Annotated in this window: 55 protein-coding genes (2 of these 55 running past the window's edge); 26 read left to right on the top strand and 29 right to left on the bottom strand. The window is 37.9% G+C overall.

Annotated features, from left to right (window positions below; translation table 11 throughout):
- The 5 genes from FN756_RS09940 to FN756_RS09920 all read left to right on the top strand — a co-directional run.
- Window positions 1-1095 carry the 3' portion of an OprD family outer membrane porin gene (locus FN756_RS09940; RefSeq protein ID WP_142603842.1) on the top strand. Its footprint begins 294 nt before the window's first position, so 1095 of the gene's 1389 nt are visible here — the last part of the coding sequence; the start codon falls outside the window, past its left edge; the stop codon is at window positions 1093-1095.
- A gap of 84 nt (window positions 1096-1179) precedes the next feature.
- Window positions 1180-2598: an MBL fold metallo-hydrolase gene (locus FN756_RS09935; RefSeq protein ID WP_142603840.1), complete on the top strand. Its 1419-nt coding sequence runs from the start codon at window positions 1180-1182 to the stop codon at window positions 2596-2598.
- 32 nt (window positions 2599-2630) lie between these two features.
- Window positions 2631-3188: a YeeE/YedE family protein gene (locus FN756_RS09930; protein ID WP_142603838.1), complete on the top strand. Its 558-nt coding sequence runs from the start codon at window positions 2631-2633 to the stop codon at window positions 3186-3188.
- 22 nt (window positions 3189-3210) lie between these two features.
- The gene (locus FN756_RS09925; RefSeq protein WP_142603836.1) at window positions 3211-3624 is read left to right on the top strand and encodes a DUF6691 family protein; all 414 of its coding nucleotides are present in this window, start codon (window positions 3211-3213) and stop codon (window positions 3622-3624) included.
- Between the two features lie 152 nt (window positions 3625-3776).
- Window positions 3777-6281 carry a cation-translocating P-type ATPase gene (locus FN756_RS09920; RefSeq protein ID WP_142603834.1) on the top strand — a complete coding sequence of 835 codons (2505 nt, stop codon included), beginning with the start codon at window positions 3777-3779 and terminating at the stop codon, window positions 6279-6281.
- 553 nt (window positions 6282-6834) lie between these two features.
- Here the strand turns inward: FN756_RS09920 and FN756_RS09915 are convergent.
- The 3 genes from FN756_RS09915 to FN756_RS09905 all read right to left on the bottom strand — a co-directional run bounded on the left by FN756_RS09915 (window position 6835) and on the right by FN756_RS09905 (window position 9089).
- Entirely contained in the window at window positions 6835-8013 is a 1179-nt protein-coding gene (locus FN756_RS09915) for a hypothetical protein (protein ID WP_142603832.1), read from the bottom strand.
- Between the two features lie 110 nt (window positions 8014-8123).
- Window positions 8124-8591, bottom strand: coding sequence for an NUDIX domain-containing protein (locus tag FN756_RS09910; RefSeq protein ID WP_142603830.1), 468 nt, complete (start codon window positions 8589-8591; stop codon window positions 8124-8126).
- Between the two features lie 111 nt (window positions 8592-8702).
- Window positions 8703-9089 carry a hypothetical protein gene (locus FN756_RS09905; RefSeq protein WP_142603828.1) on the bottom strand — a complete coding sequence of 129 codons (387 nt, stop codon included), beginning with the start codon at window positions 9087-9089 and terminating at the stop codon, window positions 8703-8705.
- 152 nt (window positions 9090-9241) lie between these two features.
- Between FN756_RS09905 and FN756_RS09900 the strand changes: the two genes are divergently transcribed.
- Both FN756_RS09900 and FN756_RS09895 read left to right on the top strand, forming a co-directional pair.
- A complete protein-coding gene (locus tag FN756_RS09900; protein WP_142603826.1) occupies window positions 9242-9673 on the top strand; it encodes a pyridoxamine 5'-phosphate oxidase family protein in 432 nt (143 codons plus the stop codon).
- 78 nt (window positions 9674-9751) lie between these two features.
- On the top strand, window positions 9752-10750 hold the full coding sequence (locus FN756_RS09895) for an AI-2E family transporter (protein ID WP_221929047.1): 999 nt from the start codon (window positions 9752-9754) through the stop codon (window positions 10748-10750).
- Here the strand turns inward: FN756_RS09895 and FN756_RS09890 are convergent.
- On the bottom strand, window positions 10727-13363 hold the full coding sequence (locus FN756_RS09890; protein ID WP_142603823.1) for a cation-translocating P-type ATPase: 2637 nt from the start codon (window positions 13361-13363) through the stop codon (window positions 10727-10729). The two genes, FN756_RS09895 and FN756_RS09890, sit on opposite strands and share 24 nt — an antisense overlap.
- Window positions 13364-13684: 321 nt before the next feature.
- On the opposite strand from FN756_RS09890, the gene FN756_RS09885 reads away from it, so the two are divergent.
- Window positions 13685-13954: a hypothetical protein gene (locus FN756_RS09885; RefSeq protein ID WP_142603821.1), complete on the top strand. Its 270-nt coding sequence runs from the start codon at window positions 13685-13687 to the stop codon at window positions 13952-13954.
- Between the two features lie 136 nt (window positions 13955-14090).
- Here the strand turns inward: FN756_RS09885 and FN756_RS09880 are convergent, their stop codons facing one another.
- On the bottom strand, window positions 14091-14930 hold the full coding sequence (locus FN756_RS09880; protein ID WP_142603819.1) for a universal stress protein: 840 nt from the start codon (window positions 14928-14930) through the stop codon (window positions 14091-14093).
- A gap of 357 nt (window positions 14931-15287) precedes the next feature.
- Between FN756_RS09880 and FN756_RS09875 the strand changes: the two genes are divergently transcribed.
- The 3 genes from FN756_RS09875 to FN756_RS09865 all read left to right on the top strand — a co-directional run bounded on the left by FN756_RS09875 (window position 15288) and on the right by FN756_RS09865 (window position 18630).
- Window positions 15288-16220 carry an ABC transporter ATP-binding protein gene (locus FN756_RS09875; protein WP_142603818.1) on the top strand — a complete coding sequence of 311 codons (933 nt, stop codon included), beginning with the start codon at window positions 15288-15290 and terminating at the stop codon, window positions 16218-16220.
- 16 nt (window positions 16221-16236) lie between these two features.
- Window positions 16237-17556, top strand: a complete 1320-nt coding sequence (locus FN756_RS09870) for an ABC transporter permease (protein WP_142603816.1) — start codon at window positions 16237-16239, stop codon at window positions 17554-17556.
- Window positions 17557-17685: 129 nt separating this feature from the next.
- Window positions 17686-18630 (top strand): Ppx/GppA phosphatase family protein, encoded by a 945-nt coding sequence (locus FN756_RS09865; protein ID WP_142603815.1) that lies wholly within the window; start codon window positions 17686-17688, stop codon window positions 18628-18630.
- Here the strand turns inward: FN756_RS09865 and FN756_RS09860 are convergent.
- The 13 genes from FN756_RS09860 to dinB all read right to left on the bottom strand — a co-directional run bounded on the left by FN756_RS09860 (window position 18613) and on the right by dinB (window position 32646).
- Window positions 18613-19182, bottom strand: coding sequence for a Maf family nucleotide pyrophosphatase (locus FN756_RS09860; RefSeq protein ID WP_142603813.1), 570 nt, complete (start codon window positions 19180-19182; stop codon window positions 18613-18615). The two genes, FN756_RS09865 and FN756_RS09860, sit on opposite strands and share 18 nt — an antisense overlap.
- Window positions 19183-19273: 91 nt before the next feature.
- Window positions 19274-19795: a KdsC family phosphatase gene (locus FN756_RS09855; protein ID WP_142603811.1), complete on the bottom strand. Its 522-nt coding sequence runs from the start codon at window positions 19793-19795 to the stop codon at window positions 19274-19276.
- Between the two features lie 83 nt (window positions 19796-19878).
- Window positions 19879-20121, bottom strand: coding sequence for a Fe-S cluster assembly protein IscX (gene iscX, locus FN756_RS09850; RefSeq protein WP_142603809.1), 243 nt, complete (start codon window positions 20119-20121; stop codon window positions 19879-19881).
- Between the two features lie 134 nt (window positions 20122-20255).
- Window positions 20256-20588, bottom strand: a complete 333-nt coding sequence (locus FN756_RS09845) for a 2Fe-2S iron-sulfur cluster-binding protein (RefSeq protein ID WP_142603808.1) — start codon at window positions 20586-20588, stop codon at window positions 20256-20258.
- 17 nt (window positions 20589-20605) lie between these two features.
- Window positions 20606-21379, bottom strand: a complete 774-nt coding sequence (locus tag FN756_RS09840) for a Rossmann-like and DUF2520 domain-containing protein (RefSeq protein ID WP_142603806.1) — start codon at window positions 21377-21379, stop codon at window positions 20606-20608.
- A gap of 25 nt (window positions 21380-21404) precedes the next feature.
- On the bottom strand, window positions 21405-23942 hold the full coding sequence (locus tag FN756_RS09835) for a heme lyase CcmF/NrfE family subunit (RefSeq protein ID WP_142603804.1): 2538 nt from the start codon (window positions 23940-23942) through the stop codon (window positions 21405-21407).
- Window positions 23943-24071: 129 nt separating this feature from the next.
- A complete protein-coding gene (locus FN756_RS09830; protein WP_142603802.1) occupies window positions 24072-24482 on the bottom strand; it encodes a cytochrome c maturation protein CcmE domain-containing protein in 411 nt (136 codons plus the stop codon).
- Window positions 24483-24702: 220 nt separating this feature from the next.
- Window positions 24703-26139, bottom strand: coding sequence for a Glu/Leu/Phe/Val family dehydrogenase (locus tag FN756_RS09825; RefSeq protein WP_142603800.1), 1437 nt, complete (start codon window positions 26137-26139; stop codon window positions 24703-24705).
- A 313-nt stretch (window positions 26140-26452) separates the two neighbouring features.
- On the bottom strand, window positions 26453-26680 hold the full coding sequence (locus tag FN756_RS09820) for a CcmD family protein (protein ID WP_142603798.1): 228 nt from the start codon (window positions 26678-26680) through the stop codon (window positions 26453-26455).
- Window positions 26681-26869: 189 nt separating this feature from the next.
- On the bottom strand, window positions 26870-27532 hold the full coding sequence (gene ccsA, locus FN756_RS09815; RefSeq protein ID WP_142603796.1) for a cytochrome c biogenesis protein CcsA: 663 nt from the start codon (window positions 27530-27532) through the stop codon (window positions 26870-26872).
- Window positions 27533-27604: 72 nt separating this feature from the next.
- Window positions 27605-28264: a heme exporter protein CcmB gene (locus tag FN756_RS09810; protein ID WP_142603879.1), complete on the bottom strand. Its 660-nt coding sequence runs from the start codon at window positions 28262-28264 to the stop codon at window positions 27605-27607.
- 206 nt (window positions 28265-28470) lie between these two features.
- Window positions 28471-31407, bottom strand: coding sequence for a DNA polymerase III subunit alpha (locus FN756_RS09805; protein WP_142603794.1), 2937 nt, complete (start codon window positions 31405-31407; stop codon window positions 28471-28473).
- Window positions 31408-31416: 9 nt separating this feature from the next.
- A complete protein-coding gene (gene dinB, locus FN756_RS09800; RefSeq protein WP_246085461.1) occupies window positions 31417-32646 on the bottom strand; it encodes a DNA polymerase IV in 1230 nt (409 codons plus the stop codon).
- Between the two features lie 18 nt (window positions 32647-32664).
- Between dinB and FN756_RS09795 the strand changes: the two genes are divergently transcribed.
- Together FN756_RS09795 and FN756_RS09790 are read left to right on the top strand one after the other, a co-directional pair.
- Window positions 32665-32934, top strand: a complete 270-nt coding sequence (locus FN756_RS09795; protein WP_142603792.1) for a helix-turn-helix transcriptional regulator — start codon at window positions 32665-32667, stop codon at window positions 32932-32934.
- Between the two features lie 95 nt (window positions 32935-33029).
- A complete protein-coding gene (locus tag FN756_RS09790) occupies window positions 33030-34913 on the top strand; it encodes a beta-N-acetylhexosaminidase (RefSeq protein WP_142603790.1) in 1884 nt (627 codons plus the stop codon).
- A gap of 38 nt (window positions 34914-34951) precedes the next feature.
- Here the strand turns inward: FN756_RS09790 and FN756_RS09785 are convergent, their stop codons facing one another.
- Entirely contained in the window at window positions 34952-36364 is a 1413-nt protein-coding gene (locus tag FN756_RS09785) for an ATP-dependent DNA helicase (protein WP_142603788.1), read from the bottom strand.
- Between the two features lie 108 nt (window positions 36365-36472).
- Between FN756_RS09785 and FN756_RS09780 the strand changes: the two genes are divergently transcribed.
- The 5 genes from FN756_RS09780 (at window position 36473) to FN756_RS09760 (ending at window position 39900) form a co-directional block, all read left to right on the top strand.
- Window positions 36473-37309 carry a DUF3822 family protein gene (locus FN756_RS09780; RefSeq protein ID WP_142603786.1) on the top strand — a complete coding sequence of 279 codons (837 nt, stop codon included), beginning with the start codon at window positions 36473-36475 and terminating at the stop codon, window positions 37307-37309.
- Window positions 37300-37851 carry an RsmD family RNA methyltransferase gene (locus FN756_RS09775; protein WP_142603784.1) on the top strand — a complete coding sequence of 184 codons (552 nt, stop codon included), beginning with the start codon at window positions 37300-37302 and terminating at the stop codon, window positions 37849-37851. Before FN756_RS09780 ends, FN756_RS09775 begins: the two co-directional genes overlap by 10 nt.
- 5 nt (window positions 37852-37856) lie before the next feature.
- Entirely contained in the window at window positions 37857-38318 is a 462-nt protein-coding gene (gene coaD, locus FN756_RS09770; RefSeq protein ID WP_142603782.1) for a pantetheine-phosphate adenylyltransferase, read from the top strand.
- A 20-nt stretch (window positions 38319-38338) separates the two neighbouring features.
- Window positions 38339-38701 carry a RidA family protein gene (locus tag FN756_RS09765; protein WP_142603780.1) on the top strand — a complete coding sequence of 121 codons (363 nt, stop codon included), beginning with the start codon at window positions 38339-38341 and terminating at the stop codon, window positions 38699-38701.
- 71 nt (window positions 38702-38772) lie between these two features.
- Entirely contained in the window at window positions 38773-39900 is a 1128-nt protein-coding gene (locus FN756_RS09760; protein WP_142603778.1) for a threonine synthase, read from the top strand.
- 35 nt (window positions 39901-39935) lie between these two features.
- On the opposite strand, the gene FN756_RS09755 is transcribed toward FN756_RS09760, so the two are convergent.
- Complete coding sequence (locus FN756_RS09755) at window positions 39936-40547, bottom strand: NUDIX hydrolase (protein ID WP_142603776.1); 612 nt, start codon at window positions 40545-40547, stop codon at window positions 39936-39938.
- On the opposite strand from FN756_RS09755, the gene pyrE reads away from it, so the two are divergent.
- Window positions 40546-41187: an orotate phosphoribosyltransferase gene (pyrE, locus tag FN756_RS09750; protein ID WP_142603774.1), complete on the top strand. Its 642-nt coding sequence runs from the start codon at window positions 40546-40548 to the stop codon at window positions 41185-41187. The genes FN756_RS09755 and pyrE overlap by 2 nt on opposite strands.
- Window positions 41188-41557: 370 nt before the next feature.
- Entirely contained in the window at window positions 41558-44176 is a 2619-nt protein-coding gene (gene clpB, locus FN756_RS09745) for an ATP-dependent chaperone ClpB (RefSeq protein WP_142603772.1), read from the top strand.
- A gap of 71 nt (window positions 44177-44247) precedes the next feature.
- On the opposite strand, the gene FN756_RS09740 is transcribed toward clpB, so the two are convergent.
- Both FN756_RS09740 and FN756_RS09735 read right to left on the bottom strand, forming a co-directional pair.
- Window positions 44248-44817: a hypothetical protein gene (locus FN756_RS09740; RefSeq protein WP_142603770.1), complete on the bottom strand. Its 570-nt coding sequence runs from the start codon at window positions 44815-44817 to the stop codon at window positions 44248-44250.
- Between the two features lie 136 nt (window positions 44818-44953).
- Window positions 44954-45535: a DUF4230 domain-containing protein gene (locus tag FN756_RS09735; protein WP_142603768.1), complete on the bottom strand. Its 582-nt coding sequence runs from the start codon at window positions 45533-45535 to the stop codon at window positions 44954-44956.
- A gap of 91 nt (window positions 45536-45626) precedes the next feature.
- Between FN756_RS09735 and FN756_RS09730 the strand changes: the two genes are divergently transcribed.
- From FN756_RS09730 to lon, 4 genes are all read left to right on the top strand, one after another.
- Window positions 45627-46202, top strand: a complete 576-nt coding sequence (locus tag FN756_RS09730; RefSeq protein ID WP_142603766.1) for a HupE/UreJ family protein — start codon at window positions 45627-45629, stop codon at window positions 46200-46202.
- 85 nt (window positions 46203-46287) lie between these two features.
- Window positions 46288-48627, top strand: coding sequence for a M1 family metallopeptidase (locus FN756_RS09725; RefSeq protein WP_142603764.1), 2340 nt, complete (start codon window positions 46288-46290; stop codon window positions 48625-48627).
- A 119-nt stretch (window positions 48628-48746) separates the two neighbouring features.
- Window positions 48747-49229 (top strand): DUF6702 family protein, encoded by a 483-nt coding sequence (locus FN756_RS09720; protein ID WP_142603762.1) that lies wholly within the window; start codon window positions 48747-48749, stop codon window positions 49227-49229.
- Between the two features lie 165 nt (window positions 49230-49394).
- Window positions 49395-51881, top strand: coding sequence for an endopeptidase La (gene lon, locus FN756_RS09715; protein WP_142603760.1), 2487 nt, complete (start codon window positions 49395-49397; stop codon window positions 51879-51881).
- Window positions 51882-52120: 239 nt separating this feature from the next.
- On the opposite strand, the gene FN756_RS09710 is transcribed toward lon, so the two are convergent.
- Window positions 52121-52441 (bottom strand): type II toxin-antitoxin system PemK/MazF family toxin, encoded by a 321-nt coding sequence (locus FN756_RS09710; protein ID WP_142603758.1) that lies wholly within the window; start codon window positions 52439-52441, stop codon window positions 52121-52123.
- Between the two features lie 16 nt (window positions 52442-52457).
- The gene (locus FN756_RS09705) at window positions 52458-52721 is read right to left on the bottom strand and encodes an AbrB/MazE/SpoVT family DNA-binding domain-containing protein (protein ID WP_142603756.1); all 264 of its coding nucleotides are present in this window, start codon (window positions 52719-52721) and stop codon (window positions 52458-52460) included.
- A 160-nt stretch (window positions 52722-52881) separates the two neighbouring features.
- Between FN756_RS09705 and FN756_RS09700 the strand changes: the two genes are divergently transcribed.
- Window positions 52882-53784, top strand: a complete 903-nt coding sequence (locus tag FN756_RS09700) for a DMT family transporter (RefSeq protein WP_142603754.1) — start codon at window positions 52882-52884, stop codon at window positions 53782-53784.
- Window positions 53785-53873: 89 nt separating this feature from the next.
- On the opposite strand, the gene FN756_RS09695 is transcribed toward FN756_RS09700, so the two are convergent.
- The 4 genes from FN756_RS09695 to FN756_RS09680 form a co-directional block, all read right to left on the bottom strand.
- A complete protein-coding gene (locus FN756_RS09695) occupies window positions 53874-54131 on the bottom strand; it encodes a Txe/YoeB family addiction module toxin (protein ID WP_142603752.1) in 258 nt (85 codons plus the stop codon).
- Window positions 54128-54382, bottom strand: a complete 255-nt coding sequence (locus tag FN756_RS09690) for a type II toxin-antitoxin system Phd/YefM family antitoxin (RefSeq protein ID WP_142603750.1) — start codon at window positions 54380-54382, stop codon at window positions 54128-54130. The genes FN756_RS09695 and FN756_RS09690 overlap by 4 nt, the downstream gene beginning before the upstream one ends.
- 61 nt (window positions 54383-54443) lie before the next feature.
- Window positions 54444-55631, bottom strand: a complete 1188-nt coding sequence (gene purT, locus FN756_RS09685; protein ID WP_142603749.1) for a formate-dependent phosphoribosylglycinamide formyltransferase — start codon at window positions 55629-55631, stop codon at window positions 54444-54446.
- A gap of 258 nt (window positions 55632-55889) precedes the next feature.
- Window positions 55890-56357, bottom strand: a complete 468-nt coding sequence (locus FN756_RS09680) for a hypothetical protein (RefSeq protein ID WP_142603747.1) — start codon at window positions 56355-56357, stop codon at window positions 55890-55892.
- A gap of 169 nt (window positions 56358-56526) precedes the next feature.
- On the opposite strand from FN756_RS09680, the gene FN756_RS09675 reads away from it, so the two are divergent.
- A complete protein-coding gene (locus FN756_RS09675) occupies window positions 56527-57543 on the top strand; it encodes a threonine aldolase family protein (RefSeq protein WP_142603745.1) in 1017 nt (338 codons plus the stop codon).
- Window positions 57544-57622: 79 nt separating this feature from the next.
- Here the strand turns inward: FN756_RS09675 and gldC are convergent, their stop codons facing one another.
- A protein-coding gene (gene gldC, locus FN756_RS09670; protein ID WP_142603744.1) for a gliding motility protein GldC crosses the window boundary here: on the bottom strand, window positions 57623-57671 show its 3' portion. The gene runs 287 nt beyond the window's last position; only the last 49 of its 336 coding nucleotides appear in the window; the start codon falls outside the window, past its right edge; the stop codon is at window positions 57623-57625.

Below are 57671 nucleotides of genomic sequence, written 5' to 3'. Positions count from 1 at the left end.
TCTCTTGCTAATTCATCAAGCAGGTATGAAATTGGACTCTTTAATGTTATGGCGCCGTCACAAAAAATAAGTTATGGTATAGAAGAACTTTATTTGCAGTACCAGCATAAAAACACCTCAATAACTTGGGGCAAAATGTTAAAACAAACACCTTTTGTGAATCCTCAGGACGGACGCTTACGGCCTACACTTTTTGAAGGAATAAGCTTGAGGCAACATTTAACCTCTAAATTAAGTATTGACGCAAATTGGTTCTATAAAATCAGCCCCCGATCAACAGATAAATGGTTTAAAACAGAAGAGACCATCGGGATTTATTCAGTTGGAGTAGATGCATCAGGTAACAAATCGGCATATGCCAACAATGTTAAATCGGATGGTTTGGGCATATTTAGTATTCAATATGGATTAAATCGGAATCATCATTTTCAGGTTTGGGAAACATGGATAGAGAATATTAATCAAACTGTCTTATTTCAATATGATGGATTATGGAGCAGTAATGATAATAAAGGATTCATTACCGGATTTCAATATACTTTTCAAAGCACTTTGAGAGATGGAGGCAATGAAAACCCAGCTCTATCTTATGCTGCACCGGGTAGTAAAAATAATGTATGGAGCGTTAGAATTGGCTATAAAAAAACCAACAATACGGCTACACTTAGTTTTACACGTATTTCAGACCAAGGCCGATTTTTAATGCCCAGAGAGTGGGGACATGAACCATTTTATACGTTTCAATCCAGGGAAAGAAATGAAGGGTTGGCGAATGTGTCAGCCTTAATGGCTCAATATGAATTTAACAATCCGCAAAAAAAATATAAAGTGCAATTATCGATGGGAAGTTATTGGTTACCGGCTGTTACTGATTTTTCAAAAAATAAATATGGCATACCATCGTACTACCAGCTTAATTTCGGCACAGATCTAAACCTTAATAAATATATAAGGGGATTACAAATACAGACTTTATATGCATATAAAGGCAGATTAGATCATGAAGTCACTGCCTTAAAGTATATCCATAATAAAGTGGATATGCACCATTTTGATTTAATTCTGACCTATAGACTATCCCAAAAAAAGCATTAAAACTTGTTGTAAGGTAACAAAAGTCACTGACAGCTTTTCAACTAATAGTGACCTTTGTTATGTAAAATTATTTTAATAAATAAGATGATCATAGAACAAATTTATACAGGATGTTTGGCACAGGGTGCTTACTACATCCAGTCAGGTAACGAGGCAGCTATTATCGACCCTCTTCGTGAAATAAAGCCTTATATCGAAAAAGCAACGGCACATGGGGCCACTATTAAATATGTATTCGAAACGCACTTTCATGCCGATTTTGTATCAGGTCATCTGGACTTGGCAAAAGAAACAGGTGCTGAAATAGTTTATGGCCCGAATGCCAATCCAACTTTTAAAGCAAACATTGCTCAGGATGGTGACGAATTTATTTTAGGCAATGTAAAGATTAAAGTGCTGCACACGCCTGGTCATACCATGGAATCGAGTTGTTACTTATTATCGGATGAAAACGGTAAAGAAACCGCCATTTTCACTGGTGATACACTATTTATTGGAGATGTAGGCCGTCCGGATCTGGCTCAAAAAGCTGCCCATTTGACACAAGATGAGTTAGCTGGTACCTTATTTGATTCTTTGCACAGTAAAATAATGCATTTGGACAATGACATCATCGTTTATCCGGCACACGGCGCAGGATCAGCTTGTGGTAAAAACATGAGCAAAGAAACCACCGATACGCTTGGACATCAGAAAGAAACCAATTATGCTTTACGTTCAAACATGACTCGTGAGCAGTTTATTAAAGAGGTAACAACCGGTTTGATGCCTCCTCCTGCTTATTTTCCGGTGAATGTAAAGATGAATAAAGAAGGATACGAAAGTTTTGATGAAGTGCTTAAAAAAGGTACTCATCCCTTAAATCCAAACGAGTTTGAGACGATTGCAAATGAAACCGGTGCCTTACTGCTTGATACTCGCAATCCGCAAGTGTTCGCTCAAGGCTTTATTCCAAATTCAATCAACATTGGTATTGATGGCAATTTTGCACCTTGGGTAGGAGCCTTGATTGCCGATATAAATCAGCCTATTTTGATCATTGCCGATGAAGGAAGGGAGGAAGAAGTAGTAACTCGCTTAGCACGTGTAGGATACGATCATGCTATTGGTTACTTAATCGGCGGGTTTAAATCGTGGGTACAAGCAGGCAAAGAAATCGATGAAATTGAAAGCATTACTGTTGATGAGTTAAACAGTATACTCGGCAAAGGTGCTGAACTGAATATTCTGGATGTACGCAAACAAAGTGAAAATTATTCAGAGCATATTATAGGAGCTAAAAATGTTCCCTTGGATTTTATCAATGAGAACATGAATCAAGTGGACAAAAATAAAACCTACTATGTGCATTGTGCTAGTGGATACAGATCCATGATTTTTAATTCTATAATGAGAGCACGTGGTTTTAATAATTTAATAGATGTTAAAGGCGGCTTCAAAGCCATAAAAGAATCAGGAAAGATCAAAGTAAGCGATTACGTTTGCCCTTCCACAATGTTATAATCAAACCTTAATCAGTGTAATCATATTTAAAAATGTTAGAAATAATCAGACAACCATGGCCATGGTATGTTTCGGGTACATTAATTGCCTTAATCATGGCTTTATTATTGTTTTTCGGAAAATCTTTCGGTTTTTCATCAAATTTAAGAACCATTTGTACAGCCTGTGGCGCCGGAAAAAAAGTTGATTTTTTTGACTTCGACTGGAAAAGCCAACACTGGAACTTATTGTTTCTTGTGGGATCTGTAATGGGAGGCGTAATTTCAATGCTATTTCTTCAAACGAATGAGCCTTTAAAACTCTCCGCAGCCACGATACATGATCTAAAAAACTTAGGAATTATCTTCGACGGACAAATCAACCCGAAACAGGTTTTTAGTTTTGATTTTTTAATGAGCATAAAAGGAATAACCGTATTGCTTGGAGGAGGTTTCTTAGTTGGTTTTGGTTCCCGGTATGCAGGTGGATGTACCTCTGGCCATGCAATTAGTGGACTTTCCAATTTTCAAACGCCATCATTATTAGCGGTTGCAGGTTTCTTTACCGGAGGATTGATAATGACTCACCTGCTAATGCCCTTTATCTTTTAACAATTAATTTAACAAGCAAAGTATGAAAGGAATTAGATTCATTTTAGCCGGAATAGTGTTTGGTATTGTGATGAGTAAATCAGAAGCTGTTTCATGGTATCGCATACAGGAAATGTTTAGGTTTCAATCTTTTCACATGTACGGAATCATTGGAACTGCAGTTATTTTAGGTGTATTAATTGTTTATTTAATCAAAAGATTTAAAGTAAAAGATTATAGTGGCCAACCCATTGTATTTCATAACAAGGAAAAGTCATGGCCGCGTTACATCATAGGGGGTACTATTTTCGGCTTGGGCTGGGCGTTAACAGGCGCTTGTCCGGGACCCATGTTTGTAAATATTGGCCAGGGGTACCTTGTGATGATTATTGTTGTGTTTGGCGCACTTATCGGTACTTATTTCTACGGACTGATAAAAAACAAACTTCCTCACTAATTTCAAATTACATTATCATTTATAAAACGGGTTAAGGAGCTATTCATTGCCCGTTTTATATTAATGATACCTTTTAAAACAATAAAAGTTTCGAGATTAAACTGTTAAATTAGTAGAAGCGTCAGTTTTGAAACCTCCTTGAGAACTCATTCATGCCTGCAAACAATTTCCACATAAAGGGTCTAACCAATGACCAAGTACTCCAGGCAAGGGAAAAACACGGTTTCAATAAAGCAGATTATAAAAAAGAGACTGGTTTTTTTATTGGTCTAAAAAGCTTAATAAAAGAACCAATGGTAATTTTATTATTGATTACCTCCTCAATTTATTTTATTAGTGGAGAAATAGGCGACGGCATTTTTTTAGCTGCTGCTATTGTACTGGTGAGTGGTATTTCTATCTATCAAGATTCACGAAGTCGCAATGCATTGGATAAACTAAAAAGCCTTACCCAGCCCAATTGCAAAGTGATTAGAAATGACAAAGTTGAAGAAATAAAAAGCGAAGAAATAGTTCTTGGTGATCATTTGGTAGTTGAAGAAGGCTCCCTTATTGCCGCTGACGGAATCATTATTCATTCAAATGATTTTTCGGTAAACGAATCCATACTAACAGGCGAATCTTTACCCGTTTTTAAAGATCGAACCCAAAAGGATAATTTTATTTACCAGGGAACGACCGTAACAAGCGGACTAGCCATTGCTACAGTTACAGCTATTGGTATCCGAACTAAACTTGGTAAAATCGGACAAAGTCTGGAGTCCATTCAAGAGGAAAAAACACCATTAGAAATTCAGATTAATGACTTCGTAAAGAAAATGATTTTTGCCGGAGCAATCGTTTTTTTAATTGTATGGGCACTTAATTATTTCCATGGTCATGATGTATTGGATAGCTTGCTAAAGGCGCTCACCCTTGCCATGAGTATTTTGCCTGAAGAAATCCCTGTTGCCTTTACCACATTTATGGCGCTGGGAGCATGGCGTTTAATGAAAATGGGAATTGTGGTAAAGCAGATTAAAACTGTGGAAACGTTGGGAAGTGCCACTATTATATGCACCGATAAAACAGGCACGATCACCGAAAACAGAATGAGTTTGGCAAAACTATTTGTGCCTTCAACTCAAAAAATTCACACAGCCGATGAATTAATTGAAGATACTGAAAAAGAACTCATTAGGTTAGCAATGTGGGCAAGCGAGCCCATTCCTTTCGACCCAATGGAAGTAGCTTTGCATCAGGCTTATACACAACTGAACAATGGAGATGAAAGACCGTTCTACAAAATGGTTCATGAATATCCATTAGAAGGCAAACCACCCATGATGACCCATATTTTCGAGAATCGTTCCGGAAAACGTATTATAGCAGCGAAAGGTGCACCCGAAGCATTAATGAATATATCGAACTTATCTGTAACCGAAAAACAGCAGATTGAAAATGCCATCCAAATCTTGACAACAGAAGGATATCGTGTATTAGGCGTTGGTGAATCAAGTTTTCAAGGCGATAAGTATCCTGCAATACAACAAGAATTTCAATTTCAATTTAAAGGAATTGTTGCTTTTTACGATCCCCCAAAGAAAAACATCCAATCCGTATTTGAAAACTTCTATAAAGCCGGAATTCTGGTAAAAATTATCACGGGCGATAACGCTGCGACGACCACTTCAATTGCCAAACAAATTGGGTTTAGAGGGTATGAAAAAAGTTTAAGTGGTGATGAACTAATGCTCTTAAATGATGGCGAATTGCATGAAAAAGTAATGACTACGAATGTATTTACACGCATGTTTCCCAGTGCGAAACTAAAAATCATTAATACCTTAAAAACAAACAATCAAATTGTAGCCATGACGGGAGATGGTGTAAATGATGGACCCGCTCTTAAAGCCGCCCATATTGGTATAGCAATGGGTAAAAAGGGAACTGAGATTGCAAAACAAACAGCCTCCCTGATCCTCTTAGAAGATGACCTCTCAAAAATGGTTGATGCCATAACAATGGGGAGAAGAATTTATGCAAATCTTAAAAAAGCCATTCTGTATATTATCAGCATTCATATCCCGATCATACTTACTGTATTTATTCCTTTAGCCCTGGGGTGGATCTATCCTAATATATTTTCACCCATACATATTATTTTTCTGGAATTGATCATGGGGCCTACCTGCTCTATTGTTTATGAAAATGAGCCGATGGAAAAAAACACAATGATTCAAAAACCTCGACCATTTACAACTACTTTTTTCAATTGGAAAGAACTAGCTACAGGTATAATACAAGGATTAATCATTACCATAGGGACTTTGAGTGCCTATCAGTATGCCGTGCTGCAAAACTACAGTGAGGGCATTACCCGGGCTATGGTTTTCACTACACTGATAACAGCTAATATCTTTCTGACTTTTGTCAATCGTTCGTTTTATTATTCTATGATCACAACAATGCGATATAAGAACAATTTGATCCTCCTTATGATTAGTAGTACCGTAATTATTACAGGACTGCTCCTTTTTGTCAAACCATTAACTCATTTTTTTCAATTAGCAACATTGAGCAGGGTTCAATTGCTTATTAGTATTGGTATAGGTTTCATTTCGGTAATTTGGTTTGAAGCACTAAAATGGATAAAGAGAATAAAGAACAATGCTTAAAAAGCAAGGACTACCTAAGTTTCGTAATAGAATTAGTAAATCCCTCTATTTTTATTTCACTCTGAGCAAAGTGGCATTAATCGCAACATTTACTGTACTTAAACTCATTAAAACAGCGCCAGCAGCAGGACTTAATAAAAACCCCCATTTATAAAGAATACCGGCTACTAAGGGCAATGCTATAATGTTATAACCTGTTGCCCAGGCCAGATTTTGGAGCCTTTATTCTTAGCCTTGATTTTCAGTTAGCCATCCTTTTAGAAAAGGCCATCCACCATAAAAAATACAAAAGAAGACAACACCAATAAAAAATTAAGCCAATGCTGTATCATAGTAGATAACAGCATAATAGGTATAGTTAACATCACCACTATATAAAACCGCTTTTTAAAATCATGTATCACCATGGCAAGGGAGGCATGCCCCATGCGACTTGACTGAAGAATGGCACGCAGAGCGGAGTCGAAGCGTTTTGGCAACAAGTTTTCGACGCTCAAACCGACCACTATTGAAAATCAGTATCTTAAAATCAAATCGCACAACTCGTTAATCATCATTCAATAACTTCGGGTTGTTGATGCTCTCTCCTCCACTGAATATTTAACAAAATGGCCCCAAATGCAATACATGCCATTATCAGCATAAATAGCCATCCTATAAACGGTATAAAAGAAATCAGTTTCAGCACCGTAAAAATTCCTAATGCAACACCTACAAGTTGCCAAAAATTCCACTTGTAATTTTTTCGGTTATGAATCCAGTTGGTCACCACTACCGAGGTGATAGTGGTGGCAAATAATAGCGCCATAATGTAAAAGAACAGCAATATAACCCCTACCGGTAATCCGATTATTGTAACAAAAGAAAGGATGATAAGCACAGGAAACGCCGTCAGAAAAAGAAAACCCACACCAAGTGATTTTAAAGAGTCTGTTATGAAGGTATCGCCTGCATTTTTCATGGTTGGGCTGAAAAAATATTGCAACAAGATGATCATCAAAAAGGCCATTCCTATAAACCAGAGCACTCCCAACAAGGAAAATCCAAGAACGTGCCAGCCGCCTCGTTCTATTTTTAATGAGGGATCAAAAATGGCTGTTCCATTTTTTAGGGATTGTTTAAAATCCAAACTCCCTTGTTTATTCCAATAACGAACATCATCATGAAATATAGCATCAGAACCAATAACAATTTCAGGTGCAGCGATAATGGTTTTGCCCATAACGGTTCCATTGAAATCAATCTTGCCGGCACGACAGACCAGTTTTTGTGCACTTCCATTGAATGTAAAATTGCCAACGGCTGATTTCACTTCACCCTTTACTTTGCCATTTAGAGTTGCCTCTCCCCCACTTAGCAACAGATTACCTATTTCAACACCTTGGTCAATCATCACTTTTCCGCCTGCAACGACCACGTCCCCTGTAACGTTTTTAACGATGTGAAGGTCACCTCCTGCACAACGAATATCATCTCCTACAAAGCCATTAAAGGTAACGTTGCCTCCCGCCAGCAGAATATCATTTGTAACGGTATCGTTGATAACAATTGTTCCTCCGGCTACAATCAGGTCGCCATGAACGGGCGCATTAATTGTAATGGTGCCACCGGCGATATAAAGATTCTCATTTACCGGTTGATTGATTGCAACATTGTTTCCATGTTCTATTCGGAAGGCTGACACAGACAAGGCTAGTGTCAGCATAGTTAATAAGGCGAAGATCTTTTTCATAGTTACATACTATAGGTTTCCAATCCTAATTTACTAACTACCAAAAAGATAACTAATGATTATAATCAGTAAAAAGTATGATTTAAGGGTAGATATCAATGAAATGATACTTAAAGCGTTGGATTAAGCCTGTTTATCAATTCATCAATAAAAGCGGCCTGGCTTGGGTTAATCTTTTGTTTTGCTTCTGAAAAGCTGAACCATTCAGCTTTATCAATTTCGGGAAATTCTTGTTTTTTACCTGATTTAGGTGGCCATTCTATTTCAAACGTGTTGCATTTGATGTGTTCAGTATTGATAGAACCTTGCAGTGCCCAGGCATAAATAACTTTACCGCCCTTTTGTTTAACAGACGTAAGCTGAATAAATTCACCGGTTACCGGCATACCTATTTCTTCGGTAAACTCCCGCCTTGCCGCAGATAAAGGCTCTTCATGTTCAGAAAATTCTCCTTTGGGAATAGACCATGCGCCCAAATCCTTTTTTGACCAAAATGGTCCTCCAGGATGCACCAATAATACCTCATACGATGATTTATTAAACCGATATAATAGTATTCCAGCGCTTTTTTGCGGCATAAACAAAATAGTAATGATAATAAGGAGTCCTATCAATAATGCTAACTTTTCTAAGCTTTGATTCAATTTCTTCCCAGAAAAGTCATTAAAAAAGGGCAAAGATCACTTACATTAACTTTTAAACAACTTTATCATCCTATCCAACACTTCCTGCTCTTTTTTATTCGTTTTTCTATAAGAAGCTGCAATGGCTTCACTTGTTTTCAAAATATTGCTGATTAAACCAGGAGTGAATTTCGATCGGTTTGCATGATAAAATGATTCAAACGACTCCCATTCATTTTCCTCAAAACCCTCTTCCTCTTCGTATTCAAAAGAAAAGTCGATTATATCAGCCTGGTTGCTTCCAAATTTATCCTTAGAACTTTCTATAGGCTCCCAGTTTTGGTGAATAAGCTTAATCAGCGATTCTTTTTCAGATGGATGGACCTTGCCATCAACAGCGGCCAGGTAGTAAAACAACTTACCCAATTCGCCATATAGTTCTTCATAAAACATAATTTTGGTTGTTATAATTTATTGGTTGTTCAATTATATTAACATAATCATACCAGATTTTCATTAATGAGTATCAGCATTAAAACTGACCGTAATCATTGATTTATGTATAAAACTAAAATACATTTATAATACTAAAAATCTGCAAGTTAATGTTAGGAGAATTAAACAGCGGTCAGATTGAAGAGCTTTTAAAAAGTCAAAACATTGGCCGTATTGGTTGCTATGCTGATGATACTATGTACATTGTACCGGTAAGTTATGTGTATGATGGCGAATATGTGTATGCCCACTCACGCGATGGTATGAAAATTAAGATGATGCGACAAAATCCGAAGGTATGTTTTGAAGTAGACGAGATCGAGAATTTAGCCAATTGGCAAAGTGTGATAGCATGGGGTGAATATGAGGAATTAACTAAAGAACCCGATCGAAACGATGCTATGCAAAAGTTAATTAAGCAACTTTTGCCGATAATAGTTAGCGAAACAGCCTTACCTACTCATGGGTTAGGTACCATGAAAGTGGCAATTGTGTATCGTTTTAAGCTAACCAAAAAAATAGGAAGATTTGAAAAAAAGTAAAAGGATAAATTCAATTTCACAGCAAATCAAAATTGTATGTATAGGGGTAACATTACCTTTTCATTACTTTTAAAATATTTGCAAATTATTTTACTGTCAGGTTTTATCCTTTATTGGGGTAAAGATTTGTTTGTTCCATTATGCTTTGGATTTTTAATTGCAATGATACTCTACCCTGCCTGTAAATGGTTAGAAGAAAAAAAATGTCCGCGAAGCCTTGCAATTACCCTGTTATTATCAATTCTATCCCTCCTTTCTGTATTGTTGATTTGGATATTAATACTTGAAATTCAAACATTTCAAAAGGATCTTCCTGAACTAATAAAAAAAATTGAACTACTAACAACTGATTTGCAACGATGGCTGACTGTTTATTGGAACATTCCGATCGATAAGCAAAGCAATTGGTTTGAAAACGTATTTTCAAGTATCACAAAAGATGCTGGATCATTATTGGGAGGCACCATCTCTATCACTATAAAAATGTTGTTTTTAATGTTTATCACCCCCGTTTTTACGGTCTTATTTTTATTCAACCGAGGTACTTTTGTAAAAGTATTGGAATTAATGGTTGGAGAAAGCCTGCATAAAAAATTGCATGAAGTTTTAGATAAAATAATTAAAACATATTTCAATTATATAAAGGGAATGATTGCCGTTTACCTGATTGTAGGCGTTTTAAACAGTTTCGGTTTATTATTACTGGGTATAGAGCATGCGATATTATTTGGAATGTTAACAGCAGTAATGACCATTGTACCCTATGTTGGGATAATAATAAGTGCTTTATTACCCATTTCTGTTGCTTGGTTAAGTTCAGATTCAATTTGGCTTCCAATAGGAGTTATTGCGGTTTTTGGTTTTGTTCAATACTTAGAAGCCAATTTGATATTTCCAATGGTGGTTGGTGCCCAGCTGAATATAAATACATGGGCATCAATCATTGCCATAATCATTGGAGGAATTTTATGGGGAGTATCAGGGATGGTATTGTCATTACCTTTTCTTGCAATTTTGAAATTAGCTAGTGATAATTTAGAAGAATTGAAGCCGCTAAATATTCTCATTAGCCGATAACATACCACTTCCCCAAGCTCTATTTTTCAATGCTCTTTTAAAAATTTTCTCAAACTCTACAGCTACAAAAACAACTGACGACAACCCTATAGTAATAAATAAATCGTGCAACGAAAGGGGGGCTGTTTTAAAAACCGTGTTTAAAAAAGGGATATAAATTGTGCATAGTTGCAGGATAAAAGTAAGTATAGCTGCCCCAAGTAATGGTTTGTTAGAGAGAGGGCCCTGGCTAAAGAAAGATTGAGTTTCGGAACGTATAGCAAGAACATGACCGATTTGACTTAAGCATAAAACGGTAAATACCATAGTTTGCCAGTTTGGATTGTTAAGACGAATTTCCAGGGCTTGGCTAATAATTGTAATACTACCCATCAATATACCAACCCACAAAATATGTGTACCCAAACCTTTAGCAAAAATGTTTTCGTTAGGAGGCCGCGGCGGCCGCTTCATAATTCCCTTTTCGGCAGGTTCAGCTGCCAATGCGAGGCCCGGCAGCCCGTCTGTAACCAGGTTGATCCATAATATATGAACTGGTAACAAGGGCAACGGTAACCCTAAAAGCGGTGCCAGAAATATTGTCCAAATCTCACCTGAATTGCTCGTCATAGTGTATTTGATAAACTTTCGGATATTATCGAAAATTCGGCGGCCACTTTTCACGGCCTTTACAATGGTGGCAAAATTATCGTCAAGTAAAATTAGGTGAGCGGCTTCTTTTGACACATCTGTTCCATTAATCCCCATAGCAATTCCTATATCGGCCTTTTTTAATGAAGGTGCATCATTCACACCGTCGCCTGTCATTGCAACAAACTGCCCCCTGTTTTGCAAAACTTTTACAATTTTTAATTTTTGTTCAGGTGAAACCCTGGCATATACTTTAATGTGATCAACTTTTTCTTCAAATTCTTGTAATGATTTAGCAGTCAATTCTACTCCGGTAAAAACTTTGTCATCTTCTGATTCAATAATCCCTAATCGTTTTGCAATGGAATAAGCAGTAAGAGGATGGTCTCCGGTGATCATTACCGGTTTTATACCCGCTGTTTTGCATTCATCTATAGCCTGTTTTACTTCTTGGCGAGGCGGATCAAACAAACCTGCCGTACCTAAAATGGTAAGCTCCGACTCAATTTTTTCATGTAAAATAGGAAAAGGAAGCTTATCTGTTTTTTTGATAAAAAAAGCCAATACTCTTAATCCATCAGCGGCCATTCGTTGCGATGTCTGCAGTAATTTTTCCTTTTCTTCGTTTGTTAATCCGATTGTTTTCTGTAACAGTACATCTAATGCGCCTTTGGTGAATGAAATGTATTCACCATTAAACTTATGAATGGTCGTCATGCATTTCCGTTCAGGATCGAAAGGAATTTCAGCCACCCTTGGAAATAGTTGTTCTAATTCATTTTTGTTAAACCCTTGTGCTCTTGCCATTTCAAGTAAGGCTATTTCTGTAGAGTCACCAATGGGGCGAGAGCCTACATAATCAGATACATCATTGCTTAATGCCATTGCCATGAATATCAATTTTTCTTTTTCATTCAATGTTTCCTTAAGTGCGTCTTTTTTGTAAAAATTGGTTCCATCAATATACACTTCCTCTACAATCATTTTATTTTGGGTAAGAGTGCCCGTTTTATCTGAGCAGATATAAGTCACCGAACCGAGTGTTTCTACTGCAGGAAGCTTGCGCACCAATGCATTTTGACGAACCATTTTTTTTGCACCGATCGCCAGTGCAATGGTTACTACCGCTGGTAAAGCTTCCGGAATAGCTGCAACAGCCAACGAAATCGAGGTGAGTAACATTAGTAATGGTTTTTCACCACGAATTAAACCTACTGTAAAAACGATGGTACAAATAGCCAAAACAATCATGGCTAAGTTTTTTCCAAAAACAGCCAATCTCTTTTGCAATGGAGTTTTCACTTCATCACCGGTCATCAAGCTGGCAATTTTCCCTAGTTCTGTATTCATACCTGTGGCTACCACAATACCTTTTCCTCTACCGTTTACAACATTTGTTCCCTTAAAGGCAATATTTTTTCTATCTCCTAGTGCAATACTTTCTTCACCAATAGGTGCTGAATCTTTTTCAACTGCTATTGATTCGCCTGTAAGAGAGGCTTCATCAACTTTGAGTTGATGGTTTTCTACAATACGTAAATCAGCGGGTACAACATTTCCAGCTTCAAGTAGTACAACATCGCCAGGAACTATATCAGTTGCGATGAGTGTTGTAGGAATTCGGTTCCGAATAACAACAGCATGGATGGCAGCCATTCTATTTAAGGCCTCCATGGCTTTTTCAGCCTTATATTCTTGTACAAATCCAATAATGGCATTGATTAAGACGATGAGAAGGATGATAAATGTATCAATGATGTCTCCAAAAAATCCTGCTATTGTAGCTGATAGGATCAACACAATGATCATAAAATCTCTGAATTGGTTCAGAAACATGATATGCGGAGGGCATTTCTTTTGTTCGTGGATTTCATTGAGACCATAATGTTGCATGCGTAAAGCGGCCTCTTTAGTTGTTAAACCAAATTGATTTGAACGCAACTTTTTAAATAGCTCATCAAGAGTTAGCTGATACCAGTTCATACTTTTTTAGCTATATACCTGTTTACAATCAAAAAGCACAGAAAATGAATCGGGAGGTTAACACCGTTTTTGTAATGGATTCTGAAACAACTAAATCATTTTTAAATGTATTTTATTTTTTTACAATGGTTTATGATATGAACCATTGTTTAAACTGATTATCGTCAATAACAAAAGAATGGGAGCACATGGACATTCAAATACAAATAAGAAGCTGTTTATCAATTATTTGAAATGATAAATCCTATCTAAATATATGATTTTGATCATTTTTAAAAGAAGATGCTTATCGTAATTTTATAGCGTAATTCATTTTATACCATGATCGAAAATATGGAAGTTATACCCTATAAAATCTCGGAGTACATTCAGGAACATTTTCGGGATGATTTTTTGAGTGAAATAAAAAAGGTGAGAGATCTTCAAAACGTGTTTTATGAAGTTGAAATCACTCAAAACAATTTAACCTACTATTTACGATTTAATGAAATGGGCACTTTAATTAGTGAAGAAGCAGACCCGACTTTTCCTGAAGATGACCACGAAGGTTTTTCAACAGACGAAGGATTTCATCCGGATGAAATCCAATAAATCAATGCTGCAACATTCAAATAAAAGGTTATACATAAGAAAGTAGAAAATTCATGGAATAACCAAAACTGCAGCGCTTATGCTTGGTGTATCTTTTTTGAAGATTCATTTTTGCATGCAGAGCCGATATCTAACATCATTTATTGTGAGCAATAAATAAAGGCATTTTTACTTCTCTCATTAACGTATCTGCAATACTTTGATTAAAAAACATGGAAACGGCACTTCTTCGATAAGCACCACAGACCACCAGACTATGCTCCCCCTCTGTTCTCAAACTTTGTACAATTTCCGTTTCAGGGTATCCATTTAAGACTGTATAATCCGCATTGGGGAAATGTCGTTTCATAAACTCTTTTACAAGCTTATTATCTGGAACATGGTGTGATACACTTTCTGATTTAACTGTAATCACTTTTGTTTCAACGTGTTTTAGATTAGGCAGGAGGTAACTGAACATTTTTATCGCATATACAGATGAAGGCCTACCATCATACAACAACAATAGTTTTTCAATAGATTTATATTTATTGGGTACCAATAAAACCGGGCATTGTACATCACTTAAAAGGTCAGTAATAAAATGCGTAGGTGGGACTTCTTCTCGATTGTTAAATGTTTCATGAAAATCAATCACCAATAAATCTGCAAACACACTTTCATGCAATAATTCACGGATAGCCAAATTAGCATCGTGATGTACACTATAATTCAAGCCTGCTTCCCGACAAGCACTTTCAAATTTTGCTACTGATTGCACTCTTGATTCTTTATCCTTTTCATTAAAATCCTTTAATTTTTCAACAGGAACCCCTTTTAACAACACCGTTTCATAAACACTGTAGCCTCGGCGTGTAAAATCGTCAAGAAATACACCCACCAAATGAGCCCGATGCTGCTTGGCCAAATCAATAGCATACCTATTTGTGCTATCCGAGAATCTGAGACCATCAAACGCAGCAATAATTTTTTCCATAGCAAAAGCTTTTTAATCATTTGAGTAAAGCAACCAATTCACTGACTTAAGTTATGCATAATAAATCGTAAGTGTTGGTTAAAAAACCATTGTGGCTATCAAGCCATATGTTTCAATTTTGAAAATTGTTCTCAAATTTATCCTCTGTTTTTAGGATATTTTATGACATAAGTAAGTACCTCACGTGATTTTGGTTAGGTGTATTAAGTTTATGTGTTTATGCCTAAATACTACCAACCCGGCATTCCTCATATAAAACTACTGGCAAGCAAAAGCTTTCGCAGAAAAAGTTCCATAACACCATGACTATTTGCATCTCATCCAATGAAGAGTATCTTTAGTTAAAATTTTAAACTAATGTTAAGTATCAGAAATATTGTTAAACAATATGCCAATCATACCGCTTTGGATGGCGTGAGCATGGAAATTGAGAAAGGAAGCATTTTTGGTTTATTGGGCCCAAATGGTGCGGGAAAAACATCTCTGATCCGTATTATAAACCAAATTACAGCACCCGACAGTGGTGAGGTCTTTTTCAATGGTGAAAAACTAAACCCTAATCATATTTCAAAAATTGGCTACCTGCCCGAAGAACGCGGTCTCTATAAAAAAATGGAAATCGGTGAACAGGTATTGTATCTAGCTCAGCTTAAAGGCTTAAGTCGCCCAATGGCGATTCAATGTGTGAAATACTGGTTCGAAAAATTAGAAATTCAAAGTTGGTGGCATAAAAAGGTGGAAGAACTATCTAAAGGTATGCAACAGAAGGTTCAATTTGTAGCCACTGTTTTACATGACCCCGAATTATTGATCCTTGATGAACCCTTTTCAGGTTTTGATCCCATCAATGCAGAAACGATTAAAAATGAAATTTTAGAGCTGAATCAAAAAGGCACCACGATCATCTTCTCTACTCACCGCATGGAATCCGTTGAAGAACTTTGTGATTCAATTGCCTTACTTAACAAATCCCAAAAAATACTCGACGGAAAAGTAAAGGATATTAAACATTCCTACCGTACCGATACATATAAAATTAATTTCAGCGGACCGGCTCCTTCATTGAATAGTGAGGCGGGAACTCTTTTTGATGTGATTGAAAACACTTCGGATGGAGAGTACGGAAAACTTACCGTAAAAATGTTAAAGGATTATTCTTCCAATGATCTGTTAAAAATTCTTATTCCCAAAATAAGTATACATGGATTTGAAGAGGTTATCCCAAGTATCAACGATATCTTTATTACAAAAGTTAAAGAATCAGGTAATTTTCTTCCTCACGAACACTAATACACATTGACAAATCATGAATAAAATACTACTCATCATATCACGTGAATACCTCTCCAGGGTGAAGAAAAAATCATTCATCATTATGACTTTTCTTGTTCCCTTGATCATAATGGCCATGTATGGGCTGATCGGTTATCTTATTTTAAAAGGCAATGAAATTAGCGGTCCTAAAAATGTAATTGTTATTGATGAAAGCGGCGTTTTTAAAAATAAGCTTACAAACGATGCCGGCTTGAATTTTACATACCTCAACATCTCCATCAATGAGGCGAAGAAAAACATCAAAACCGATGGTAATAATTACCTGCTTTACATACCAAAATTTGAAGGTAACGACCTTAGCGGAGTGGAGCTCTTCTCTGAAAAACAAGCTGGATTTTCAGTAACCGGAACGATAGAAAAGCAGCTGGAATATATTATTCATGAAAGAAGATTAATTCAGGCAGGAATTGATGAAAAACTGCTCAGTAATCTTAAGACGAATATTGTTGTTGACACAAAAAAAATAACCTCAACCGGTGAGGAAGAAGGTAGTTCAGGGGCTGCATTTGGGATTGGCCTTGCCTGTTCTATCTTAATATACATGTTCATTTTTATTTATGGCGTACAGGTAATGAGAGGCGTAATTGAAGAAAAAACCAATAGAATTGTTGAAGTGGTGATTTCATCGGTAAAGCCCTTTCAATTAATGATGGGCAAAATCATTGGGATTGCGCTTGTAGGTCTCACCCAATTTCTACTTTGGGTTGTATTAAGCACAACAGTAACAACGGTTATCAGTAAACAATTAATGCCTAAAACTCAACTGGAGCAATTGCAAAAAGCACCAATAGCAGCGACAACGGTTCAACATGCTAATAACGGAACTACAGATGTACTTTCAGGAGCACTTAAAGCAATTGAAACCATTAACTTTCCATTAATTATTGGCTGTTTCTTATTTTATTTCTTAGGAGGTTATTTATTATACAGTGCCTTTTTTGCTGCAATTGGTTCAGCTGTTGATAGTGAAACAGAAACGCAACAGTTTATGTTGCCGGTGACAATGCCCTTAATTTTCGCTTTTATCTTTTCTATAAATTTTGTGGTCAATAATCCGGATAGTCCGATTTCATTTTGGATGTCGATGATACCTTTATTTTCACCTGTTGTGATGATGGTACGCATTCCATTTGGAGTACCAACCTGGGAAATAATCCTTTCAATGGGTTTATTAGTTGCCGGTTTCTTTTTAACAGTTTGGCTAGCGGCCAAAATTTATCGTACAGGTATTTTAATGTACGGAAAAAGAGCTAGCTGGAAGGAATTAGGAAAATGGTTGTTTTATAAATAGTGTAAAAACACTTAAAGTTGAAAGCAGAAAGTTTTTTGGCTTTCTGCTTTTGCTATCGAAAAATCATTAATAAAATTTAATTATTGTGTATTTTTGCATTCTTTTATCATTCATCCCAATTCTACTCAAATGAAGCTTGCTGTTATTGATATGGGAACCAATACATTTCATTTACTAATTGCCGAAGTAAAAAACGGTAAACTGGATGAATTGTATAAAGAAAATATCGCAGTAAAACTGGGTGAAGGAGGAATTAATAAAAAAATCATTGTCCCCACAGCCTTCCAACGCGGCTTAAAAGCGATCTCCTATTTCGACATAAAATTAAAAGAGTTTCAGGTTGATCAACTTAAAGCCATAGGCACATCTGCGCTACGCAATGCTGCTAATGGAAGAGCGTTTGCCGAAGAAGTGCAAAAAATAATCGGCCAGAAAATCGAAGTCATTGATGGTGATCGCGAAGCTGAACTAATTTACAAAGGAGTACGAGAAGCTGTTGAACTGAAAAGCCATCGCTCATTGATCATGGATATTGGCGGCGGAAGCGTTGAGTTTATTATTTGTGATGAAAACGAGATATTTTGGAAGCAAAGCTTTGAGATTGGGGCTTCACGCTTAATCCAAAAATTCCAACTCAGCGACCCGATTTCCAAGCAGAATATTAAAGAATTAGAAGATTACTTTTCACAGGTTTTAGTGCCTTTGTTCATCGCTGCCGAAGAAACAAAAATCGATCAAATTATCGGTTCTGCCGGGTCTTTTGAAACCTTTACCGAAATGATTTGTCAGCATTTCCATCATTCATCTCTGCATGAAAAAACTGATTTCAAATTCGTACTCAGCGAATTTGATCATATTTATCAATGGCTGATGAGTTCAACCCATACTGACCGCATTCTCAATACGGCCATTATCGCTATGCGTGCTGATATGATTGTGGTTTCAGCGGTCCTGACCAATTTTGTGCTTAAGAAAATCGGAGCGAAACACATGCTACTTTCTACCTATGCTTTAAAAGAAGGTGTTTTAGCAGAAATGGCAATTGAACGAAGAGACTTAGTGAATAAGCTGTAAATAGCGGTATAATTTTTCAGTAGGAAGCCCCATTACATTGGTATAAGAACCTTCAATCCTTTCAATTTTATTAACCCCAATCCACTCCTGTATACCATAAGCTCCGGCTTTGTCATAAGGTTGATACGTATCAATATAAAACTCAATCTCCTCATCACTTAACTCAGCAAAATACACAAGGGTTGTATCAGCAAATGAGATTAGCTCATGCGCATGTAATATGGCGACTCCGGTAATCACCTGATGACTCCTACCTGAAAGCGTACGAATCATCGCTATCGCTTCTGCCTTATCAGTTGGTTTTCCTAAAATCTTTCCATCAACACAAACAAGGGTATCAGCGGTGATGACAATCTCACCATGAATGCTGTGCTCGTAGGCATCCGCTTTTTTTTCAGCGATGTATAATGCTACCTCCTCAGGATTAAGAGATACCGGGTAGGATTCATCAACTTCTTTCAACACCACCTCAAACTCATAACCCATCAGTTTTAACAGTTCCTGACGACGGGGAGATTTAGAGGCTAAAATTATTTTCTTTGAAAATTGCACAGTCTATTAAATTAAGATTAAAGAGCAAAGAATAAAGACTTTTTTGCTATCGGTTTTATGCTTTTTGCTTTAAAACTTTAAACTTTTGTTCCTACCAGATAAAACCTTGCTTATCATCGGCCCATTTGCGTTGCACTTTCATCACTTTTTCAATCACATCACGGGCAACACCTTTACCGCCTAAATTAGGAGAAATATACGTGCAAATTTGTTGAATTTCAGCAACCGCATCATTTGGACAAGCAGGAATACCCACTTTTTTCATTACTTCAAGATCAGGGATATCATCTCCTAAATAGAGAACCTGTTCATCGGTAATGTTATTTTCGGCAAGGTAACGTTCGTATACTTCAACTTTGCGTCCGGCACCCAAAAAAATATCTTTTACGCCCAATCCTTGAAGTCGCTTTCTTACACCTTCAGAAGTACCTCCAGATATAATAGCAACGTGGTAGCCTTTTTTTATGGCCAACTGAATAGCATAACCGTCTTTAATGTTGAAACTGCGTAAATGATGGCCGTCTTCAGTCACCAAAACAGAGCCGTCGGTTAATACACCGTCAACATCAAAAATAAAAGTAGTAATGGAAGCAAGTTTAGGAAGAAAACTCATTAGGAATTATAGATGTTGAATGAATGTTGAATTATGAATTACAAATGATAATCACATTCATAATTCATAATCGATAATTAAAATTATTGGTTATCTCGCCATTCGTAAACCCAGGCACTTTGAATTTGCTCTAAGTGACCTTCGTTACATTCTTCACGTTTTCCGGCAAAATGTGGAATAGATAAAACCCAATCAATTAATTCGGTAAAACGAATGCGGTAAATTCTTGATTCATCGAAATCATCACCAAACTTTTCATAAAGTCCCATGGCGATGTCTTCATAATCATTCCATTTTATTGGTAAAGCAAACTTATCTTGGATCATATTTTTAGTTGATTACACCGATGCTAAATTGATTACACCGATACTTTATTATTATTGTGATACACCGATTATAATTTCGGGATGGGTTATTAGAAGCGAACATTCACTCCTCTTATCCTTCACTCATGCTTTCTCTAGTGTCCCATAAATCCTGACTGATCAGGAACAAGAATTTCGAAATTGCCATCTGTGGCCACACATTGGCAACCCAGACGAGAATAAATAGTAGGATTTACGGCACGGTCGATAAAATCTTCTTCCTTGTCGGATATTTCAGGTAGATTCTCCATCCCATTTACCACATAAATATGACAGGTACTACAACCACAAACACCACCGCAATTATGTTGCAATTCAATATCGTTATCCATGCAAACATCCAGCACCGACTCCCCTACAGCAATTGGAAGTTCTATGGACTCTTTACCGGCTTCTTCAAAATTTATTTTTAGCTTAAATACATTCATGGGCTCAAAATTATAAATTATTGCTGCGAATTATAGGTATTGACAATACTTTCCGACAGCAGGGTGTAAATAGACTTCAATACCGGCTCGTTTTCAAGCATTTGTAAATGACTTAACATTACCTGCTGATCATTACGTCTTGCCGGACCGGTTTGGGCCTCTAAAGGATTAATATTTTTGATTTTCTCTGCCGTTTCAATAATAAGCGGACGAATATAATCAAATGATAATTTATGTTCTTTCAGTAATTGTTCCGAAAGCGTGTATAAATGGTTTACAAAATTGCACGCAAAAACTGCTGTTAAATGCAACACCTTACGCTGTTCGGAGTTTACTTCAGTTACATTTGTCGAAATTGAATTCGCAAGTTCTTTCAACGCCTTCATTGTTCTTTCATCCGAAGCTTCTAAACAAATAGGAATGCTTTCAAAACTTTGCGTCCGTTGTTTAGAAAAGGTTTGCAAAGGATAGAAAACACCATAGTTATCAGATGAAGCTTTTAAGACCTCCATCGGAATACTACCCGCTGTATGAACAACAATCTTTCCGTCAACGTTAAAGCTATTGGCAGTTTTAGCAATCACATCATCTTTAACGGAAACTATGTATAAGTCTGCATTTACATGTATATCCGCGAACTCATTTACCGCCTTGGCATCTACCTGTTCGGCCAGTTCAATAGCATTAGCCTTAGTTCGGCTATACACTTGAACGATTTCATGTCCTCCGCGTTTTAAGGCGAAAGCCAATACTGTAGCTACATTTCCTGAACCGATAATTGTTATTCTCATATATTTGAGATCAAAGTCTTTAAGATTAAAGAACTACGTCTTTCATCTTTTCTGTTTGATCTTTTGACTTGGCATCTTTCAGTTCTTTTAATCTTCTTGAAATAGAGAAAGCAAAACCAATTACCATAATGATAGTACCACCCCACAAGAAATTAATATATGGAAACACGATGGCCTTCATGATAACGTAATCTTTTTGTTTGCCCGGTTTCTTCAACATCACCAATTCAAACTTATTTTCGTCAGGTATGATTTTAGTGAATTTGAATTTCAACCCGAATTCTTCCATCTTTTTTGAAAGCGTAAACTGACTGCGATTCTTGATTAGATACACAGGTTCGACGATGGTTTCTTTACGATCCGAATTTCCAATTACCGCCAATGTTAACCCAACTGCAATATCACCCTGATTGATCGTCATATCTTTCAGATGAACATCCTTATTGATTCCGCGAACAACGACTTTTCCTTCGTCAAAATTGATGGTATCGCCTACACTTACTTTATAGGTCGATGGAGGGTTGTATCCTTCATCTTCAGCATGTCCATCATGTCCTTCTGCAGCCGCATCCTCCTCTCTCTTCGGAACGGAACTTACATGAGTGTAGATATCATGAGTAAGGTAATGACGGGTATCTGGAGACGCTACTAAACCCATTGTTGGATTAATTTGACCAAGTGGATTCAGATCAAAGTTCTCTACTACTTTATTTGATTCATCTACAACTTTGTAGTTTACGCGATAATAAGTATTCACGCCTTCAGTAGTATCACCGGTATAAGTAACGAGGTACTTATCCATTTTCATCGACTCACCTTTCCAAAGCAATACGTTTTCGCGCTTATTTTTTGAATCGAATTCTTTACCGTAATCAAAACCAGAAGTATTAATAGAGATAACACGTTTCTGAGAAGCGGCAATGGTGGCACCGATTAACATCAATGCAAACCCCATGTGGGCAACAGCTGATCCGGTCAATTTAAATTTACCTTTTATGGCTTCTCCTAAAATTTTAGCGTTCGTGATTACGCTGAATACGCAAGCATAAATCAAGATTACAAACATCCAGTTAAATGGATTATCGTTATGATAATTTTCACCGAACACTAATTTTAAACCACCCAATAAAGTATAGTAAACCACTACTGCAGTCACCAATGCCGACATAAGCAAAGAAACTCCGGTATTGATCCAAAACTTTACAGAATCAGTTTTTTTATACTTTAAGTACTGTGCGAAAGCACTAATAAGAGCAACAATAACAGCAAAAGGCATTTGCCATTGGTTATAAAAACCAACAGGATCTACAGGCGGCGCAACATTTCCATTAAATAATTTATTGTATACAGGAATAGATGTCGTTGCTATAACTTGTAAACATGACAAAGTCATTACTAAGGCTCCGATAAACATCCAGAATTCGCGAGAATAAATATGCTCGTCTTTTTCGGTTATTGGCAATTGTTTCCAATTCTTCACAATTAACCAGGTACTCAAGGCGAGAAATACAAGCACATAAATAACCAACTGACCCGACATACCCAAGTCAGTAAAAGCATGTACAGAAGTTTCTCCCAAAATACCACTACGTGTCAGGAACGATGCATAGAGCACCAATATAAAGCTAATCAGCACCAAGAATAATGCAGTGAAATAGGAATGCCCTGTATTTTTATAAACCACCAATACGTGAATGGCTGAAATCATGGTTAACCAAGGAATCAGTGAAGCGTTTTCAACCGGATCCCAGGCCCAGAAACCACCAAAATTAAGAGCCTCATAAGCCCAAAAGGCCCCCATTATGATACCGGTTCCCAATACCATCACTGCTACTAAAGCGTATGGCAAAGCCGGTTTCACCCATTCTTTTAAACGTTTTGTCCACAAACCTGCCATTGCATATGCAAAAGGAACAACCATACTGGCAAAACCAAAGAACAAAGTTGGCGGGTGAATAACCATCCAATAGTTTTGAAGCAAAGGATTCAATCCACGGCCGTCCTGAATGTATTTAACTAGATATTGAGGATCTTGAAATATCGGAGCACCTTGCATTGCATCACGCAGCAAAATGAAAGGTGAACTACCGATACGATATCCGAATACCTCTACCCCTAAAAGCATCGATAAAATGAATACCTGCGACAACCCAACGATGGTCATAACACTATCTTCCCAGTCTTTTGCAAAACGGATCAATACATTCCCGAAAACTAATTGCCAAAATGCCCAAAGCAGGAAACTCCCTTCTTGTCCTTCCCAAAAACAAGAAATCATATAATGGGTAGGCAAACTCCGTGAAGAGTGCGAATAGGCGTAATTATACTCGAAATAATGATTGTAAATAATGAAGAACAGCGCAGCTATAATACCAATTAATGCAACGGTATGAATACGAAACGACCAGCGTGCAATTTGTCGCCATGAGAGGTCATTTTTATCATTTGAGGTTTGGAAATAATAGGCAATGGTTGAAAGCAACGACATTCCGAATGCAAGAATGATAAAGAACTGTCCTAACTTTCCTGGCAGCAAATGCTCGCCAACGTATTGAATATCCATTTAAAACGGGTTAAATTATATAGAAATGAAAGCGAATAGCATTAAAGAATAAAGACGAACACCGAAAAGGCAATGATCAATACCTTGAGCTATTTTTTTCCACTGCAATGCAACGAAATTATAACTGATTTATATTGAAGCCTTTGTTCCTTTAAACTCCTTCATTTCAGCACTATTATCAGTGTATTTTGAAGGACATTTCATAAGGATTTTTGAAGCATGAAACTCTGTACCCACCATCGCGCCTGTAAGTACAATTTGCTCTGAACGCTCAAAATCTTGAGGTTTGGTTCCAAAAAACACCACCTTGCATTCTTCGCCCTTATTGTCTTTTACGTAAAAAGAAAAATAATTCGCATCCTTGATGGGATCGTAATGCATGTCTTTAGCTTTATCAAGATGACCTACTACATGCAATTCTTTATCTGATTTTTTCGCTTCTGCAAAATTTGCATAAGTACTTGAGCTACCATACGTTGAAATGATTGCCGCAATGGCAACTGCAATAACCAAAATACCTACTATATGGCTCTTTTTCATGGACTTAAAACTTTTCTATTCAAAACGCAAAAATAGGAATTTATAACTTACTTGCCCCTATTTTATTGTAAATGTTTTCTAAAATATGAGATGCGAGATAATTTTGAGAAAGTACCTGAATATTGTTGGAAGAAAAAGAAAATCCAAAGACCACTTATTCAAAAAAAAGGCACGAAGCTATTGGCAACGCACCTTTCTGGAAAAACATGATATGGTCCAATTATGGAAAAATTCCCAAATTTGTGTATGAAACGGCTACCTTATCAATGGCAAGCACAAAGGCAGCTGTACGTAAATCCTTAATTGTTTTATTGTTCATTTGCACATCGCGAATTTCATGGTATGCTTTTACCATGGTTTCCTCTAAGCCGGAATTAACCAGTTCTAACTCGGAAGCTCCTTTCACAATTATATGACGTTGTTCAGATGAAATCGAATTACCCGTCATTCGTTCAATCAGATCAACCATATCGCGAGCAGCATTTTCTTCAAAACGTTTGTTAATCCGCCCAAAAGCTACATGAGAAAGATTTTTTAACCATTCAAAGTAAGAAACAGTTACTCCCCCGGCATTTGCATACATATCAGGAACAATTATGCCTCCTTGTTTCAGAAAATATTCGGCAGCCTCAGGTGTAGTCGGGCCATTTGCACCTTCAACAATAATCTTGGCTTTAATGTCTTTAATATTCGCTTCTGTAACCTGATTTTCTAAGGCGGCAGGAATAAAAATATCGCAATCCTGAATTAAGCCTTCGCCGCTATTTTTAAAGCTTTTGGCTTTTTTATAACCTAAAATAGATCCGGTTTCCTTGCGATGACGCACTACATCATCAACATCCAAACCATTGGAATCATAAATCGCACCTTCGTATTCACATAAACCTACAATAATTCCTCCGCCATCCTGAATAAATTTAGCAGTGTAGTAACCTACATTGCCTAAACCTTGAACAATTACACGTTTACCCTGAAGACCTGTACTCATTTTTAATTTCTTCATGTCTTCAGCAACATTCACACACTCTCGGGCTGCATAGAAAACTCCTCGGCCCGTAGCTTCCCTCCTTCCGGCAATACCATGCTGAGCCAAGGGTTTGCCGGTTACACATCCATTTGAATCGATTTGCCCCGGATTAAATGCCTGGTAGGTATCAACAATCCAGCTCATTTCTCGCTCGCCGGTGCCGTAATCAGGTGCGGGAACATCAATACCGGGACCAATAAAGTTTTTCTTAATTAATTCAGAAGTGTAACGACGGGTGATATTTTCAAGTTCACGAACCGTATAATTCTTGGGATTGATTTTAACCCCTCCTTTCGCTCCTCCAAAAGGTACATTTACGATAGCGCATTTATAAGTCATGAGTGCAGCCAAAGCTTTCACTTCATCTTCATACACCATTTCACTATAGCGAATACCGCCTTTAGTGGGTAGTTTATGGTGTGAATGTTCAACTCGCCATGCAGAGATGAGTTCAAAACCGTCGCCCTTACGTATTGGAAATTGAAAAGAGTAGATACTATTACATTTTTTGATCATCTCCAGCACATCTTTAGGATGTTTAGTATATGCAGCAGCATGATCAAAGTAGTTACACACATCATCCCAGAAATTTATTTCGTGCGATGTGGGCAGTTGTGTCTTTGTTGCCATAGGAAAATTGAGTTGGTATATTAAAAATAAAGAATGCTAAACATCCATCAAAGTAATTTTGATGATTGTTTAGCACTAATTATTTAGACGAAAGATAAGAGACATAAAATTAAGATCAATAACTGCAAAATTGCGTTACAATCATAATTTGTATTAATGTCACGCTGAGCGGAATCGAAGCTTTTTGCAACAAGTTTTCGACTTCACTCAAACTGACCACTATTGAAAATCAGTATCTTAAAATCATATTGCATAACGCGTTTTGTATGATTTATTTTTCGCTTTTATATAAACTCCAAGCACCAAATAACACTTATTTTTTTAAGTGTTGCTGCTCATTCTCAAGCTTAGTAAGCTTACGGTCGATCGAAAAAAGATAGATAGCAATACCGACAAAAATGATAGCCATTACCCCAACAACCACGTAAATTTTGCCTGAACTACGCATAGTATCAGCCATTTCAATTCCATTGGTAGTAGTTTGAGCGAAGGTAAACAGAGAGATTAAACTAAGAATTAGGGTTAATGCGTATTTTTTCATTATTAATTAATATTCGATTTGAGTATTGAGATATGCATATTGAGAATCGTAATGTATTGTAGCTTATAATTTTAAACTTGTGCCCAGTCGTGCTAAAACACCAATAAAATTAAAACATTAATCCTCCATTACCCATTCTATACATTTTAGTTGGATTTTGTATCATCCACACAAAACGGACAACAAAACTTATTGATGCAAAATGTCATTCTCCAATTTGCGCATGCGGAAACGGATTTGGGCAATCCACAAACCAAGCATGATCCAACCAGCACAAGCAGGGTAAAACACCATACGCATGCGTGAATCCAAATCATAAGAGTTGAAACCAGGATTTCCGCCATTGCCAGGGTGTAATGAATCGGTCATGCGTGGCAATACGAACAGTAATACAATCATTACCGGAAAAGCGAAAATATTATAAATAGCACCGATACGGGCTCTTTTTTGTTCCTCGTCAATGGAGTTACGCAATACCAAATAAGCCAGGTAAATTAACATGGCTATGGCTGCAGAGTTTTGTTTTGGATCATTGCTCCACCATTCGCCCCAGGTAAATTGAGCCCAAAGCATGCCTGTTATTAAGCCTAAACAGCCGAAAATAACGCCGACGTTGGCATATTCAATAGCTTTAAGATCGTCGTATTCATGACCGGTTCGCAAATATTTAACACTGTAAAAAACTGACATGCAGAATACAATGATCATTGCAAACCACATCGGCACGTGAAAATACAGATTTCGAATGGTTTCGTTTAAAATAGCCCGAACGGGAACCTCAAACAATAAACCTCCAATTATGGAGTAAAAAACGAAAGCAACAGCTAAAAACTTCCACCAATTATTTTTCATGCCTGGATTACAGTGATTATAAAATATGATTACATCATTCAGATATTGGTTATTGCCTCTCTAATCTGAATATTATTCGCGCCAAAGGTAAGGAAATAACAATAATGATGTAACCACCACAATTACATTTATACCCATCAAGAGCATTATCTCATCGCCACTTACTGAACGATCCAGTCCATCCATAGCATTTTTTGAAAGCTTTATAAGTCCGATTAAAATGGGAACGATGATGGGAAAGCCTAGAATGGCCATTAGAGTGGCATTGTTATTTGCTTTTGAAGCGATAGCCGATATCATGGTAAAAGCAGTAGAAAAACTTAAACTACCAATAATAACACTAAGCAGGTACAATGGTACGTCACCAATCGGGTTCTGGAATACTACATTGTAAAAGAACAAGGCAATTGCTGATAACAGCATCATCAACAAAAAGTTATAGATGATTTTGGAGATAATGATCGCATGCGGACTTGCCAAAGTATAATAGTACAATTGCCTGCCTCTGCTTTCATTCATAAAACTTTTAGCTACCGCGTTAATGGCTGCAAAGAGCATGATTACCCAAAACAGCGCGTTCCAGGTGATGGGGTCAACACGTTTAAAAGATTGGTAGCAAATAAAAACGGTAGCGGCCACATACAACAAAACGCCATTAAGCGCGTACTTTGAGCGCCATTCCAGCACCAATTCTTTTTTTATAAGCGATCGTACTTCGGTATAAAGATTCATGACGAGGCCAAAGGTAATGTATTTTTGAAAGATCAATGTTGTTAATTAGGGTTAAACATGTCATCCCGAGGGATGAGGGATCTCCATGTTAATAGCATTTATGTAAAGGATGCTTCGTGCCTCTGCATGACAAATTGAGGGATTCACCATCAATGTATTCCATCTCAGCCATGGATTAAAATTTATAGAGCTATAAGATCTGCAAATCAATACCTCGGGTCTTTCAGTGTTGGTAGCTTGGCGAATTTTACAATTTCCAAACTCGGAAATCCAAATTCTTCAACCACTTTACCCAAAATCAGATAACACCCGCCTCCCCGAAAAGGAAATTCAGCAGCTGTATCGGGAAAATGAGTAGTATCGAAGAAATCTCCCTTGAAATCAAAAAAAGTTCCGAAATACATTAGTTGCCCTCGCACTGTTTTTACCACTTTATAGGCTACAAAATTGCCAAGCATTTTCACTTGCTTACCCACATATTGCATCAACTCTTTCGCCATAACATCTCCCCGATACTGTGTTTGCAACAAATCAAAATGACTCATCGAAACGGGGAAACCCAGCAATTCAATTTCGTCAAATGCATTTTCAACAACTGTATTTACTAGTTCTGGTAATTGATAGTTTTTCTTGGGAGCATTGAAAAGCTTCTGCGGTTCATGTGTTTTTCGTTTATGCCCGAGGTAATTGTACACTTCCCATAAAAGTTCCTTTTTACTTTTTCCGGTAAAGCGGAAAGCATTGATTCGTATTAATAGCATTACCTGTTCAAGCGTGATATTTGTACGTTCGACAAACTCTTCCAAACTTTGATATTCCCCATTTCGCTTCCGTTCTTCGGGAATTAACCTGGCAAACGTAGTTTCTAAATTACCCACATGGATAAAACCTAAATACACGTCAGCATCATAAATGGCAGTGGTATATTCACTCTTATTCACACAAGGATTAAGAATTGTGCAGCCTGCACGCCTCGCTTCATGTATGTATACCCAGGTTTTATAAAACCCTCCGAAATTATTGATCACGGCTACCATAAATTCCCTTGGATAATACACCTTTAGGAAAAGACTTTGAAAGCTTTCCACCGCATAGGATGCCGAATGAGCTTTGGAGAAACTATAGCCTGCAAAGGATTCCACTTGTCGCCAAACTTCGCGAGTAATGTCATCCGGCCGACCTAATTCTTTGCTGTTTTCAAAAAAACGCTGCACAATGCGCTCAAATTCTTTTTTTGAACGATATTTTCCGCTCATGGCCCTTCGTAATACATCCGCATCGGCCAAATCCAAGCCTGCATAGTGATGACAAACTTTGAGCACATCTTCCTGATACACCATTACCCCATAGGTTTCCTGCAACTGCTCTTCCATAACCGGGTGCAAATAATTAATCTTTTCGGGGAAATGATAACATTGAATGTACTGTTTCATCATTCCTGACTTTGCCACACCCGGCCGGATGATGGAACTTGCGGCTACCAAAGTGAGGTATGTATCACAGGCTAGTTTTTTCAGAAGCCCACGCATCGCCGGACTCTCAATGTAAAAGCAACCAATACTATCGCCTGAATGAAGTTGCTCTTTTACTTTAGCATCTTCTTTGAGTTTCGGTACATCGTGAATATCGAGTTTAACTCCTCGATTTCTCTTTACAATATCTACCGCTTCCTTAATATGACCAATTCCCCGCTGACTTAAAATATCAAACTTCTCAAAACCAATTTCTTCAGCCTCATACATATCCCATTGAACGATTGGTAAGCCCTTAGGTGGCAAATCAAGAGCGGTATAATAAGTAAGCGGTTTTTCAGCAATCAAAACTCCTCCGGCATGGATAGAACGTTGATTCGGCATTCCTGCCATTGCTCTACCCAAGGTCACAATTTTACGCGTCAACTCATTTCTATTCCACACTTTTTGAGGAAAATCGGCTAATTCATCGATTTCTTCTTTTGGCAAACCATAAACTTTACCCAGTTCTCGTATTGAAGAATTACTCTTAAAAGTGGCCATCGTTCCTAACAAAGCGGTATGCTGCTGGCCATACTTTTTAAACAAGTAAGTATGTACGGCATCACGCTGATCCCATGAATAATCAATATCAAAATCAGGAGGCGAACTTCGTTTGGGGTTCAGAAAACGTTCAAAATACAGGTCCAGTTCAATAGGATCAACGTCGGTAATCTTTAAACAGTAAGCCACTACGCTATTAGCACCCGAGCCCCGGCCAATATGATAAAACCCTTGCGACATGGTATAGCGAATAATATCATGAGTTATGAGGAAATAAGAAGCAAAACCTAAGTCATCGATGATTTTCAATTCTTGTTTTACCCGTTCAAGAGCCGTTTTGTTATTTTTTCCATAACGATATGCCATCCCTTCAAAAGCTAGTTTCTCCAACAGTTCTTTGTCTTCATATTTAGAACCCAAAAAGGTTTTTCGATTTTTTGATCCGTCTTCAAACGCTATAGAACACGAAGCAATAAGTTGCTCGGTATTTTTTAAGATGAAAGGATAAAATTCAAACTGTCTTTTTAATTCAGAAAGAGGCAACATAAACTCAGTTTCTTGAGCCACATTCTCTTTTTGCAATTTACTGAACAAGATATTGAGATCGATAGCGCGCAGATGTGCGTGCAAGTAGCGCCCTTTTTTATCATCAAACGTAACAGGATGCAACACCACCAATTTATCACGTAAACCCTCCAACGGCCGGCCAAACAGCTTGTTTAGTTCATTTGCACGTATTCCGATGAACTCATTTTCCTTTAATTCATTAGCAGATTTACTTTCAAAAGGGTAAATAACATATGCATTGGAAAAAGACATGGGTTCATCAGGAATCTCCGTTTTGGTTAAATTGAAATGGGTCAGAAATTCGTTCAGCTCCCGAAAGCCTTCTATGTTGCGTGCTATTCCAATATACAACAGCCGTTCGTTTCGCCTAAACTCCATTCCTAATACCGGCCTGATTCCCGCATCCAAACACGCTTTTCCAAACTCCCAGCCTCCCGTAGAATTATTGATATCGGTTAGGGCCATACATTCCACACCGTTGAACTTTGCCAGTTCCACTAAGCGTTCTATGGAAAGTACTCCATAGCGTAAACTATACTCACTGTGACAATTTAAATACATAAGGAAAATTTAGACCGTTTCGTCAATAAGGATTCCTCTTTTAGGTGCAACTGCTGCCATGCTCAGCGATTTCTCTCCAAATCTTCTCCTGATTTTATCCATGGCCTGGTACAAATTGTATTGCTCTTGTGAGGCATTAAATAGATTAATCTGTTCGAAACCCGACACCAAGTGAGAGAACCTGACCCCAATTAACCTGATCAGCATTCTGCGCGTGTATAATTTTTGAAAAAGGTCTTTAGTAATGTCGATCAGTGTTTTATCGAATGCCGTGTAAGGAATACGCAGTTGTTTGGTTTCCGTATCAAAATTGGAATAACGCAATTTCACGGTGATACACGAAGTAAGGCGGCGCTCTTCACGTAATTGAAAAGCCAGCTCCATCACCATGCCTAGCAGCACCTGGTTCAAATAAGTTACATCGATAGTATCTTTATCAAACGTGGTTTCTGTGCTGATTGATTTGCGCTCCATATAAGGTACAACCGGCGTTTCATCGATACCATTTGATTTCTGCCAGATCGTGATCCCATTTTCGCCCAAGACCTTTTGCATCAATTCAGGTGGCACCTGACTTAAAGTATAAATTGTTTCAATGCCCATGCTCCGCAATTGCTGATAAATTTTGGTGCCTACTCCCGGTATTTTTTTAATAGAAAGCGGATTCAGAAATGGTCGTATTGCATTTTTTCCAACATTCTTTTCGCCATTGGGTTTGGCTTCGTTCGTAGCCACTTTTGCCACTGTTTTATTCACCGACAACCCAAATGAAATAGGGAGCCCGGTTTCTTTAGTAATTGTTTGTCGTAGCTCATGCGCCCATTGATAGCAGCCGAAAAATTTGTCCATCCCCGTAATATCCAGATAATGCTCATCAATAGAGGCTTTCTCTACAATCGGCGCCCGGTCTTTAATAATCTCAGTAACCATACCGGAGTAGCGTGAGTATTCTTCCATATCGCCCTTTATTACAAGCGCATCGGGGCAGAGTAATTTTGCCATACGCATCGGCATTGCGGCACTTACGCCAAACAGCCTTGCTTCATAACTGCAGGAAGCTACTACTCCCCGGTCAGAAGCGCCACCGATTAAAATAGGTTTATCGTTCAGTTTATCATTTTTCAATCGCTCTACTGACACAAAAAATGAATCTAAATCCATGTGTACTATGTTTCTATCGGCCATATTCCATTTGCTTTTGATAATATTTTTATCAAACTTTGCTAAATAATTTAGCATTAATTTAATTGAAAAGCAATGGTGTATTTAGATTCAAACATTAAGTTATTGAGAAAGAGGGCAAAAAAAAGTCAAGGCGATTTAGCGGAACAATTGGGTGTTTCGCGTGCGGTTTTGAATAGCTATGAGAACAGAATTGCCAATCCGCCTTTGGAGTTATTGGTAAAAATATCACGGCACTTTGGGTTAAGTGTAGATGTATTATTAAAAACAGATTTGGCTAAACTCCATGAATTGCAATTGCGTCAATTGGAAGCTTCAGAAGGAAGTAAAATGGTAAATGGATGATAGAAATACGACATATTTTTGAGCCTATCGCCTAAACCTCTAAATAAATTTATATTTTCGGCTGAAACCAAGAATATATTACAAGAAAGAGATCCATGTTGCGCAGGTTTTTGCTATCAATTATTGCCTTACTATTTATTTTCTCAGCCACTTTTGCACAAACTGCTGACATCAATATTATTCCTCAACCCGTTTTGGTCAATTCGCTGGGCGATTTTTTCAAACTCGACCGTGATACCAAAATCATTTTTAATAATGAGGAAAGTAAAAAAACAGCCGAATTCTTCAGCAATATCATTACGGTTCCTACGGGTTTAAAACTGCCCTTACAGGATTCCTCAGCAAAATCAATCGGAAAAGAAATCACCGTTCAATTTATCATCAACGCAAAAATTGATAGCCTAATTGGAAAGGAAGGTTATCGTTTAAAAGCAACTCCTAAAAAAGTAGAAATAGTTGCCAATACAGGTGAAGGCTTGTTTTATGGAATGCAAACCTTATTGCAACTACTGCCTAAAGAAATAGAACGAAAGACAGCTAGCAATCAACCATTTTGGAGTGTGCCCTGCGTTGAAATTGTTGATTATCCCCGTTTCGGCTGGCGCGGGTTAATGCTCGATGTGAGTCGTCATTTCTTCCCAAAAGAGTATGTAAAAAAATACATCGATCAGATGGTGAAATACAAATTCAATGTATTTCACTGGCATTTAACCGATGATCAGGGCTGGCGAATTGAAATTAAAAGCTTTCCGAAACTTACCCAAGTTGGCGCCTGGCGTGTTCCTCGTTCAGGAGAATGGCGCAGCAATGCAGCACCCGAACCGGGAGAAGCCAATACCTATGGAGGATTTTATACTCAGGAAGACATTAAAGAAGTAGTAGCCTATGCAGCTGAACGCCATGTAACCATTTTGCCTGAAATTGATGTACCCGGACATAGTATGGCAGCCTTAACGGCCTATCCGGAGCTTTCGTGTTTCGGCGGACCATTTACGGTCAATGTGGGTAACAAATTTTACAAGCAACAGGAAAACTCCCTCTGCCCCGGCAATGAATGCAGCTTTGAGTTTATGGATTCAGTAATTACTGAAGTGGCGAGGCTTTTCCCCGGAACATACATTCACATTGGAGGAGATGAGTGTTATAAAGGTTTTTGGGAGAAATGCCCGAAATGTAAAGCCCGCATGAAAACAGATAGTATTGCTTCATTGGCAGAATTACAGAGCTATTTCATCCATCGGATGGAGCAAATAGTCATTTCAAAAGGCAAACGCATGATTGGATGGGATGAAATTTTGGAAGGCGGATTAGCACCGGAAGCTACAGTAATGTCGTGGAGAGGAATGCAAGGTGGTATTGAAGCAGCCCAGATGGGGCACCAAGTAATCATGACTCCTGATAAATTTTGCTACCTCGATCTGTATCAAGGCGATCCCATTGTTGAACCTTACACCTATTCTTCGTGTCGCTTAAGTTCGAGCTATAGCTTTGAACCGGTACCTCCAAACGTTGATCCGAAGTTTATTTTAGGCGGACAAGGTAATTTATGGACCGAAGCCGTCCCGAACACCCGCCATGCAGAATACATGACCTGGCCGCGTGGTTTGGCTTTATCCGAAGTATTATGGTCGCAAAAGCAAAATAAAAACTGGAACAGCTTTACTAAACGCATGGAAGTTCAGTTTGAACGTTTTGATCAGGCCGAAATAAAATATGCCCGAAGTTCTTTTGATCCAATGGTTAAATTAATTCGCGATACTGACTTCAAGAATAAAGTACAGGTAAACACCGAAGTCTCAGGGTTGGACATTTATTTTTCATTCGACGGAACAGAACCGGACCAATTCTACCAGAAATATGCAGGTCCCTTAGAAATCCCTAAAGGCGCTGATACATTTAAAGCTGTATCTTACCGAAACGGAGAACAAGTGGGCAGAATGATTACGCTAAAAATGAAAGAACTAGAGAGAAGAAGGTAGTAAAAATTGATAATAAATTGGGGTTTCATGGAGCCCCACTACTCAAAAAATCGCTCCCCAAAATTCACAAAATACAACTGCTCACTTGCACGGCTTACTGCCGTGTACATCCAGCGCAGAAAATCCATATTAATCATTTCTTCAGTAAGATATCCTTGATCAATAAAAACGGCTTTCCACTGTCCGCCTTGGGCTTTATGGCAAGTTACAGCGTAGGCAAACTTCACCTGCAAAGCGTTATAAAATGGATCTTCTTTAATCTTTTGAGCCCGATCGCGCCGGTTACTAATGTGCTTATAGTCTTCACTTACTGCCTCGTATAGTTTTTTACTTTCAGCAAACGGCAAATTTGGGCTTTCGGAAGTAAGTGTGTCTAATAAAATTTTACAGGTAATTTGGGGGGCATTTGGATAATCAGGAAACTCAAGCGTTACATCCGCAAAACGAAATCCGTGTTGTTCTGAAATGTTTTTAATGCGTTTAATTTGAGCAATGTCACCATTGGCAATAAAAGCCTGACCGGAATCTTCAGGCAGCCATGAATAGTTGTTCTTCACCACCATCAAATAATCGCCGGTCGAAATTTCTTCTTCCCGAAATAAAATACGGGCACGAATTTGCTGGTTGTACACGTTCGCATTTTTGTTGGAACGGCAGATAACCAGAGTGTCTTCAATCCCAAATTTATCGTAAGCATAATTCAAACCATCCACCAGTCGCTCACCGTTCATGCGGAAAGTATCCTCATACCCCCGGGTAACAATTTGGGGTATTTCCTGAATTTCATCACGAATCAAATCTCGAACGCGGGTTGCATTCTCCAATATGCCCGACTCTTGTTGCTGACGCAAGACCTCCGTTAACTCAAACTCATTAACCTCCACGTTAAAATTTGAACTCATGTATTCCTTGTCGAGCGCCGGACTTTCGCTTAAACCTACAGGAGGCAGCTGAGCGGTATCTCCTACTAAAATGAGTTTGCAATTTTTATGATTGAAAATGTACTCCACTAAATCACTCAATAATTGCTGTCCGTAGAAATCGCTTCCATCGGCTGATTGATTGGAGATCATCGAGGCCTCATCGACAATAAAAACCGTATCAGTATGAGGATTAGGGCTTCGTACAAAACCAGAAGATGGGCTTATTGCATCACGTTTCCGATATATTTTTTTATGGATCGTAAAGGCTTCTTTACCCGAATAACCACTAATAACCTTAGCTGCACGGCCGGTTGGGGCCAGCAGTACCGATTTTAATTTATACGACGGCAGTAATTTCACGAGCGCACTTACCACGGTAGTTTTCCCGGTTCCGGCATAACCTCTCAGAATAAAAACTGATTCATTATTGCGAACTTTCAGAAATTCATCCAGTTGCTGAAATAAGTTCACTTGTTGTGCTGTGGGCACATGTGGAAATATGTTTGTTAAAAGTCCGGTTTCTATCATACAATTAGACGGTAAAACTACGAAGATGATTACACTGATTCTTAAAAAGATTATCCTGATTAATCTAAATAAATAAAAATGATACTTTTGTGAGGATCAACTCAGCTTATGCAGGAAAACACACCTTTTAAATTAATTGATAAATCGTTTAAGCCTAAACAAACAACAGGCTATCAGTTGAACGTGCGCATTACCGAAAACAGTTTTTCATATTGCATTTTTGATCCTAAAAAAAAGCAGATATTGGTGATGTTTAATAATCGAAACATAATCGATTATAATTTCGACAGTATTGCCTTGCAAGATGATTTGCTGAAATTGTACTTTGGCTCTATCAACGTGATTGTTCCTTCTGAACAACAAACCATCATCCCGACTGAACTTTATGAACTTAATAAGCTTAACGATTATGTTGAGTTGAATTTTGGTAAGCCAAAGGGAAAAGTAATGACCAATGATTTAAGTTTGGTTACTGCAAAAATGATTTTCACAGTAAGCCCTTTAGTGCAGGAAAAAATCAGTAAGTTTTTTGAAGGAGCAACTGTTTTTTTTGAAGGGACTCCCATGATCGAGGGTGTTTTGAGGCAGAGTAAAAACTTTAACAAAACAGCTTTATTCTTAAACATCGAAAAAAACTACCTGGAAATTGCTTTTGTAGCCAATAATCAACTGCAATTTTTCAATCGTTTTACATTCAATACCTTGGATGAGATGATCTACTGGCCTTTGTTTGTGTGCAAACAACTTAACCTTGATCCCAAAGAAATTCAATTGGTATTATTAGGCTTTGTAAAAAGTGGCAGCGAGATATCTGATCTTATTCATCTCTATTTTAAAAACGTTAATTTTGGATCCGTGCCTGCTGGAATTACTTATAGTAAAAGCATGCAGAAAATTCCACAGCATTTATTCCATACCTTACTTTATTTGCAACAATGCGTATAATAGGCGGCAAGCTGAAAGGCATTCGTTTAATGGCGCCCAAAAATTTACCGGTACGCCCAACGACTGATCTTTCCAAAGAATCACTCTTTAATATTTTAAACAATCGCCTGGATCTTGAAGAAACCTCGGCTCTTGATCTTTTTGCAGGAACAGGCAATATTTCATATGAATTAGCTTCACGTGGTTGCCCTAAGGTGGTTTCAATTGATAAATTTTACGGCTGCGTAGAATACATCAAAAAGACGGCTGAACAATTTAAACTGGAAGCCATCAAAGCTTTTAAGTCGGATGTTTTTAAATATCTTGATTTTGAAACTGAACAATACGATTTGATCTTTGCCGATCCTCCGTATGATATGGCCAATCCGGGAAGTATTGCAACGAAGGTTTTTGAACGCAATTTATTAAAACCCGATGGCATGCTGGTCATAGAACATGCTTCGCAAATTAAGCTTCAAAACATTCCAAATCATATAGAAAGCCGTAAATACGGTCAGTCGACCTTTAGTTTTTTTGAATTACCATCTTCAGATAAATTATAATCAAAATGAAAATCGCCCTGTTTCCAGGTTCATTTGATCCTATTACCATTGCACACGTTGATATTGTTAAACGCGCTTCCCCTTTATTCGACAAAGTGATTATTGGCATTGGGCTAAACAGCAGTAAACCTAGTTTTTTAAGTCCTGAAAATCGGGAGCATATATTACAGGCTGTTTACGCCAACAACCCAAAAATTGAGATCAAAACGTATGAAGGACTCACCGTGGATTTCTGTAAAGAATTGGGAGCTCAATACATGATCCGCGGTATTCGTTCAGTGGCCGACTTTGAGTATGAACGTGCCATTGCTCAGATTAATCAGGTGATGAAACCGGAAATTGAAACAATTTTTATTTTGAGCAAACCTGAATATTCAGCCATCAGTTCGACAATTGTTCGTGATATTTTGAGAAACAAAGGCAATGTTAGTCCGTTTGTTCCAACAGAGGCGCTTGACTTTTTGTAATTTAACTCAGATAGGAATCTATGAACATCATTCATACCAATAAAGTTGCCGATCCGGCAGGACATTATTCGCAAGGTGTTCGCATGAACGGTTTTATTTTTGTTTCAGGACAATTGCCAGTTGGTTATCCTGTTGAAACACCATTGGATGAACAAGTAACCATCGTATTACAGCAAATGAAAGATATTGTGGAAGCGGGGGGCAGCAGTCTTGAGCAAGTGGTAAAAACGACTTTATATATTTCAGATGTAAACGACTGGCCAGCTGTAAACGCCGCTTATGCAAAATTCTTCGGAGAACATAAACCAGCAAGATCCATTGTACCAGTTCCGGCTTTGCATTATGGTTATAAAATTGAAGTAGAAGCAATTGCCTCATTTTAAGCTATTTGATTTTTTGAAGAACATGATGAAGATTTTTGTTCCAGCAGATTGACTACCTACTTAATAAGGTCATGAGTTCAAATAAGGCACAATTCATTTCCACGGCTACCGGAGAAAAATATCCGGTAAACGAGCCGCGTTGGCTTAGCAATGACGGCAATTTGCTTGATTTACAATTTGAAGCCGAATTTGACCTGGAGAAAATAAAAAACAGGAAGCCCAATCTTTGGCGTTACCGTGAAGCCATTCCAATTGTCAATAACGAGCATATTATAAGTTTTGATGAAGGTTTTACTCCGCTCCTTCCCATTGATTTTAACGGCAAGCAAGCGTTAATAAAACAAGAACAAAATTTCAGTACCGGCTCTTATAAAGATCGCGGTGCTACCGTTTTATTAAGTTTGGTAAAGGAGCTGGGCATTAGAGAAGTAATTCAAGATTCTTCCGGAAATGCAGGTTGTGCCATTGCAGCCTATGCTGCAAAAGCAGGTATTAATTGTGCCATCTATCTTCCTGCTGATACCGCAGAACCTAAAATTGCACAAATGCGAATGTACGGTGCAAAAATCATGAGGGTTCCCGGCAATCGTGAGGTTACTGCCAACGCAGCCTTTAAAGCAGCTTCACATACTTTTTATGCCAGCCATTGTTACAACCCCTACTTTTATCAAGGCACTAAAACTTTTGCTTATGAAGTTTGCGAGCAATTGGGTTGGAAAGCTCCTGATGCCGTGGTTGTTCCTGCAGGAAATGGCACATTACTCATTGGTTGTTTTATTGGCTTCAATGACCTTTTGAAAGCTGGTATCATTAGCAAAATGCCCAAGATAATAGCAATTCAGGCTGGTAATTGTTCCCCTTTATATCAAGCATACATTAAAGGAGAAAATATAGTTGAACCTGTAGCTTCCGGCCCAACACTAGCTGAAGGTATTGCCATTGCAGCACCGGTTCGCGGCAATCAAATGCTGAAAATGGTGGAAGCAACAAAAGGCAAGTTCTTCGCCGTTAATGAACAGGAAATTAAAGAAAGTCTGCTTTATTGCGGTAAAAAGGGCTACTATATTGAACCTACCTCTGCTGCAACCATTGCCGGATTACAAAAATATTTGAAAGAATCGGATGATGAAACGGTGGTCTCACTCTTTAGCGGACACGGACTTAAATCAACGGATAAGATTTTGAAGATATTGGGATAGAAGATTAAATTATGAATGATGAATGGTATTACTTGCTACCTGATACTAACCAAACTCAACACATCCATAATTGCAGGATAGGTATTCTCATAAATCAGTGCAAAATCATCTTTTTTAACCCAACGAACTTCAGCAATATCTTCTTCTGTTTGAGGCGTCAATTCAGGCCGGCCTAAGCATTCCATACTGAACCAATAAGTGCGTTTTAAGGTTAATTGATCTTTAAAAACGTAAACATGATAAGAAGAAGGCAGCTCTTCTATTATTCGTGCAACCGTCACACCACACTCCTCTTTCACTTCCCTAACTGCGCATTCAGGTATCTCTTCTCCGTCTTCCAACTTTCCTTTTGGCAAATCCCATTTTCCTAATCTGAATATGGTCAAATATTCATCAAATTCGTTCTTCACCAACCCACCGGCAGCTTCGATGTAAGTTAATTTCTTACAGAGATTTTTGAACGCTTTAGCTGGTTCATTGCTTTTTAACCATAAAGAAGAGTGTAAATTACCCGTTACAACATCAGCCATAACCTTAATCACATCTTCCTCATTTACAACAACTAAAGAATCAGAAAAATCATTTCCATTAATACTTCCAATAAAAAGTGATTGGTCGTTAATATAAATTATATACCTTTGCGCCATGTCATTACATAATGAAACCGCTATAAAAGTAGCAGAATATCTTTTACAAATTAAAGCAATTAAACTTCAACCTGACAATCCATTTACCTGGACTTCTGGTTGGAAATCTCCAATTTACTGCGATAATCGTGTATCACTTTCGCATCCGATGGTTCGTACTTACATTCGTCAGCAGTTAACTCATTTAATTAACGAAGAGTTCGGTCCGGTTGGAGCTATTGCAGGCGTTGCCACCGCAGGAATTCCACAAGGAGTGTTAGTTGCCCAAGAACTTGGTTTACCCTTTGCTTATGTTCGTGCTGAAGCGAAAAAGCATGGCATGAACAACCAGATTGAGGGTGAGTTAAAGCACGGAGATCGTATCATTGTTATTGAAGACTTAATTTCAACTGGCAAGAGTTCATTAGCCGCTGTTGAAGCTTTACGTGCAGCAGGACATGATGTGGTGGGTTTGGTTTCTATTTTCAATTATGGTTTTACCCAAACTGAAGAAGCTTTTAAAGAAGCCAAATGTGTATTCCATAGTTTAAGTAATTACAATTTCCTGATTGATGAAGCCTTGAAAAATGGCTATATCAACAAAGGTCATTTAGAAACCTTAGTTGCCTGGAGAGAAAACCCATCAACCTGGGGACAATAGTTGTAAAGGTTAAAGAGTAAAGATTTAAGTTTCCTAAATTCTTTTATCTCAACCCTCAATATTAAAAATCATCTCATATATTATTTAAAAGCCGGACTAGTTCCGGCTTTTTCATTTAACATAATCCCGACCTAAAACCTAAAACCTAAAACCTAAAACCTAAAACCTAAAACCTAAAACCTAAAACCTAAAACCTAAAACCTAAAACCGTCTAACTAACATTTTGCCAGCACCAACCCTCCAAAAACAGCCATTTTGACATTTAAAACCGAATTCTACCTGAATATTTTTCATGATTAGCTAACAACTTTTTAGATGGTTGAATGTTTGATGTTATAAGCCCGAGGAAAACAAAAACATTTCTAAAAACATGAATTTCAACAACTATACAATCAAAGCTCAGGAAGCCGTTAACAAAGCTTCTGAAATTACAATGGGATTTCAGCAACAAGCCATAGAACCTGCTCATTTATTGAAAGGAATTTTATCTGTTGATGAAAGTATTGTAACCTATCTTTTAAAAAAGCTAAATGTTAATCTACAAAGACTGGAGTCAGGCCTGGATGAACAAATCAATACCTTTCCAAAAGTTACCGGAAGTAGTTTATACCTTTCGAATGATGCAAATAGAGCGCTCACCAAAGCACAATCGTACCTGAAAGAATTTAACGATGAATTCATTTCAGTTGAACACTTATTGTTGGGAATTCTTGCCGGAAACGATAAGACGACAATCTTGCTAAAAGATCTTGGTGTTAATGAAAAAGATCTTAAAAAAGCAATTAACGCATTGCGCGGAGGCAGTCGCGTAACCGACCAAAACGCAGAGGCAACATATAACGCTTTAAATAAATACGCCAAAAACCTTAATGAATTAGCACGAGAAGGCAAATTGGATCCGGTAATTGGGCGCGATGATGAAATCCGACGTGTAATTCAAATCCTTTCACGCAGGACCAAGAACAACCCTATCCTGATTGGAGAACCAGGCGTTGGTAAAACAGCTATTGCCGAAGGAATTGCGCATCGTATTATCAATGGTGATATTCCTGAAAACCTTAAAACCAAAACCATTTACTCGCTCGACATGGGTGCATTAATTGCCGGAGCTAAGTACAAAGGAGAGTTTGAAGAACGATTAAAAGCGGTAGTTAAAGAGGTTCAGGGTTCTGATGGTGAAATCATACTTTTCATTGATGAAATCCACACGCTCGTTGGAGCCGGCGGTGGCGGTGAAGGAGCGATGGATGCCGCCAACATCCTTAAACCAGCCTTAGCAAGAGGTGAATTAAGAGCTATCGGAGCAACCACCCTGAATGAATATCAAAAATATTTAGAGAAAGACAAAGCGCTGGAGCGTCGTTTTCAAAAAGTAATGGTTGAAGAACCCGACACGCAGGATGCCATTTCCATATTACGAGGCCTGAAAGAGCGCTATGAAAATCATCATAAAGTAAAAATCAAGGACGAAGCAATTATTGCCTCCGTTGAACTTTCTCAACGCTATATTTCCGACCGTTTCTTGCCCGACAAAGCCATTGACTTAATGGATGAGGCTGCTGCTAAACTGCGATTAGAAATGGATTCTAAACCTGAAGCTTTAGATGAATTGGAGCGCCGGATTATGCAATTAGAAATTGAACGGGAGGCCATTAAACGTGAAAACAATGAAGAAAGACTTAACCGTTTAAATGAAGAAATTGCTAATCTGAGTGAAGAACGAAACGCATTAAAAGCAAAATGGCAAAGTGAAAAAGATGTTGTCGATGCCATTCAAATCAAGAAACAAGATATTGAGACGCTTAAAATCTCAATCGAACAAGCTAAACGGAATGGTGATTTTGCTTACGCTTCGGAAATTCAGTATGGTAAATTACCTGAAACAGAAAAGGCAATCGAAGAGCTGACCAAAAAGCTGGATGAAATACAAAGCAATTCGCGCATGCTTAAAGAAGAAGTAACAGCTGAAGATATTGCCGGCGTTGTTTCACGTTGGACCGGGATTCCGGTGCAGAAAATGGTAGCAAGCGAGCGTGAAAAACTGCTACATTTGGAAGAAGAGTTGCACAATCGTGTAGCTGGTCAAGAAGAAGCGATCGAAGCGGTTTCGGATGCCATTCGTCGCAGCAGAGCCGGTTTGCAGGATAAGAAAAAACCGATTGGATCATTCATTTTTTTGGGAACAACCGGTGTTGGTAAAACAGAATTGGCCAAAGCCCTAGCAGAATTTTTGTTTAACGACGAACATTCGATGACGCGTATTGATATGTCGGAATATCAGGAACGTCATTCTGTATCGCGTTTAATTGGTGCGCCTCCGGGTTACGTTGGTTACGATGAGGGTGGTCAGCTTACTGAAGCGGTTCGTCGCAGACCCTATTCGGTTATTTTACTCGATGAAATTGAAAAGGCTCATCCTGATGTATTCAATATTTTATTACAAGTACTTGATGATGGCCGTTTAACCGACAATAAAGGTCGTGTGGTAGATTTTAAAAATACTATTATCATCATGACTTCCAATATTGGCTCTCATCTTATTAATGAAAACTTTGCAGGACTGAATGATGATACCAGAGATGAGGTTATTGCTAAAACCAAGAACGAAGTTTTTGAATTATTGAAAAAAACCATTCGTCCTGAGTTTTTGAATCGAATCGATGAAACCATCATGTTCCAACCATTGGGCAGAGATGAAATCAGGGATATTGTAAGTATGCAATTTGCCCATGTTCAACAAACCATGCGAGAAATCGGAATTGAGCTGGAAGCAAGTGATGAAGCGCTAGACTGGTTGGCTCAATTAGGATATGATCCACAGTTTGGAGCTCGTCCGCTAAAACGCGTGATTCAGAAACGTATTCTTAACGAACTTTCGAAGCAAATTCTTGCCGGAAAAGTGGAAAAGGATTCAAAAATAAAACTAGATATGTTTGACAATCAATTCGTTTTTTATAATAACAAAGAAGCACAAGAGCAAAAGGCTTAATAATCTTCATATTACCAAAAAAATGCTGGTTTTTCAACCAGCATTTTTTTTCGCTCCAATAAACTTTATATTCAACCATTCTTACATTTTACCAACAATTTTCTTCCCCTTGCTTGAATTCCTGCACTCCCACCTTTCATGACGAATTCTATCGTAGGTGTCAATTCTTCATTAATCCAAGGATATTGCGTACTCATATTAAACAAACTTTCCATACAGAACACCTTTACAGCAACTGCCACTTTGGGATCAATCATCCAGTCAAAACACGCCGTGATTACAGGCTCGAGCTCTGAGTTAAGGACAGCCTCCCTTAATATAGGATCTGCCTTTTTGCTATTGAGATGAGAAGTGATTTCTTGTAAAACTTTGGCAAAATGTCGTTTACAGCTCGGATTGCTTACTGAACTAAACTTTTCTAGAAAAAATGGAAGGACTTGCAATAAACGGGGTTTATCATTTAATATATAGTTTTCAAATATCCAGGCTGCTCGAAAACCAATTTCAGATTGAGTATGAAAAGTAAGATCAATGAGTTCACTTACTGAAAAAGATTGTTTTTCCAATTCCTGAACAATCGCAATTACAGTCTTTTTACCGATTGGTACGGCTAATTTTGTTGCCAGATATTGAACATTCATCCCTAAAAATAAGGATATAATCTATTCTACTACCATATCCATAGTGAAGATAAAGCTGAAGAAATTAATAAATAACGTGTTAGATAAATTTAAAGAAAGGAAGGGTAACCAAGAAGGCAAAGAAAAATGAATACTGCTATTTAAATTCAAGATTAACTTTTTTAAACCCCATGACAGTAAAGGTGGGAATCAATAATTTTTCAATATTTTTTTTGGTATACCCAATAATCTCCGACTTAAGAGCAGCTGTTTTCAGCTGCTCTTCTGCTTTTAATAAAACCACATCAATCCATTTTTGGTCATCCCAAAACCTATATTCGGTTTCATAAATTTTTGATTTACCATGATCCACCTTTACCAAGAGTTCAGGTTGAGGTATCCGAATCGTAATAACACTGTCGGCAATAATAACATCCTCATTGGTCACTTTTGAAAAATCGACACTGCTAACTACTTGCCCATTGATTAAGAATAAAGCTAATGGATCCGGTAGCCAATCTCCGATTTCCTTATGCTGTAAAATAGTGTTATAATCATATTTCACCAGCTCTAATTTTCCAATTGATTGTACCTTTTCAACAACAAACGGATGATTGTTAAGTAAAGAGTCATGACTGGTACAATTACGAATAAATACTAAACCAAGCGCTAAAGCTGCCACCCAAGTAAGTAAACGTAATAAAACTAGTACCCATGTTCTCTTTTTAGGTTTATTCATATTGGCAGAAAATATGAGAGTGCACAGCAAATGTTGTGACAAAACTACCCGGAACTGCTAAAGATTTTATATTTGGCGACAAAACCACTTCATGAATCAATTCTGCGTTTTTCTTTCCCAAGGCTTTCATCACATTCTAGACCCCAACGGTTACGACCATATTCTTTTTCTATTCGCTATCTGTGCTATTTACAGTATACAAGACTGGAAACACTTACTTTGGATTGTCACTTCGTTTACTATTGCTCATTCCATAACACTAGCACTTTCGGTACTCAATATTATAAACCTGGATGGTGCAGTAATCGAATTTCTAATCGCTTTCACCATTTTTTTTACCTGCATAGAAAATCTTTTTCTTCCAAGATTACATAACTACAGGGTTTTATTTTCAGGTTTCTTCGGATTAATCCATGGTTTGGGTTTTTCGCGCCTACTTAAAGAATTGTTTATGGGAATGGAATTTAATGTACTGACCACATTACTTCCCTTCAATTTAGGACTTGAATGCGGCCAGCTCGTTATTATTTCGGTAATAATGTTTTTGTTATTTCTAACAGAAAAACACATAAAATTATCTCCCAAACTCATTAACTATATCATTTCAGTTCCGGTATTACTCCAATCCATTCAATGGCTTTGGGAGAGAAAATTTTGGCAGCCATAAATTATTTACAAAAGAATTATCGCAAAAAACAGCATAAATAAAATAACATTTCTATCTTTCAAATTTTAAACCCAAACAACAGAAAATGAAGAAACTAATCCTATACGTAGCTTGCTTCAGCTGTAGCATTGCTGCCTCTGCACAAGGAGGCATCTACAACAGTAACAAGTTTCATCAACTAGAAGAACTCTGGCCAACGCCCAACGGTTATCGCAATGGAGCTGGTGCACCTGGCCATGAATACTGGCAGCAACGGGCCAACTACGATATTAAAATAGAACTCAACGATGAAAATCAAAGTGTAACCGGATCCGAAACCATTACCTATACCAATAATTCTCCTGATGCCTTAACTTATATCTGGCTGCAGCTGGATCAAAACATTTTTGATCCCAAATCCGACACCTACAGCACCCAAACTAATGGCCCGCTAAAGGATATGAGCTTTGAGGCATTGAACATGTTCAATCAGAAAGAATTTAAAGGCGGCTACACCATAAAATCTGTAAAAACAGCGGGCTCCGATTTAAACTATACGATCAACAAAACCATGATGCGTGTAGAACTTCCTCAACCGTTAAAACCTAAGCAAAGTTTTACTTTTTCGGTAGATTGGTTCAATTATATTAACAATGCAAAAATTAACGGCGGGCGGGGTGGTTATGAATATTTTGCAGGTGATAAAAACATCATCTACGAAATGGCCCAATGGTTCCCGCGCATGTGCGTGTACGATGATGTTAACGGTTGGCAAACCAAACAATACCTTGGCAATGGTGAATTCGCCCTGGATTTTGGAGATTATAAAGTAAGCATTACCGTTCCTTCCGACCATATTGTGGCAGCAACCGGAACTTTACAAAACACGTCACAGGTTCTCAGCAAAAAACAAATCGACTTGTTAGAACAGGCGAAAAACGCCCCTAAACCGATCATGATCGTTTCACAGGATGAAGCTACAGCTAATGAAAAAAATCATTCAAAAAACAAAAAAACCTGGATCTTTCAGGCTGATAACGTTCGTGATTTTGCCTGGGCTTCATCACGTAAATTTATTTGGGATGCAATGGGCGTACAGGTTGGACCCAAGAAAGTGATGGCCATGTCATACTACCCTAAAGAAGCTAGCCCTCTTTGGGATAAATACTCCACTCATGCCATTGCGCAAACCTTAACAACGTATTCACGTTACACATTCGGTTACCCCTATCCTACTGCAATTTCTGTAAACGGACCAATCGGTGGCATGGAGTATCCAATGATTTGTTTCAACGGACCTCGTCCGGAAGCCGATGGCACTTATGCGGCATCTACTAAATATGGTTTAATTTCAGTAGTGATTCATGAAGTGGGACATAACTTCTTCCCGATGATTGTAAGTTCCGATGAACGTCAGTGGACCTGGATGGATGAAGGATTGAATACATTTCTTCAATATTTAACAGAACAGGAATGGGAAGAAAAATATCCTTCACGAAGAGGTGAACCCCGTGATATTGTTCCATACATGTCGGGTGATAAAGCCACTTTAGACCCGATTATGACTAACTCAGAGTCGATTTTACAGTTTGGTAATAATGCCTATTCAAAACCTGCCACCGCTTTAAATATTCTGCGCGAAACCGTAATGGGTCGCGAACTCTTTGATTACGCCTTTAAAGAATATGCTCAACGTTGGATGTTTAAACATCCACAACCTGCTGATTTTTTCCGTACTATGGAAGATGCATCGGGCGTTGACCTTGACTGGTTTTGGAGAGGTTGGTTTTATGGAACCGATCCTGTTGATATCGCTATTAAAAATGTAACCTGGTATTCAACAGATACACAAAACCCTGAAGTAGAAAAAAACGCGAAACGTAAAAAGTTGGAAGCTGAACCGCTTTCTGTTTCAGAACAACGCAATAAAACGAGTATCAAACAGTACCGCGTTGATAAATTTCCTGAATTGAAAGATTTCTACAATGCATACGACCCGTTAGTGGTAAGTGAAAGCGACCGCACTAAATACCAAGCGTATTACAATGCTTTAAATGACAAAGACAAAAAAGCGCTTGCTGCCGGTTTAAATTATTATTTGGTTGATTTTGAAAATGTGGGCGGTTTAATCATGCCGGTTATTCTTCAAATGGAGTATGCAGATGGTACTAAAGAAATAGTTCGTATTCCGGCTGAAATTTGGAGAAAAAACAATCAGAAAGTTGCAAAACTGTTCATAACTGAAAAACCGGTAAAACAATTTGAACTCGATCCTTTACAGGAAACAGCTGATATTGATCGCAGCAATAATTTCTTTCCGTACAAAGCAGTGGAATCAAAATTCCAATTGTTTAAACAACAACACGAACAAACTCTAAACCCGATGCAGGTAGAGCGGAATAACAATTCTGCATCAACTCCGACACCGGTTAAGGGGAATAATTAAATAAACTTTTAAAGCGAGATTATACTCCTCCTCGTAACAGAATAATTAGAACAAAACAGCCTCGAAATTCGAGGCTATTTTGTTTTTTAGCCTTTTCAAATAATCTGCATCTTTGTTGTATGAAGAAACTATTGATCATAAGCCTTTTATTAATTCTTGCTTTACCGGCTAGTCCTCATAAATACTATACCTCCATCACTCAACTAGAATACAATTCAAAGAATCATACTGCTGAGTTTATCGTGAACGTATTTTGGGATGATCTGGAAAAAACACTTTCAAAGCGTTTTAACAAACAGCTTCATATTGATAATAAAGATTTTGAAACGTATCTTAAACAATATCTCCCTACAGTCATTCAGCTTAAAGCTAAAAACCAGGTGAAACCGATTAATTTTATCGGTACTGAAACTAAAGGAATGACCATGAGCGTTTATTTTGAGATTGCTCTCCCGGAAGGACTGAACAATGCCGAGTTGAAACAAAACTTATTAATTGATGATTTTGAAGGGCAAACCAACATTGTAAACATCATTGTGGGTTCAACCCGAAAAACATTGATCTTTAAAGCAGGAAGCACCCTTCAAAAAATAATGCTTTAAATGCAGTAAAACTTAAAACTTTCCTGCCGTTTTTGCAGTTAAAATGTAATATTGCCCATGTTTAAGCGCATGGCATAACTCTTGAAATGACTATCCCCACGAATTAAATTTTGGTTTTCTGCCATGTTGACCTTTAATTCATAAAATAAAATTCAAACCTGATAGATGAGTATATTCGACCCATTTGATATAAAACAACGCGTAGATTCGATGATGCACGAAGACACAGAATTTTTCCCATTGATGACTCCCGAAGATGAGGAGGAAATGAATAAGGAAGAGATGCCTGAGGCACTGCCAATTTTACCTCTACGCAATACGGTACTTTTTCCTGGAGTTGTGATTCCTATTACAGTTGGCCGTGATAAGTCGATAAAATTGATCAAAGAGGCTTATAAAGCAACCAAGATTATAGGTGTAGTATCACAAAAAAATGTTTCGATTGAAGATCCTACTATGGAAGATCTGAACCAAATCGGAACGGTGGCTTATATCATAAAAACGCTTCAAATGCCTGATGGAAACACCACGGTGATCATTCAGGGTAAAAAACGTTTCCGGATGGGCGAAATGATTCAATCAGAACCTTATTTGAAAGCCAATGTGCATTCATTTGAGGAGCGTACTATTCCTAAAGACAAAGAATTCAAGGCTTTGGTAAGTTCATTAAAAGAACTTGCCACCCAAATTATACAAAACTCACCCAACCTTCCTTCGGAAGCCGCTTTTGCAATTAAAAACATTGAAAGCCCATCGTTTTTAGTCAACTTCATTTCATCTAACATGAATGCCGAAGTACCTGAAAAACAGGCTTTATTAGAAGAAACCGATCTGCGCGTGCGTGCGGAAATGGTGCTACAACATCTTACCACTGAACTTCAGATGCTGGATTTGAAGAATCAAATTCAAACCAAGGTTCGTATTGATCTCGACAAGCAGCAGCGCGATTATTTCCTGAATCAGCAATTAAAAACAATTCAGGAAGAATTAGGCGGAAACACCCCTGACCTGGAAGTTCAAAACCTGAAAGATCGCGGTTTGAAGAAAAAGTGGTCGAAAGAAATTTATGCTACGTTTGAAAAGGAACTTGAGAAATTACAACGCATGAATCCTGCTGCGGCAGAATATTCGGTATTGGTAAATTACCTGGAACTTTTATTGGATCTTCCTTGGAATGAGTTTACTAAAGATAATTTCGATCTGAAACGTGCTCAAAAAATACTCGACAAAGACCATTACGGATTAGAAAAAGTAAAAGAACGTATCATTGAATTTTTGGCAGTGCTTAAATTAAAGCACAACATGAAAGCCCCTATTTTATGTTTGGTAGGCCCTCCAGGAGTGGGTAAAACCTCTTTAGGAAAATCAATAGCCAAAGCACTCGGACGTAAATACGTTAGGATGGCATTAGGCGGCGTTCGTGATGAAGCTGATATTCGTGGTCACCGCAAAACCTATATTGGTGCAATGCCGGGCCGAGTGATTCAGTCGCTTAAAAAAGCTAAAACATCAAATCCTGTATTTGTTTTGGATGAGATCGATAAGGTAGGAAATGATCACCGGGGCGACCCTTCGTCGGCATTATTAGAAGTGCTCGATCCGGAACAAAACAATGCTTTTTATGACCATTATGTGGAATTGGATTACGACCTGTCAAACATCATGTTCATCGCTACGGCAAACTCATTAAGCAGCATCCACCCTGCTTTGCGTGATCGATTAGAGATTATTGAGGTGAACGGATATACCCTTCAGGAAAAAGTTCAGATCGCTAAAAACTATTTAGTACCTAAACAACGTGAAGCTCACGGCTTAAAAACTAAAGATGTCAATATAAAAACCTCCATACTTGAAAAAGTAGTTGAGGAGTACACCCGTGAATCAGGTGTGCGTGGTTTGGAAAAGAAAGTGGCTACCTTGGTACGCGGTGTAGCGAAGCACATTGCTTTGGAAGAAGAGCACAATACTACGCTCACTGAAAAAGATGTGGAAACCATTTTAGGTGCTCCGATTTTTGATAAAGACCTATACGAAAACAATGATACCGCCGGTGTGGTTACGGGCCTGGCCTGGACTCAAGTTGGCGGCGATATTTTGTTCATTGAAACAAGCATCAGCCCCGGCAAAGGTAAACTGACCCTAACGGGTAGCTTGGGCGATGTGATGAAAGAATCGGCGGTTATTGCCCTTGCCTACTTAAGAGCCAACGGACGTAAGTTTGATATCGACCCTCGTGTATTTGATCATTGGGATGTGCATATACACGTTCCTGCAGGAGGCATTCCTAAAGACGGACCATCGGCAGGTATTACGATGTTAACTGCTTTAACATCGGCGTTCACGCAACGAAAGGTGCGTCCTCATTTAGCAATGACCGGAGAAATTACCTTACGCGGAAAAGTGCTTCCGGTAGGTGGTATCAAAGAAAAAATCCTGGCGGCTAAACGTGCCGGCATTAAGGAAATTATCATGTGTAAGCAAAATCGTAAAGATGTTGAGGAGATTAAAGCCGATTACATCAGCGACCTGAACTTCCACTACGTAACCGAAATGACCGAAGTGCTCAAACTGGCATTATTGGATGATAAAGTTTCCGATCCGATAGAAGTAGTGATTAAAGAAGAGGCTAAAAAAGCAATCGTGGAAAATTAAGCAATGATTTAAGATTCACTAAAAAGCCGCTGTATCAGTTGATGCAGCGGCTTTTTTTGTATCCATATAGTTCAGTTGTAAAAACTATTATATACTCTTTGTTTATCTAGGAGCTTTATTCCTTTTTAAAAGAAGTAAAGGGGCTGGTGAAATCAATCTTTAAAAGAACAAATCTGAAAGCAAATCACAACAGATGAACCCTGCGGACAACATCGACAACGCAAAAACTATCGATTGATTTAGGAAAATAGAATTTTAAGAGCATTAACCACTGCCCCAGCTGTTTTGGTATCAAGTTCATCAATTTGATTTTTCAATCTAACTTTATCGACAGTCCTGATTTGATCCAGCACTATTTGACCTGCTTTATTACTCACTACACAATCTATTCTGGTTGGATAGTTTTTAATAGTTGATGTTAAAGGTGCTATAATAACCGTTTTCAGGTGCTTATTCACCTTATCGTTAGAAATGATAACGCATGGTCGAACACCGTTTTGTTCACTACCAATTGTTGGGCTTAGGTCTACCCAATAAATTTTAAACTGCAAATTATTCATAGATAAAATGAATACATTACCAAGTCCACTCTGTTTTATCGGACTCGTTGTCAAAGTGACCAAGCTCAGCTGTTTCCTCTGGAAGTTGCCCTGCTGCAATTGCGGCTTCAAATTGTTTATCCCAATCATCTAATGGATTTTCCTTTACTGGAGTAATAATAATCTTACCAGCAACAGCAACAATCTCTACCTTATTAGAGAAGTTAACAGACTCTAAGAATGATTTTGTAATGAGAACTCCTTGAGAGTTTCCATACCTTTTTACGGTGGCGATTTTCATTTTACCTACTTATTACTACAAATGTAATACATTTGTATTCTCAGTACAACATTTGTAATACAATGTTTTAAATAAAACTTCCGGCTGATTTAAAAAATAATCAACCACAGTTATTAGATCACCAGTTCAATGGTAATTTTCCTATTTTTCAGACCTATTTATGATTCAAAAGATTACTAAGAAATACCATTGGATTGCTGCCGGCTTAACATTTGCAATACTTTGGGCATCAGCGTCTACCGCCACTAAAATAGGTCTTAACGCAGCGCAACCTTTGAGTATTGCCATTGTTCGCTTTGGTGTAGCAGCCTTAATTATGTTGGCGTATTCACATTTAATAAGAGGAAATCGATTGCCTGAAGGTAAGGAATGGAAACAAATAGCCATCTACGGTTTGTTAAACATCAGCATTTACCTGGGATGCTACGTTATAGCCATGCAAAAAGTAACAGCAGGAATCGGGGCGCTAGCAGTGGCTACAAATCCGGTTTTCATTAGTTTTATATCCGTATTCTTTCTCAATAAGAAATTAACGTTAAACGTCATTATTGCACTTTGCATCTGTTCCGCAGGTGTAGTATGTGCAGCCTGGCCCTGGTTTAATAACACGACCGTAACAACTGAAGGGCTGATGATTCTTCTTTTTAGCATGTTATCGTATTCGCTTGCGGCCATTTATTTTTCTTCAAGCAACTGGAATAATTTGGATTTGTTCACCATTAACGGCTGGCAAACATTAATCGGAGGCATCTTGCTCCTACCTGTTGCTTGCTTTTATTACAACGGATCAAATAATCATTTCAACCTAACCTTTTGGGGAGCTGTTTTGTGGCTGGCCATCCCGGTATCCATTTTCGCTGTACAATTATGGTTGTGGCTACTAAAAACAAACACCATAAAAGCCGGAATGTGGCTCTTCCTCTGTCCTATTTTTGGTTTTTCTATCGCTGCTTTAATTATGAAAGATACCATAAGTACTTACACCATTGTTGGTGTTTTATTGGTGATGATCGGGTTGGTTTTATCTCAAAAAACCCAAAAGGATCATTTAGAGAGTAAATAACGAATCATTTTTTAGGGGATTAAAAGAACGAGGCGAGCTGTATGACATTAACAGTTCGAAATTGGAGCTCTCGGACTGTTAATATCATGCTAATAATAATGATATCTACATTGTAGTATTAATATAGAATCATCTTTAATTTTATAAACTAATCGGTGTTCTAAGTTTATTCTTCTTGACCACCAACCTTCAAGGTTATGTTTCAATGGCTCTGGATTACCACTTCCTTCATATGGAGTTCGACTAATCTCCTTAATAAGGTCATTTATTTTTTTGAGAATCTTTTTATCTGTTCCTTGCCAGTATATGTAATCATCCCAGGCGTCATCGGAGAATTCTTTCCTCATTCTTCGATTAACTCCCGCTCTTTACCTTGGCCCTTATTGAATTGCTCAATACCCCTTAGTAATCTAACTGCATTATTAGGACTCCTTAGTAAATAAAACGTTTCTAGCATACTTTCATAATCAGCTTTAGATATAACCACTACATCTTCACCATTGGCCCGCGTCACAAATAATGGAGAATGAGAGGTGAATACCTTGTCTAAGAAAGTTTTTAAGCTTTGTCTGAAATTTGAATATGTTGTGATTTCCATTGCTTAATCTTTTTTACAAATATAAGCTAAAATACAATATGTACAATAAGTTGTACAACACTTACAAACTCGGCGAATACTTACCATTCACAGTTATTTTTGAAGCAACAAGTTTTGCCCTTTCTCTTACAGTATCAGTAGAAACCGAATTTGTATCGTATGCTAAGGCTACAGCCATTCTTCTGTATTGCTTGGTATACGGTTTTCCGAATATTTTAAAATCAGATTTTGGAATGGCAGCCGCTTCCTGCAAACCGTCGTATGTTGGCTGATCATTATTTTCTTCTGAAGCTAAAACCACGTAACTAGCTGCTGTTCTTTCCAAGGTAATTTCAGGAATCGGTAAACCTAAAACAGCACGAGCGTGTAATTCAAACTCTGAGAAATTTTGTGAACCTGCCAATGTTACCATACCTGTATCATGCGGACGAGGTGATAATTCGGAGAAATAAACTCCTTTATCGGTTAAGAAAAACTCTACGCCCCATAATCCTGCACCACCTAAAGCTTCGGTAATTTTAGCAGCCATGTCTTTAGCTGCGCTCAAATCTTTTTCAGTGATAAGTGCCGGTTGCCAGCTTTCCATGTAATCACCGCGCTCTTGTCGATGCCCAATCGGACTGCAAAACAACGTCGGGCCATTTTGTTGGGTAACCGTTAATAACGTTATCTCCGAATCAAAGCGAATAAATTCTTCGATAATTACTTCTTGCACCTTTCCCCTACCCTGAGTCATCGCAAAATCCCAGGCTTTATCCACCTCATCAGCTGAACGAATAATAGATTGCCCTTTTCCTGAAGACGACATAATAGGTTTCACCACGCAAGGAATACCAATCACTTCAACTGCTTTTTTGAAATCTTCGGAAGTAGATGCGTAAAGGTACTTTGCCGTAACTAAACCCAGCTCCTGAGCAGCTAAATCACGAATCTGTTTTCGGTTCATCGTAAAATTAGCCGCCTTCGCGCTCGGAACCACCTGCACTCCTTGTTGCTCATACTTATAAAACTGCTCAGTGCGGATGGCCTCCACCTCTGGTACAATAATATCAGGCTGATGAGCAACTACTATACGGTCGAGCTCTGCTCCATCCAGCATATTGATGACTTCAAACTCATCGGCTACTTGCATGGCAGGTGCATTCTGGTACGAATCAACAGCAATGACATATTGCCCTAAGCGTTTCGCTGCTATCACAAACTCTTTCCCAAGTTCACCTGAGCCCAGTAACATTATCTTTTTATACATGTTTTTATTTTTATGGCTTTCAAATATAGCTGAACTAAAACATTTTTAGCTTTACGAATTAAAGCGAGAAGTAAAAAGTGGAAAGCGGAAAGTGGTAAGCAGAAGGTAAAAAGTAGAAAGGATAAAACAAAACCCGCATGAGCAGTAAGCTCACAATCGGCCATTAAAGTAAAATTAGCGGGTTCTTGATGGCCTATTAAAAACAAAACACTTTCAGAAAAAAGAACATGGTTTATAGACTATGAACCATCCCCTATCTTAATCATAAAACAGTCCCCAGTCATCTTTAATATCATTGGTTTTATCGAATGATTTTACCCATTCAATAAACAATAACTTAAACTGTTCGATTTCATCACGCAATATCTGAAGGTAATGATTGTTAGATAAACCTTCAGCCTGACAAAGTGAGGTTTGGGCAAGTAATTCACGGGCATGAATTTTAATAATAACCGCGTTTTCCATTCGAAGCGTAAACAAATCACCGCCTTCAGCTCCTGATATTTTTGATCCTATAACGTAAGCATTCTGCAACATCATCGATCTAATATCTAGATCATCTTTTTTAGGGTCAATTGATTCACAAATGGCCTGAGTTATAGCGGCAATTTCCATTGCTTTTTTATAAACCGGCAAATTGTGAATACGTTCTTGTTCTCTTTGAAACTCCGAAGGATCGAAATCCTCTTCGTTAAAGTCAAAATCATTATCCTCATCGTCGAACATAGTCTAAGAATTTGGTTTACTAAACCTACCATTTTTTTCTGAATAATTTGTTTTTAAGGAAGTCAAGAACCTTCATCTGATATTTTTAACTCTTGACAAGAATTTTTACTGAAATAATTGTTCTTTGTCTGAAAAGAATGCTAAAATTAGCACCTAAAAAACTGCTAAAATGATTGACCTAAGAAGTGACACTGTAACAAAACCTTCTCCTGCAATGTTGGATGCCATGAGGCATGCAAATGTAGGCGACGATGTATATGGAGAAGATCCGACAGTGATTGAACTGCAAGAAAAAGCAGCCAACCTATTTGGTAAAGAAGCAGGATTATTTTGTACCTCGGGAACGATGACCAACCAAATTGCTATAAACTGTTTTACCAGTCCATTGGAAGAAGTTATTTGTGATGAAGGCGCTCATGTGTATTACTACGAAGGAGGTGGAATTGCATTTAACTCTGCTGCTTCAGTAAGAACTTTACCTGGTATTCGCGGTGTATTTACTGCAAAACAGGTACGCGATAATATTAACAAAGATGATATTCATCATCCCACAACCAGTTTAGTGGTGATTGAAAACACAGCAAACCGTGGTGGTGGACATTGTTGGGAACTGGGCCAACTGGAAACAATTTCAAAAGTTTGTAAAGAAAATAATCTAAAACTTCATTTAGACGGAGCTCGCATTTTTAATGCAATTATAGCCAAAGGCTATTCAGCTTCGGAAATCGGGCACTACTTTGATGGTATTTCCATTTGTCTTTCTAAAGGATTAGGGACGCCTATCGGTTCGGTATTATTAGGCACCAAAGAATTTATTCATAAAGCTAAAAGAGTTCGAAAAGTGATGGGCGGCGGTTGGCGGCAAGCCGGTTATTTGGCCGCGGCTGGCATTTATGCCTTAGACTTTCACGTGGAACGCTTAGCTGAAGATCACAAACGAGCTAAAGTTTTGGAAGATGTATTGAAACCACATCCTTTAGTTAAAGAAGTTCTGCCTATCGAAACCAATATTGTTATTTTCGAACTGGTAGATCACATTTCCGAGGTCGAATTTATTTCAAAAATGAAGGAACATGGAGTTTTATGCGCTTCTCCAGGCAAAAAACGGGTTCGTTTTGTAACGCATTTGGATTTTACAGATGAGATGTTGGAGAAGACGGTGGAAGTCTTAAAAAAGATTAAATAGTGTCAGTCTGAGCGGAGTTTTAACGTCAGCCTGAGCGAAGTCGAAGACTAAAAACTTCGACTCCGCTCAGACTGACAAATTAACTATGCTTCTCAATTCCCATTTTTTCTGCAAAATGAGCGCAGTAG

This window comes from Solitalea koreensis (assembly GCF_900182575.1).
Classification (GTDB): Bacteria; Bacteroidota; Bacteroidia; order Sphingobacteriales; family Sphingobacteriaceae; genus Solitalea; species Solitalea koreensis.
This window is presented reverse-complemented; position numbering and strand designations above follow the sequence as displayed.

Bases quoted from the DNA above. Each gene is read 5' to 3' on its own strand.
- FN756_RS09905 (WP_142603828.1), bottom strand. From the start codon at position 9,089: ATGTTTTATGAAGAACTATATGGCGAATTGGGTAAGTTGTTTTACTAC.
- FN756_RS09885 (WP_142603821.1), top strand. From the start codon at position 13,685: ATGATCGAAAATATGGAAGTTATACCCTATAAAATCTCGGAGTACATT.
- FN756_RS09820 (WP_142603798.1), bottom strand. From the start codon at position 26,680: ATGAAAAAATACGCATTAACCCTAATTCTTAGTTTAATCTCTCTGTTT.
- FN756_RS09805 (WP_142603794.1), bottom strand. From the start codon at position 31,407: ATGTATTTAAATTGTCACAGTGAGTATAGTTTACGCTATGGAGTACTT.
- FN756_RS09935 (WP_142603840.1), top strand. From the start codon at position 1,180: ATGATCATAGAACAAATTTATACAGGATGTTTGGCACAGGGTGCTTAC.
- FN756_RS09880 (WP_142603819.1), bottom strand. From the start codon at position 14,930: ATGGAAAAAATTATTGCTGCGTTTGATGGTCTCAGATTCTCGGATAGC.
- FN756_RS09890 (WP_142603823.1), bottom strand. From the start codon at position 13,363: ATGAACTGGTATCAGCTAACTCTTGATGAGCTATTTAAAAAGTTGCGT.
- FN756_RS09690 (WP_142603750.1), bottom strand. From the start codon at position 54,382: ATGGAAATCACAACATATTCAAATTTCAGACAAAGCTTAAAAACTTTC.
- FN756_RS09855 (WP_142603811.1), bottom strand. From the start codon at position 19,795: ATGAGTTTTCTTCCTAAACTTGCTTCCATTACTACTTTTATTTTTGAT.
- FN756_RS09765 (WP_142603780.1), top strand. From the start codon at position 38,339: ATGAACATCATTCATACCAATAAAGTTGCCGATCCGGCAGGACATTAT.
- FN756_RS09865 (WP_142603815.1), top strand. From the start codon at position 17,686: ATGAAGCTTGCTGTTATTGATATGGGAACCAATACATTTCATTTACTA.
- FN756_RS09790 (WP_142603790.1), top strand. From the start codon at position 33,030: ATGTTGCGCAGGTTTTTGCTATCAATTATTGCCTTACTATTTATTTTC.
- FN756_RS09720 (WP_142603762.1), top strand. From the start codon at position 48,747: ATGAAGAAACTATTGATCATAAGCCTTTTATTAATTCTTGCTTTACCG.
- FN756_RS09695 (WP_142603752.1), bottom strand. From the start codon at position 54,131: ATGAGGAAAGAATTCTCCGATGACGCCTGGGATGATTACATATACTGG.
- FN756_RS09775 (WP_142603784.1), top strand. From the start codon at position 37,300: ATGCGTATAATAGGCGGCAAGCTGAAAGGCATTCGTTTAATGGCGCCC.
- FN756_RS09840 (WP_142603806.1), bottom strand. From the start codon at position 21,379: ATGAGAATAACAATTATCGGTTCAGGAAATGTAGCTACAGTATTGGCT.
- FN756_RS09830 (WP_142603802.1), bottom strand. From the start codon at position 24,482: ATGAAAAAGAGCCATATAGTAGGTATTTTGGTTATTGCAGTTGCCATT.
- FN756_RS09825 (WP_142603800.1), bottom strand. From the start codon at position 26,139: ATGGCAACAAAGACACAACTGCCCACATCGCACGAAATAAATTTCTGG.
- FN756_RS09755 (WP_142603776.1), bottom strand. From the start codon at position 40,547: ATGGCGCAAAGGTATATAATTTATATTAACGACCAATCACTTTTTATT.
- FN756_RS09680 (WP_142603747.1), bottom strand. From the start codon at position 56,357: ATGTTCGACGATGAGGATAATGATTTTGACTTTAACGAAGAGGATTTC.
- FN756_RS09780 (WP_142603786.1), top strand. From the start codon at position 36,473: ATGCAGGAAAACACACCTTTTAAATTAATTGATAAATCGTTTAAGCCT.
- FN756_RS09910 (WP_142603830.1), bottom strand. From the start codon at position 8,591: ATGCCGCAAAAAAGCGCTGGAATACTATTATATCGGTTTAATAAATCA.
- FN756_RS09810 (WP_142603879.1), bottom strand. From the start codon at position 28,264: ATGAATCTTTATACCGAAGTACGATCGCTTATAAAAAAAGAATTGGTG.
- FN756_RS09730 (WP_142603766.1), top strand. From the start codon at position 45,627: ATGAATCAATTCTGCGTTTTTCTTTCCCAAGGCTTTCATCACATTCTA.
- dinB (WP_246085461.1), bottom strand. From the start codon at position 32,646: ATGCTAAATTATTTAGCAAAGTTTGATAAAAATATTATCAAAAGCAAA.
- FN756_RS09870 (WP_142603816.1), top strand. From the start codon at position 16,237: ATGAATAAAATACTACTCATCATATCACGTGAATACCTCTCCAGGGTG.
- pyrE (WP_142603774.1), top strand. From the start codon at position 40,546: ATGTCATTACATAATGAAACCGCTATAAAAGTAGCAGAATATCTTTTA.
- FN756_RS09845 (WP_142603808.1), bottom strand. From the start codon at position 20,588: ATGAATGTATTTAAGCTAAAAATAAATTTTGAAGAAGCCGGTAAAGAG.
- FN756_RS09930 (WP_142603838.1), top strand. From the start codon at position 2,631: ATGTTAGAAATAATCAGACAACCATGGCCATGGTATGTTTCGGGTACA.
- FN756_RS09875 (WP_142603818.1), top strand. From the start codon at position 15,288: ATGTTAAGTATCAGAAATATTGTTAAACAATATGCCAATCATACCGCT.
- FN756_RS09785 (WP_142603788.1), bottom strand. From the start codon at position 36,364: ATGATAGAAACCGGACTTTTAACAAACATATTTCCACATGTGCCCACA.
- lon (WP_142603760.1), top strand. From the start codon at position 49,395: ATGAGTATATTCGACCCATTTGATATAAAACAACGCGTAGATTCGATG.
- FN756_RS09920 (WP_142603834.1), top strand. From the start codon at position 3,777: ATGCCTGCAAACAATTTCCACATAAAGGGTCTAACCAATGACCAAGTA.
- FN756_RS09675 (WP_142603745.1), top strand. From the start codon at position 56,527: ATGATTGACCTAAGAAGTGACACTGTAACAAAACCTTCTCCTGCAATG.
- FN756_RS09710 (WP_142603758.1), bottom strand. From the start codon at position 52,441: ATGAATAATTTGCAGTTTAAAATTTATTGGGTAGACCTAAGCCCAACA.
- FN756_RS09795 (WP_142603792.1), top strand. From the start codon at position 32,665: ATGGTGTATTTAGATTCAAACATTAAGTTATTGAGAAAGAGGGCAAAA.
- FN756_RS09835 (WP_142603804.1), bottom strand. From the start codon at position 23,942: ATGGATATTCAATACGTTGGCGAGCATTTGCTGCCAGGAAAGTTAGGA.
- FN756_RS09760 (WP_142603778.1), top strand. From the start codon at position 38,773: ATGAGTTCAAATAAGGCACAATTCATTTCCACGGCTACCGGAGAAAAA.
- FN756_RS09740 (WP_142603770.1), bottom strand. From the start codon at position 44,817: ATGAATGTTCAATATCTGGCAACAAAATTAGCCGTACCAATCGGTAAA.
- purT (WP_142603749.1), bottom strand. From the start codon at position 55,631: ATGTATAAAAAGATAATGTTACTGGGCTCAGGTGAACTTGGGAAAGAG.
- FN756_RS09700 (WP_142603754.1), top strand. From the start codon at position 52,882: ATGATTCAAAAGATTACTAAGAAATACCATTGGATTGCTGCCGGCTTA.
- clpB (WP_142603772.1), top strand. From the start codon at position 41,558: ATGAATTTCAACAACTATACAATCAAAGCTCAGGAAGCCGTTAACAAA.
- coaD (WP_142603782.1), top strand. From the start codon at position 37,857: ATGAAAATCGCCCTGTTTCCAGGTTCATTTGATCCTATTACCATTGCA.
- FN756_RS09915 (WP_142603832.1), bottom strand. From the start codon at position 8,013: ATGAAAAAGATCTTCGCCTTATTAACTATGCTGACACTAGCCTTGTCT.
- FN756_RS09735 (WP_142603768.1), bottom strand. From the start codon at position 45,535: ATGAATAAACCTAAAAAGAGAACATGGGTACTAGTTTTATTACGTTTA.
- FN756_RS09925 (WP_142603836.1), top strand. From the start codon at position 3,211: ATGAAAGGAATTAGATTCATTTTAGCCGGAATAGTGTTTGGTATTGTG.
- iscX (WP_142603809.1), bottom strand. From the start codon at position 20,121: ATGATCCAAGATAAGTTTGCTTTACCAATAAAATGGAATGATTATGAA.
- FN756_RS09705 (WP_142603756.1), bottom strand. From the start codon at position 52,721: ATGAAAATCGCCACCGTAAAAAGGTATGGAAACTCTCAAGGAGTTCTC.
- FN756_RS09725 (WP_142603764.1), top strand. From the start codon at position 46,288: ATGAAGAAACTAATCCTATACGTAGCTTGCTTCAGCTGTAGCATTGCT.
- ccsA (WP_142603796.1), bottom strand. From the start codon at position 27,532: ATGAAAAATAATTGGTGGAAGTTTTTAGCTGTTGCTTTCGTTTTTTAC.
- FN756_RS09900 (WP_142603826.1), top strand. From the start codon at position 9,242: ATGTTAGGAGAATTAAACAGCGGTCAGATTGAAGAGCTTTTAAAAAGT.